We start from the raw sequence: 56122 nt of genomic DNA on the forward strand, positions 1-56122 counted from the left end.
TCGCCGGCGATGTTGATGTTGGCCACGGCGTTCTCGAACCGGCTCTGCAGGGCGCCGAGGTCGGCGCGCGAGCTGTTGATGGCGTTGATGGCCTTGTCGATGACCTTCAGAGCCACCTGGGTGTCGCCAAAGGTGTTGATGTTGATGTCGTCGAGCGACACGGCCGTTCCCGGAGGGGCGGTGTCGCCAGGGTCGCCGGTGGCGGCGGCGGTGAAGGCGGCACCGAAGTCAGCCGCCACCAGGTCACGATCAGAGAAGACCTCGTAGCCGCCAGCGGACAGGGCGCGTGCAAAGACACCCGTCTCGCCCGACTTGGCATTGATGGCGTCGATCACCTGGGTCGTGCGTTCGGCGGCGGTGGTGGATGCGCCGATGCCACCGAGGGCGATGTCGGCACCCGCTGCGTTCTTGATGGTCCAGCCGGTGGTTCCCGCCGGGATGGCAGCGTTGGCTGCAGTGCTGGGGGCCGCCACCGTGGCCGTGAAGAACTCAGTGGCACTCAGCGTGCCGAGGCTGGACGAGTTGGAGTTGACGATGGAGTCGATGGAGATGCTCTCGCCGGCGTTGGCGCCGACCTGGAAGGTGGCGTTGGCGAAGCTGCCGTCGAGCAGCTTGGTGCCGTTGAAGCTGGTGGTCTTGGCCACGCGGTCGATTTCCGAACGCAGCTGGGTGACTTCGGCCTGGAGGGCCTTGCGGTCATCGCTGTTGTTGGAAGCGTTGGCCGACTGCACGGCGAGTTCGCGCATGCGCTGCAGCATGTCGCCGACCTTGCCCAGGGCGCCTTCGGCGGTCTGGGCCAGCGAGATGCCGTCGTTGGCATTGCGGGCGGCGACGTTGAGGCCGCGGACCTGCGAGTTCATGCGCTCGGAGATGGCCAGGCCGGCGGCATCGTCCTTGGCGGAGTTGACACGCAGGCCGGAGGACAGGCGCTGCATGGAGGTGGCGAGGGCGCCTTGCGATGCGCTCAGGTTGCGCTGAGCGGTCATCGACATCACGTTGGTGTTGATGGTGGTCATGACGGACTCCTGGAAGAGTGGGGATGAAGACAACCGGCTTCAGCGGCCAGGCCACGGAAAGGATGTGTGGCCTGTTGATTGCTGTATCGGTGCGATGTGCTGTTTCTTGAGCCGCAAGCACCTGGGTGCCGCAAGATCAGCCGCTGCTCTTGTTCCAGAGCGTGATCTGTTGAGCCACGTAGGCGTTGAGCGAGTTCATCCGCGAGACCATGGCGTCCATGGCGTTGTACTGGGCCAGATAACGGGCCTCGGCCCGGCTGGCCTTGTCGACCACCCGGTCCATTTCCTTCTCGTTGCGCTGGATGGCGTTGCGCAGCGATGAGGTCCGTGTCGACAGGGTCCCTCCCGAGGCGACCAGACCATCGGCGAAGGCATCCAGCTTGAGGCCGAATCCCTTGAGGGTCGGGTCTTCGCTGGCTGCACCGAACAGACGGCTGAGTTCAGCCGGTCGGTCCATGGCGGCATCCAGTTTGGTGCTGTTGATGGCCATCTTCCCGTCGGCCTTGATCTCGATGCCGATGTCCGAGAGGCGAGAGAACGCGCCGCCAGGTGTTTCGGACCGCACCATGCTGCGCAAGGCGCGCTGCAGACCCACCGCAGTCGAGTCGCCTTGCAACGAGCCCTTGACCTTCGTGTCGGGATCGAACTTGGTCGAACTGGCCAGCATGTCGGCCAGTGCGTTGTAGGCATCCACGAAGCCTTGGACCGACTTGCGCATGCTGTCCTTGTCGATGCCGACCGAGATGTCTGCGGCCGTGGTCGTCGGCTTGAGCAGGTTCAAGGTGATGCCCGGGAGAGCATCCTTCACGGTGTTGCTGCCCGACTCGATGGTCACGCCGTTGACCTTGGCCACTGCATTCGTGCCTGCCTGGGTCAGGCTCATGCCGGACCCCGAGAGGCTGGTGAAGGCCAGTCGCCCCAGATCCTTGCCGTCCGTGGCGTTGGTGTCGGTCGCACTCACCTGGTAACCCAGGGCTTCACCTGTGTCCTTCGAGCGCATGAGCAGTCGCTCGCCCGAGGCATCCCGAAGCACAGTGGCCGTCACGCCCGCATTGGCGGCATTGATCTGTGCCGCGATGTCGGTGAGCTTGTCCTTGCCCTCGGTCACCTCAAGGGTGATGGGGGTGGCGGTGCCCGCCGCGAAGGTGCCGCTGCTCCAGTCCCCCAGGGTGATGGTCAGACTGCCCGTGCCCATGCCGCTGTCCACCGGCACGGCGCTGCTGGCCGTTGACTGGGCCTTCGCCAGCGAGATGACCTCCAGCGAGAGCGCTGTGGGTGCAGTGCCTTCGGCCACAGAGACCGTCACCGATTCGGGCTGCGAAGAGCTCGCCTTGACCTGGGTGAAGGTGTTGGCTGCCGCCAGCTTGGCTCCGGCGTCACCCAGGGTGTTGACCATGGATGTGATGGTGCCGAACACCGAGAGCTTGGCCTGAAAGCCGTTGGCATCCTTCTGCAGCTGGGTGAGCGGCGCACGCTCCAGCGCCACCAGCTGAGAGACGATGCCCTTGATGTCGATACCGCTGGCGAGTCCAGGGGAAGAGATGGCCATGCGGTAGCTCCTTCAGTTGATCACGAACGCAGCAGCGACAGCACGCCCTGCGGAACCTGGTTGGCCTGGGCCACCATGGCGGTGCCGGCCTGCTGCAGGATCTGGGCGCGCGACAGGGCGGCGGTTTCCTTGGCGAAGTCGGCATCCACGATGCGGCCACGGGCAGCGGATATGTTCTCGCCGGCGATGTTGATGTTGGCCACGGCGTTCTCGAACCGGCTCTGCAGGGCGCCGAGGTCGGCGCGCGAGCTGTTGATGGCGTTGATGGCCTTGTCGATCACCTTCATGGACAGCTGGGCATCACCGAAGCTGGTGATGTTGATGTCATCCAGTGCGATCGCCGAGGCGGGCGGTGCGGTGTCGCCGGGGGCGCCGGTGGTGCCGGCGGTGAAGGCGGCACCGAAGGTGGTGGCAGCCGTCAGATCGCGATCGGAGAAGACCTCGTAGCCCGTGACGGCGCCAGCGGTATAGACCGGGCGGGCGAACACACCGGTGTCCGAGGACTTGGCGTTGATGGCGTCGATCACCTGGCTGGTGCGCTGCACTGCGGTCGTGGCCTCCGCAATCGGCCCGAGGTTGACGGCGGTACCGGCTGCGGTGGTGATGGTCCAGCCGGCGGTGCCGGCCGGAATGGCCGCCAGGGGCAGTGCGCCGGTGGCATTGACCGTGGACGATACGAACATTTCCGTGGCCGACAGCGTACCCAGGTTGGCCGAGTTGGCGTTGACGATGGAGTCGATCGAGATGCCTTCACCTGCATTGGCGCCCACCTGGAAGGTGGCATTGGCGAAGGTGCCGTCGAGCAGTTTGGTGCCGTTGAAACTGGTGGTCTTGGCCACGCGGTCGATCTCTTGGCGCAGCTGGGTCACTTCTGCATTGAGCGCTGCGCGGTCATCGTTGTTGTTCGAGGCGTTGGCCGCCTGCACCGCCAGTTCGCGCATGCGCTGCAGCATGTCGCCCACCTTGCCCAGGGCGCCTTCGGCCACCTGGGCCAGCGAGATGCCGTCGTTGGCATTGCGGGCCGCCACGTTGAGGCCGCGCACCTGCGTGTTCATGCGCTCGGAAATGGCCAGGCCGGCGGCGTCGTCCTTGGCGGAATTGACGCGCAGGCCGGAAGACAGGCGCTGCATGGACGTGGCCAGTGCGCCCTGCGACGAGCTCAGGTTGCGCTGAGCGTTCATCGACATGATGTTGGTGTTGATCGTGGTCATGACTAACTCCTGAAAGGGTTGTGAGAAGGTGACCCGGTTCCCTGCACCTCGGGCCTCACCGCCACTGCTCGCCGCCCTGAGGGCCGGACGACGAACCCCTTTCAGCGAAGTTCGTTGAGTCAATTTCGGTGATGAGGGTGAATTCTTGAGATTTGGCGGACGGGCAGCGCGTGGATAAGCGGCTGCGCAGCCCGCCAATTCGGTGCTTTGCGCGCCTCGGCCGTCGCAGAGGCGGGACCGGTTTGAGAACCAAAGATGTAGGCGTCTGGATGACACGCTGTGAGGGCTTTGCCGACGCGTCGAACAGCCGTTTACCGATTCAAGTTTCTTTACCGGTCGACACAATTACTCACATCGGGACAGCAGTTGTTGCAAGACACCGCCCACCCCACCACCGAGATTCAAGGAGCACGACATGGACAGCGAACAACTTCTGGCAGAGATCCGCGAAGCCAACCTCACCTACCTGATGCTGGCCCAGAACCTGATCCGCAAGGACCGTGCTGAAGCCCTCTACCGCCTGGGCCTGACCGAGGAAGCCGCCGACCTGCTGGCCATGCTGACCCCGGCCCAGCTGCTCAAGATCGCCTCCACCAACATGCTGCTGTGCCGCTTCCGGGTGGACGACGACATGGTCTGGAACCTGCTGACCAACCACAACGTGAAGAAGGTGGAGAACAGCACCACCACCCAGCTGCACGCCTCCATCCTGATGGCCGGCAAGTTCGCCGAGAGCATGTCCACCGCCGCTGCCCACTGAGCCGCACCCTCCGCAGCAACCGCAGACAGGAGAATCCCATGGCCACCCCGAAAAGCATCCTCAATGAATCGCGCGACATCGAGCGCGCCGTGGCCCTGATCCAGCTGGGCGCCCGCCTGCAGGTGCTGGAGTACGAGACCAGCCTGTCGTACGAGCGGCTGCTGCGCCTGTACAAGGAAGTGGCCGGCAAGAGCCCGTCCAAGGGCCAGCTGCCCTTCTCCACCGACTGGTTCCTGACCTGGCAGCCCAACATCCACGCCTCGCTGTTCCTCAACATCCACGAGTACCTCTCCAAGACCAGCGAGCTCGAGGAGATCGACACCGTCATCAAGGCCTTCCGCCTGTACAGCGAGCAGATGACGGCCAGCGCCATCGAGCCGCTGCTGTCCATCACCCGTGCCTGGCGCCTGGTGAAGTTCGTGGACAACGGCATGCTGACCCTGACCAAGTGCTCCTGCTGCGGCGGTCACTTCGTGACCGAGCCCTACGAGAACGCCCGCCAGTTCGTCTGTGGCCTGTGCCAGCCGCCGGCCCGCGCCGGCAAGGGCAGCAGCCAGGGCGGCCTGCGCCTGCACTGAACCCGATTCCCCTTCAAAGCCCGAATAAGCCCCCCAACGGGGGCTTTTTTGCGTTCATGTCCGATCGGGTTCTGGCCGATAGTCATTGCATCGCACCGCCTCTGCGCGCGCTTCACCCATACAACAGACAGGTCCTCCGCCATGTTCGTGATCATCGGTTTCCTGTTCTCGATGGCCTGCATCTTCGGGGTGTACATCGGCCACGGGGGCAACATCGGCGTGGTGCTCAAGGCACTCCCCTTCGAGATGACCACCATCCTCGGGGCTGCCCTGGGCGCCTTCCTCATCAACAACCAGATGAAGGTGGTCAAGGCCGCCTTCAAGGGCATGGCCGGCTGCTTCAAGGGCAGCCACTTCACCAAGGACCGCTACATGCAGCTGCTGGCGCTGCAGTACGACCTGCTGCAGAAGGCCCGCAAGGAAGGCCTGATGGCCATCGAGCAGGACGTGGAGAACCCGGACCAGTCGCCGGTGTTCAAGAAGTACCCCACCATCGCCTCGGACCACCATGTGGTCGAGTTCATCACCGACTACCTGCGCATGATGGTCTCGGGCAACCTCAATGCCCACGAGATCGAGGCCCTGATGGATGCCGAGATCGAGACCCACCACCAGGAGGCCCATGCCCCGGTGGCGGCCGTCGGTCGCCTGGCCGGTGGCCTGCCGGCCTTCGGCATCGTGGCCGCCGTGCTGGGCGTGGTCAACACCATGGGCTCGGTGGGTCAGCCGCCGGCGGTGCTGGGCGGCATGATCGCCTCCGCCCTGGTCGGTACCTTCCTGGGCATCCTGCTGGCCTACGGCGTGTTCGAACCCATCGGCGGCCTGATGGAGCAGAAGGTCGAGGAAAGCGGCAAGGAATTCCAGTGCATCAAGACCACGCTGCTGGCCAGCATGCAGGGCTACTCGCCGGCCACCGCCATCGAGTTCGGCCGCAAGGTGCTGTTCTCCGACGTGCGCCCGAGCTTCAGCGAGCTCGAAGGCCACGTGAAAGGCAAGAAGGCATGAGCCACCTGAGCCCGGCAGGAGGCTGACATGGCCAACGGCAAGCAGCTCCAGCCCATCATCATCAAGCGCATCAAGAAGGGCGGCCATGCCGCTCACGGTGGCGCCTGGAAGATCGCCTACGCCGACTTCGTGACGGCCATGATGGCGTTCTTCCTGCTCATGTGGCTGCTCGGCTCCACCGCCAAGGGCGAACTGCAGGGCATCGCCGAGTACTTCCAGAACCCGATCAAGGTCTCGCTCATGGGCGGCACCGGCACCGGCAACAGCGACAGCATCCTGCCCGGTGGTGGCCGCGATCTGTCGAAGCAGGCGGGCCAGGTCGACAGCGGCGACGCCGAGCGCGCCGCCAAGATGATGGGCGCCCAGATGGCCCGTGCCGACGACGTCAAGCGCGAGCGGCTGCGCCAGGAACAGGCCCGGCTGGACGATCTGGAGAACAGCATCCGCAACCTCATCGAGAGCAAGGCCGAGCTGGCCGCCTTCAAGGACCAGATCCAGCTGCAGAAGACGCCGGACGGCCTGAGCATCCTGATCGTGGACAACCAGAACCGGCCGATGTTCGACACCGGCAGCGCCCTGGTCAAACCCCACATGCGGGAGATCCTGCAGACCATCGGCAAGGCCATGGGCAAGGTGGAGAACCGCATCACGCTGTCCGGCCACACCGACGCCACGCCCTATGGCAACGGCGACCGGGGCTACAGCAACTGGGAGCTCTCGGCCGACCGCGCCAACGCCACCCGCCGCGAACTGGTGGCCGGCGGACTGCCCGACGACAAGCTGGTGCGGGTGGAAGGCCTGGCATCGAGCCGCCTGCTGTTTCCGGCCCGCCCCAACGACCCGGCCAACCGCCGCATCAGCATCGTCATCATGACCCGCGAGGCCGAGGAGCGCATGCTGCCGGCCCCAGGTGCCCCTCAGCCCGTCAAGGCCGAGCCCGATGCCGCGGCCGCCGCGCCGGCGGTGACCACCTCGCAGGCGCCGGCCACCGGCCCGGTGGTGGTGCCGCCGCGGCCCGCGCTACAGATTCCCGTCGATATGACGAAAACCCAGGCAACGCCGCGTCCCTGAACGCAGCCACCACACCCACAGCCAGCGGAGGCTCTGCATGTCCACGCCGATGAAATTCCTGATCGTTGACGACTTCTCCACCATGCGCCGCATCGTGCGCAACCTGCTCAAGGAGATCGGCCATGCCGACGCCGACGAGGCCGAGGACGGTGCGATCGCCCTGAGCAAGCTCAAGGCGGGCAACTTCAACTTCGTGGTGACCGACATCAACATGCCCAACATGAACGGGTTCGAGCTGCTGTCGGCCATCAAGCAGGACGAGAAGCTCAAGCACCTGCCGGTGCTCATGGTCACGGCCGAGGCCCGCAAGGAAGACATCGTGATGGCCGCGCAGAACGGTGCGGCCGGCTACATCGTCAAGCCCTTCACCAAGGCCACCCTCGAAGAGAAGCTCGCGAACATCTTCAAGAAACTCGGCCTGTGAAGGAGTAGAGCCATGACGCCAACCCCTGAAACCCAGGCCGCCCCGACCAGCCAGGTCGGCAACAACGAGATGTTCCAGCAGCTCGGTGCCATCACGCGCCAGCTGCACGATGCGCTCAAGGAACTGGGCTACACCGACAAGCTCAAGGGCACGGTCGATCAGCTGCCCGATGCACAGAGCCGGCTGTCCTACATCGCGCGGCTCACCGGCGAGGCCGCCGAGAAGGTGCTCAGCCAGGTCGAGCAGGCCAAGTCCGAGCAGGAGCAGCTCATGCAGCGCGGCCGCGATCTGGCCGACACCATCCGCCGCGTGCCGGGCCTGCGCCACGCCATGCCCGAACTCATGGAATGGTCGACCGATGTGGTGGCCCTGAGCGAGAAGACCGATGGCCGCCTGACCGAGATCATGATGGCCCAGGACTTCCACGACCTCACCGGTCAGGTGATCGCCCGGGTGGTTCAGCTGGCCGGCACCATCGAGGAACAGCTGCTGGGCCTGCTGCTGCAGAGCGCCCCGGCCGGTCAGCCCGGCCAGGACGCGTCGTGCGAGGCCCTGGCCGGCCCGGTGGTCAACGCCGACGGCCGTACCGATGTGGTGACCGACCAGAAGGGCGTGGACGACCTGCTGGCCAGCCTGGGGTTCTGAGACTCCCGGCCGGGAGACCTCTTCGGGGGCGCATCCATCGGCCCCTGGATGGATGTCAGGTGCGTCCGCGGGGGCGGGACGTCAGCAGGCTGTGCCGCGCGGTCCTCATGGCCACTGCCTGTGCACGGGACACCACCGGCAGATCCCGCCAGCGGGTCTGGGGCGTCAGCGCCCACCGGGCCACTTCCTCGATCAGCTCGTACGGCAGCCACAGATCCGTACCCGGGGCAAAGATCTCGCGCAGACCGGCGGCGTACACCATTCTGTTGCGTCGTTCGATCCCGGCTTGCCAGGGTTGGAGCAGCGGCTCCAGCGCGTTGCGCAGGGTCAATCCGTCCTGGCTCCCGGTGTCCAGATCCAGCACCAGGTCCTGCGATGCCGTCACCGCCGCGGCCAGCGCCTTGACGTCGGGATGGCTGGACGTGATGAGATCGGCCGGTCGGATCCCGTTGTACAGGCAGGTGCATTCGATCTGCAGCCGGTGCAGGCGCGGACTCTGTTGCACCAGTCGGGTGACCAGCCGCACCAGCCGGGTCAGGTCTGCCGTGTCCAGATGATCCTGGCCGGCGGTTCGCACATGCAGCTTCACCGACCTCAGACCCTTCACCCGATGGTCTGATGGGGCGCTGCGGGCCGGCGTGTCCGATCCCACATCAATGAACAGGCCCAGCACCGGGATCAGATCCGGCACCGGTTGGGCATGCAGCACGAGGTCAAGCGGTGCCGTCCGCCGTTGCAGGGCCTGATGCAGCGGGTGTCCCGGCCTGAGCGGCTGTGCCGTGTCGGTCATGCGCCTACCGTCCTGGAGGTAACGCATGTCCAGCGACCGTGAGTGCGGTGATTCCACCAGGGCAGCGGTCAGCGCCAGCAGACCCTGCCATTGCTCGTTGGATGCCAGCCGGGTGTCGAGCGTGAAGTGCTCCCATGGCAGCCCCGATGGGGTGGCATGTGCCTTTTGAGCCAGCGCATGGAAGAGGTCGGTCAGGATGGAATGGTCGCTTTGGCGCGAGTCCGCAAGGCGCAGGGTCTGCAGGCGCAGGGAGGCCAGCCGGTCGGCCAGCGCGTGAACCCCTGTCGGTGACGCTTCATCGGGGAGAACCAATGAGAGCCGGTCCAGACGGGGTAGTGCACCGAGCAGCTGCGCAAAGCCGGGTGTGACGCAGTGCCTGTTGTCGTCCCAGGGATCCCTGCTGTCATTCGTCTCCACCGACAGACTCACCAGGTTGGATGACTGGGTCTTCAGGCAGTCGATCACTTCGTCCAGGGCCCCTTCGTTCAGGCCCAGCCTCCAGAGTGTCAGGTGTTTCACGCCCTTGTGGGTGAACAGCCTGGAGAGATGGGCCGTCTCCAGAGGACTGTCTCGGTTGTTGACCAGGGACAGGTCCACCCCGGGGCCATCGGTGGGCAGGTTCTGCAGCAGCAGATCCACATGGTGGTCCAGCCCTCCTTGGTGGGCGAGGGCAGCGCTTTCAAGCCGCAAGGCTTGATCGGGTGCCATGACCAGCAGGCACCGAAGCAGCTCCTGGAGCTGGTCCCGCAGGGGGCCTTGCGCGTCGCCGAGCCGCCTCAACACGGCCACCCGGGCCGTTTGCAGCCAGGTCGGGTGCGGCGGGAAGTTCCTTATCGCCTCGAAGACCTCGGCCAGGAACTGATCCTGATGAATCATCAGGTCGAAGACCAGGACACAAGCCCGTATGCGGGCCCCGGCGGGATGCGTGGCGTCCAGATCGGGGGTGGCGAAAGCGTCGCTGATGCTGCGCGCCTGCGCCTTGACGGGTTCGATCTTGCGTACCGCCTCCCGGTGCCAGTGCTCATGGGCCGTCTGGTAGCACTGGGCTGCTGAAGTCGCCCTGACCAGCGCTGCTGCGGCCTCGCGGGCCTGCACCATGGCGGGGATGAGGTTCAGGGAGCCATCGTAGGCGGGCAGAGCGGCCTGCAGCGCGACCAGATCGGTCAGGTGGGCCATCAGCTGCCGCACATGGTCGGTGGCATAGGGCTCGGCACTTCGCCCACGGAGTTCCTTCAGGGCGGTTGACAGGCTGGTTTCCGAGGGCTTTTCAAGGGCCAGGACCGTCGCACTCAGGTAGATCTTGTCCAGGGTGCAGTCGTACGCAGACCGGGCCGCCTTGCAGTAGGTGTGGACCATCCGGTGCAGCGTGGTGGTTGCGGCCGAGTGGTGCGGCAGTGGCAGCGGTGGCAAGGCCTCCATGAACTGCACCAGGTTCCGGGCGGCCACATGGCACACACCATACCGCGATGTGGTGTCGCTCAGGTCGTGGGGATCCGAGGGCGCCCTGGTGTGCTCCTGTCGTGCGACCAGGTCTGGCCAGGCCTTGGTCAGGATGCCCAGCAGATGGGCGGCACTGGCCATGGCCGTGTCCAGTGGCGACGCTGCAGGCTCCACGCCCGGGAGGGTGGCCGGAACGACCTGCGGGGCAGGCAAGGCCCGCTCGGCGGGGGCTGGCGCCACACAGGACTGGCGCACCAGGGTGTCGCCGATCGGGGTCCCGGGCTGCGCGGGTGTGCGTGGCAGGCGGGCGGGTTCGGGAGAGCGGCTGGAGGTGCGTTTCATGGGCAGGCGGTGAATGCTGTGTCGGGTGGGTGGTGCGTGTCCCCGGATCGTTCCTGCCGCTGGAAGGGCAATCGGCCCAACAGCCGGGTACTTGCCTTGCTGTTTCTCCGAGCAGGGTGGCTGAGGCATCGGAACAATGGAAACCTCTCAGCACCTCCACAGGCATGTCCGATTCCGCCCAAGACAAAACCCTGCCCGCCACGCCGCAGCGCCTGAAGAAGGCGCGTGACGATGGCCAGGTGGCCCGTTCCAAGGACCTGCTCAATCTGGCGGTGCTGGGCGCCGGGTCGGCGATCCTGATGCTGGCCCTGCCGCTGGCCTTCGGCCTGCTGCGCGACGGCCTGCGCGGGCAGCTGCGGTTCGACAGGGCTGCCGTGGTGGCGCCCGAACAGGGGCTGCAACGCGCCATGGACGCCTTCGGTCAGGGCCTGGTGCTGTTCCTGCCGCTGGGCGTGGTGCTGCTGGTGTTCGTGCTGGCCGTGGCCTTTGCCTCGGGCAGCTGGACCTTGTCCACCAAACCCATCACCCCCGACCTCTCCCGCATCAACCCGCTGTCGGGTTTCGGTCGCCTGTTCTCCAAGCAGCAGCTGGTGGAAACCGCCAAGCTGTCGGTCATCACCCTGATCGTGGGCGCCGTGGGCTGGCAGTTCCTGTCGTCCCACCTGGGCGATTTCAGCTCGCTGGTCATGCAGCCGCTGGAATCCGGCATCGGTCAGCTGGGCCGCTGGATGATGGCCGGCGTGGCCGGGCTGATGGTGACGGTGGCGGTGGTGGCCGCCATCGACTTCCCCGTGCAGAAGTTCCTGCACAAGCAGCAGCTGCGCATGTCGCACGAGGAGGTCAAGCGGGAACACAAGGAAAGCGAAGGCGATCCGCACCTCAAGGGCAAGCGCCGCGCCCGGGCCCGCGAGATCGCCCAGCGCATGAGCATCAAGGCCGTGCCCAAGGCCGACCTGGTGGTCATGAACCCCACCCACTATGCCGTGGCCCTGCGCTACGACGAAGCCACCATGGCCGCCCCGCGTGTGGTGGCCAAGGGCTCGGACATGCTGGCCCTGAAGATCCGCGATGTGGCCAAGGACGCCAAGGTGCCGGTGCTGCAGTCCCCGATGCTGGCCCGCGCCCTTTACGCCCATGCCGAGATCGACCAGGAAATTCCCTCGGCCCTCTACACCGCCGTGGCCCAGGTGCTGGCCTATGTGTACCAGCTCAAGGCCGCGCTGCGGGGCGAGGGCGTGATGCCCGCCGAGCCGGTGCCGCAGGTGCCGCAGGAGCTGGACCCGCATTACCGCAAGCCGGCATCGGCCGGCACCTGATCGGCCTGCATCCGCTCGCCGATCGCCCGGCGCAGTGCGGTCTGCGGGTGCTCGGGCAGCCGGGGCATGGCGTCCGGGCGTCGGGCGTTCTCCCGGCGGACCTGTTCGTTGTAACGGTCGACGAAGGCGGTGAACTGCCGGCGCGAGAGTGCCGGCAGGGTGGTCACCGGATCGGGGCCGGAGGCCTGGATGTCCGCGACCAGCCGTCGGCCCAGTTCGGCCGGCAGATGCATGCCCTGGCCGCCCAGCGGATGCAGGAATCCGAAGCAGACATCGAGGGAGCGCGTCTGCAGTTCGACGTGCAGGGCGCGGGCATGCACCTGTTGCAGGCAGGGCTGCAGCAGGTCCGGTACCGGCGTGAGCAGCAGGCCGTCGAAGGTGAGCGACGTCAGGTGGGTGAGCTCCAGTGTCCGGGCCACCCCGGTCAGCGTGGTGGCCGCCAGCGCGGGCGCGGCGCGGGGGTGGTCCGCGTGGTCGTCCATCCAGGCAGGCACCGGGTCCAGGGTGACGGTCAGTGCGTCCAGCCGGCCCAGCCGCGCCACCCAGGCCATGAGGCCCTGCAGAAAGCCCTCCAGCCCGGGGTGCTGGCCCGACACCGGCATGACCGCCTCCAGGGTGGGTCGGTAGGCGATGCTCAGCGCGCGCACACAGTGGATGCCACCCGCGACCGGACTGTCGGCCGGACCGGGTTCCGTCAGGCGGGTGCCGGGTCTGGCAGGGTGCCCGGTGACGCCGCCCATCAGCAGGTTCAGCGCCGCGATGTCGGTCGAATCCAGTACCAGATGCAGCGGAACGCTTCGCCGCGACAGGCCCTCGGCCAGTGCCCGGGCCATGCCGTAGGCCGCGCTGCTGCACGCATCGGCAGTCTGCTCGGGCGGAGTGGGGTCCTCGTCGCCCACGAAAAAATCGGGCAGGGCGAGCGTGTGCCGATCGGCATCGCCCATGTCCTGATCGTGGATGAAGAAGTCCTTGAGGGTGAGCGTGCGCAGGCCGGGTTGGGCCAGACAGCGCACAAGCACCACGGTGAGTTCCGTGATCTCGCGGGTGTCGTGCGGCGTCAGCCCCATGAACGACACGGTCAGCGCACCCCAGGTGGGCACATGCCCGCCGGTGAGGCTGCGCCGCAGGGCCTCCATGAAGGGACCGAAATCCTCCAGCACGATCCCGTCCAGTGGCTTGTCCAGCAGCACGCCGGCAAGCCGGAGAGCCGCAGGGCCCTGGTGGTCCATGGGGCCGGGCCCGCTGCCGCCGGTGCCCAGCGCCAGCCGGCGGAGCGATCCGAGTGCTTCGATCAGGTCCGCCAGGCCGGGGTCCAGCAGGCACTCGATGTCGTCGCTGCAGTGGAGCGAGGTCAGCGCCGAGGGCGTGGTCCGGACCGCCTGCACCACGCTGGCCAGCTGGTCGCTGCTGAGCTCCAGATCGGTCAGGGACAGGGTGTGCAGTGTCGGGTGGGTGAACAGGGTGGTCAGTGCCTCGACCGGTACCTGGTCCGGCAGCGAGCCGCTCAGCTCGATGGGGGGCGAGGGCATGTCGTCCGGCAGGGCATCGACCAGTGTGCAGACCGTCTCGACCCGGGTCGAGGCGTCCATGTGCATGCGCAGGGGCAGCTCAGGTCTCACCGCCAGAAAGAAGCACAGGGACTCGTCGTCCCCCGCCTGCAGGGCTGCATGCCGGGCTGCCGTGATGACCTCGTCGGGGGTGTCGTCCGTGATGAAGTCCTCCAGGGAGGTCCCCGGCGGCTGCAGTGCGGTGGACACGGTGGCTGTGGCGTGGTCGGGTGACCGTTGCGGGGATGGTGTGAGCGCGGAGGACGTGCGTTTCATGCGGGCGTTCCTATCGAGGGGGCAGCGGAAGGGCCGGAGCCCGTGGGTACGCAGGGCGGGGCCGCCTGTTCCGTGGCCGCCGAAACCTTGACGAATTGGTCACGACTCAACACCCGTCCGGCGCGCCGTGATGGGGGGCAACGCCGGGGTCGGCCGTCGTCCGCCCGCACAGCGTCCGATCTGGCCGTTTTCCCCCTGCTTTTCCCGCGATCGCCAACCCTCAAGATTTTCACAATCGCTGCATGAACGCTCTCGAGCCCCTGCAGCAATGGTTCCGCCGCAATGCCGGCTGGGCCGGTGGCCTGGCCGCCCCCATGCTGGTGATCACCATCCTGTCCATGATGGTGCTGCCCCTGCCGCCCTGGCTGCTGGACACCTTCTTCACCCTCAACATCGCGCTCGCCCTGATCGTGATGATGGTGGCCGCCTACATGAAGCGGCCGCTGGACTTCTCGGTGTTTCCCACGGTGCTGCTGCTCACCACGCTGCTGCGCCTGTCGCTCAACGTGGCCTCCACCCGGGTGGTGCTGCTCGAAGGCCACACCGGCCCGGGCGCCGCCGGCGCGGTGATCGAGGCCTTCGGCCACTTCCTCATCGGGGGCAACTTCGCGGTCGGTTTCGTGGTGTTCATCATCCTGGTGGTGATCAACTTCGTGGTGATCACCAAGGGCTCGGAGCGCATTGCCGAGGTGTCGGCCCGCTTCACCCTGGACGCCATGCCCGGCAAGCAGATGGCCATCGATGCCGACCTGGGCGCCGGCCTGATCGACGAGAAGGAGGCCAAGCGCCGCCGCGCCGAGGTGGGCGAGGAGGCCGAGTTCTTCGGCTCCATGGACGGTGCCTCCAAGTTCGTGCGCGGCGATGCGATCGCCGGCATCCTGATCCTGATCATCAACATCGTCGGCGGCCTGATCATCGGCATGGTCCAGCACAACCTGTCGGCCGGCCAGGCCGCCGACAGCTACATCCTGCTGGCCGTGGGCGACGCGCTGGTGGCCCAGATTCCCTCCCTGCTGATCTCGGTGGCCGCCGCCATGGTGGTGTCGCGCGTGGGCAAGGACGAAGACCTGGGTGCCCAGGTGGTGGAACAGATGTTCCTGTCCACCCGGGTGCTGGGCGTGACCGCCGGCGTGCTGTTCCTGCTCGGTGTGATTCCCGGCATGCCGCATGTGTTCTTCCTGGCCTTCGCCGCGCTCACCGGTGGCCTGGCCTGGTGGCGCCACCAGCAGTCGCTCAAGCCGGTGGCCGATGACACCCCGGCCGCCCCGGCCCCCGACGGCGAAGCCACCTGGGACGACCTGCAGCCCATCGACCTGCTGGGCCTGGAACTCGGTTACCGCCTGATCGCCCTGGTGGACAAGACCCGCTCGGGCGACCTGCTGACCCGCATCAAGGGTGTGCGCAAGAAATTCGCCCAGGACGTGGGCTTCCTCCCCCCGCCGGTGCATGTGCGCGACAACCTGGAGCTGCACCCCAGCGCCTACCGCATCACCCTGCGCGGCGTGGTGGTGGGCCAGGGCGAGGTGTTCCCCGGCATGTTCCTGGCCATCGATCCGGGCGGCATCGGCACCCCGCTGATCGGCACCCCCACCACCGACCCCGCCTTCGGCCTGCCCGCGCACTGGATCGACGAGAAGCAGAAGGAGAGCGCGCAAATGGCCGGTTTTACGGTCGTTGATTCCGAGACCGTGCTGGCCACCCATCTCTCACACTTGATGCAAGTCCAGGCCGCGCGGTTGCTCAGCCGGACCGAGACCCAGGACCTGGTCGAACACGTGACCCGCCTGGCCCCCAAGCTCATCGAAGAAGTCGTCCCCAAAATGATCCCGGTCGCCACCTTCCAGAAAGTCCTGCAGCTGCTGCTGGAAGAAGGGGTGCATGTGCGCGACATCCGCACCATCATCGAGGCGATCGCCGAACACGCCCCCAGCGTCACCGACCCGGCCGAACTGGCCCGCCGCGTGCGCCTGGCCCTGGCCCCGGCCATCGTCCAGCAGATCTACGGCCCGGTGAAGGAACTGGAAGTGATCGCCATCGAGCCCGGCCTGGAGCGGCTGCTGATGCAGGCCCTCACCGGCCAGGGCGGCGCCGCGCTGGACCCCGGTGTGGCCGAGATGCTGAGCAAATCCGCCACCGACATCGCCATCCGGCAGGAAGAAAAGGGCGTGCCCGCCTGCCTGCTGGTGCCCGACGCCATCCGCACCGCCATGGCCCGCCTGCTGCGCCGCGCAGCACCTCGACTGCAGGTGCTGGCGCATGGCGAGATTCCTGAAACCCACCTGATCCGCATCGGCCCGATTCTTGGAGAGCTTGCAGCATGAACATCCAGCGATTCCTTGCCCCCACCTCGCGTGAAGCCATGTCCAAGGCCCGCCGGGCCCTGGGCGACAGCGCGGTGATCCTGTCCTCCCGCAACACCGCCGAGGGTTTTGAAGTGATGGCCGCGGCCGAAGAAAGCCTGGCCACCCTGACCGGCGCCGCCCGCGGCCTGCCGCAGCCGGCGGCCCAGCCGGTGGTGCAGCCCGCCCCGCAGGCCCGCAGCGCCGCCCCCGCCAGCCAGTCGGTCGAGAGCGACACCGAAGCCCTGGCCATGAGCACCCTGTCGTTCCAGGACTATGTGCGCGAACGCATGCTGCGCAAGCGCCGCGAGGAAATGGGCGCCGCCGCCGCCCCGGTGCAGGACGCCGCCCGCCCCGCCGAGCGCGCCGCAGCGCAGCCGGTGGCCCGCCCGGTGGCCCAGCCCGCCGCCCCCGCCATCCCGGTGCAGCGCTTCAACGCCCCCAGCGGTCCCATCACCATGGCGCCCGCCCCGCAGCCGATCCGCACCCGCGAAGAAGCGGCCTGGGCCCATTCCGAGCCGGCCCGCTTCCCCAAGGACGAGAACAACCGCATGGCGGTCGAGATCTCGGCCCTGCGCGAAATGATCGAGGAGCGCTTCAACACCCTGGCCTGGATTGGATCCTCGCGCCAGAACCCGATCCAGTCGCAGCTGATGCACAAGCTCATCCGCGCTGGCTACTCGCCCTCCATGGCCCGTGCCGTGCTGGAGCGCGTGCCCACCGAAGCCGGCCCGGCCGAAGCGGTGCGCTGGGTGATGGACGTGCTGACCCGCAACCTCAAGGTGGCAGCGCCGGGCGCCGGCCTGGTGGAAGAGGGCGGTGTGGTGGCCCTGATCGGCGCCACCGGCGTGGGCAAGACCACCACCGCCGCCAAGATGGCCGCCCAGTGCGTCAAGCAGTACGGCGCCGGCAGCGTGGGCCTGATCACCCTGGACACCTACCGCGTCTCCGGTTACGAGCAGCTGCGCACCTATGGCCGCATGCTTGGCGTGGTGGCCCACCTGGCCCACGACCGCGCGGCCCTGAAGGACCTGCTCAACCTGCTCTCGGGCAAGCGCCTGGTCATCATCGACACCGCCGGCCTGGGCCAGCGCGACCAGCGCATCCAGGACATGCTCGACGTGCTCGACCAGCCCGGCATCAAGAAGGTCATGGTGCTCAACGCCGGTGCCCACGGCGACACGCTGGACGAGGTCATGGCCTCGTTCAAGGTCGGCGGCCTGCACGGTGTGGTGATGTCCAAGGTGGACGAAGCCGCCAAGCTCGGCCCGGTGCTCGATGCCCTGATCCGCCACCAGGCGGTGCTGCGCGGCGTGGCCAACGGCCAGCGCGTGCCCGAAGACTGGCAGAACCCCGACGCCGCCGCCCTGGTCCGCCTGTCCATGGGCGCGCAGACCAAGGCCGCCCACGACCCGGTGCCCGACGACCTGGGTTACTACTTTGCCCAGGCCAACAACGCGGCCGGCATCCAGCTCGGAGGCGTCCGTGTTTGAGCCCGGCACCCACCAGGCGGCCGGCCTGCAGGGCGCAGCCCTGTCGGGCAGTGCCCTGCTGATGCCGCTGGCCAGCAGCGCCCGCCCGGCCCAGTCGTACGACTGGCTGTGCGAAGTCGCTGCCCGCCTGAGCGCTGCCGGCCATGCCGTGGCCGTGCTGGACGCCACCGCCGCCGAACAACCCGCCCTGCACCGCACCGGTGGCAGCCGCGATCTGCCCCTGGGCCTGCTGCGGGCCCTCATCGATCCCTCGGTGGTGCAGCTCGAGCGCCCGCTGGACGACGCCGAATGGCTGGTGCTGCCGGCTGCCCTGGGCCTGGAACGGCTGCTCGACACCGCCCGTGCCGGCGGTCCGCGCGCCGCGCTCTCCCGGCTGCTGGCCCCGTTTGCCGCCGACGTGGTGGTGCTGCTGTTCGCGCCTGCGGCCGCCCTGGGCGAGCTGCTGTGCGACACCGGCGCCCACGCCATGGTGCCGGTGGTCGGCCCGGCCCAGGCCGGCCTGGACACCTACGCCGCCGCCAAGCTGCTGCACTTTGCCGGCCTGCAGCCGGTGCTGTGCCCGCTGCAGCAGGACCCAGCCGGCGAGCGCACCACCCTCACCGTGACCGACTGCGCCCGCCGCCACCTGAATGTGGAGTGGTCGGTCTGGAGCGCCGAATCCTGGGTGGCCCGCATTCCGGTGGTGGCCCAGGTGGCACCGAGCCCTGCCCACCCGAACGCCCCTGCCGCAGAGCCCGCCCATGCGCGCGGACCCGGCCGTTTTCTCTGGAGCTGACGATGTACACCGCCAAAGGCACGCTCAACCGCGACGCCCAGCTGCGCCAATACGCCCCGCTGGTGCGCCGCCTGGCCCACCACATGATCGCCAAGCTGCCGCCCAGTGTGGAGCTCGACGATCTGATCCAGGTCGGCATGATCGGCCTGACCGAAGCCATTGCCCGCTTCGAGCCCTCGCAGGGCGTGCAGTTCGAGACCTTCGCCAGCCAGCGCATCCGCGGCGCCATGCTCGACGAGCTGCGCGACGGCGACTGGATGTCGCGCGGTTCGCGCAAGAGCCAGAAGGACATCGAACAGGCGGTCAACCGGCTGCAGCAGAAGCTGCACCGCTCCCCCATGGAGAGCGAGATCGCCCAGGAAATGGGCATGAGCCTGGCCGACTACCAGAGCCTGCTGGCCAAGGTGCGCGGCACCCAGCTGGTGTACCTGGAAGACATCAGCGGCGGCTCGGACGACGACGACAGTTTCCTGGACCGCCACATGGGCGAGACCGAGGTCGACCCCTCGGCCGTGCTGCAGGACCAGCGCATGCGCATGGCCCTGGTGGCCGCCATCAAGGGCCTGCCCGAGCGCGAGCAGCAGATCATGTCGATGTACTACGAGCATGACATGAACCTCAAGGAAATCGCCGCCGTGCTGGGCGTGACCGAATCGCGCATCTGCCAGCTGCACAGCCAGTCCATTGCCCGGCTGCGGGCCAAGCTGCGCGAGCATTGACCGAAGCCCCGCAGCGCGGCGCCTTGCCGGGCTTCAGCCAGCCTTCGGGTTCGGGAATAGCACCTCGCCCTGCGCCAGGGCATTTTTCATGCGGACGATCGATTCGCGGATGTGTGCCTTGCGGCGGGCCGAAAGGCCCTTGTCGGGCAACGACATCAACGCCTCAAGACCCGTGAGTTGCTCCTGGACGGCATTCAGGAAGCGCCGTGCGGTCCGCACGTCGTCTGCCGTGGCGGCACCCTTGGCGGGAACGGGAAACTCGGCGGCGTCGCTGCGCAGGGCGCTGATCCGGCTTTCGATCGCTTCCTTCAGACAAGGCCCGCCGAACCCGTTGTGGTCGAGCAGCTGGCTTCGCTCGTGGCGGTTGTGGCGCTGCTTTGGCAGCGACATGTCCAGAAGGGTCTTGACCCCTTCAAAGCGGAGATCCGTGTCCAGAAACTCCGCGTCCATCACACCCATCCGTTCCACTGGCCGGTGCCGCCACAGCTGCCTGGCGAAGGTCTGCCGGGCATCGGCGACCAGGTCCGTCCGGGGCCGGGCATCAAGAGGTGTCTGCGCGTCGCGCCGCAACGATCGGGCCATGCGGCGGATGCTGTTTCCAATGGGGTTCATGGGGGCTCCCGGGGTGGATGTCCCGAAGGACGATCCCGATGGGTAACCCTTCCCAGCCGGATGTTGCATGGGTCCGTCAGACCCTGGGACAGCCGATCTCCGATCGCTGTCCGCGCGCCTGTCAGGCGCTGAGGTAGCCCCGGCGGGGGCTCACGCTGCCCTGGCCGGTGCGGCCGTAGACCGGCGTGGACACGGCCTCGGGGATCAGGCTGCCCAGGGCGCGCTGGCTCTGGGCCTGGGCGCGCAGCACGGCCTGGCGCAGCATGGCAAAGCGCTGGGCGGCGGCGGGCAGGTCACGGACCAGCGTGCTGCCTGCGGCCTGGAATTCGGCGGTGCGGGGGGCGTGGTTCAGGATGGCCTGCACCTGGGCGCTGGCGGTTTCCACGGCCGGCGCATCGCCGACCATGAGGGATTTTTCGAGCGCGTCCAGTGCGCCCTGCAGTTGCAGGATCCAGGGGTGGGACAGGGCAGCTGCGGGCATGGGCATCACTCCTTGGATCAGGCGCTGCGGGCGCCGTTGAGCATTTCGGCGGCGTTGGCCAGCATCTTGTCGGCAATGGCTTCGGCGTTCACCTGGAACGAGCCATTGGCAATGGCCTGCTTCATGGCCTCGACCTTCTCGGCGTTGAACACGTCGCTGCTGCCCGAACCGGTGGCCGAGAGCGACTGGGTGGCGCTGGACAGCGTCACCTGCACACCGGCCTGCGGCTTGGCGGCCGCAGCCGACGACGCCGCGCCGGCCGCAGCGGCTTCGCCCGCCGTGGTGGGCGTTGCCTTGTTGGGGCCGCCAGCCACCGAGCCGATGTAGGAATCCGGGGTTGATTCGATCTTCATGTCACGCTCCACACCCCCTGTTCGGGGGCTCTGTGCAGGAACTATCGTCTGTCCGGGCGGGAACTTGAGGCCTTTTGCCGAGGTTTTTTTGAAGGGGACGCCGACGGGTCGCCCCGAACGACGGAAGCGACCCTTGGAGTGACTGTAGATGCCCCGGCGCGGGGGCAATCCGGCGAACAACCGGGGCAAAACCGGCCAGTTGCGGGTTTTGCCGCCGCCGGGCGGCGGTTACAGGTCGATGCTGACCGTCTGGTCCGGCCGCACCGTGCCGGTGACCACCCGGCCGTTGGGCAGGCGCACCCGGGCAGGTTCGCCCACCCGGGCAGCGGCCACCGCCTGGCCCACCACCGAAATGGAGAAGCCGGCGCCGCCGCTGCTGACCTTGACCTGGGCCCCGGCCTCGAAGGCCTGCGGAGCCCGCACCATGTTCTCGCGCAGCGGCTGACCGGCCTGCAGCGGATAGGCCGCCTGGTGGCCGATCCAGCGCTGGGGGGTGGCCAGAACCGGCGAGGGGTGGGCGGCCCAGTCCACCTCGGTCTGTTCGGCATGGTCCGCGTTCAGGGTTTCGCCGGCCGGCACGTTGGACTTCATCACCCAGGCCGGTCCCCAGGCCTTGACCGTGACCGGCACGAATACGTTCCAGCGGCTGATGCCGTCCACACAGCGAAGGCCGACCTTGCTGCGGCCCCACAGCCGGGTGCCGGGGGGCAGGTAGGGTTCGATGGCGCCGCAGGGGGCCAGGCGCAGGCGGCTGTCGAGCTGGCCCATGACGACTTCCGGGCGCAGCTTCACGCCGGCTTCGCCGCCGATGGACTGGCCGAGCGCCGGTTGCAGGAAGTCCCTGGCCATCTGCTCCAGGCCGTTGTTGGGGCCGGGCGATGGGGCGTTCGGCGGGCTCTGGGCCCAGGACAGGGGCGCCAGCACCAGGGCGGCGGTGGACAGGCAGCGGGCGAAGGACGGACCGGATTTCATGCCTGCACTGTAGGTCCGGACCGTGCGGGCCAAAGGCTGGAAAAGCGCCCACATCACCGGCCGGTTCTGCGCCGGGACGGCGGTGTATTCCGTGTGTGCTGGATGGGTGATGTTCTGGTCTGGATTCAATCTTTGGGTCGGTGACAAAGCCAGGAGTCCCCTGCGCCTCACCATTCCAGCCCCTCCAGCGCGTCGGCGCAGCCTGTCGGTTGCTCCTGGTTCCAACGAAACCGCCAGGTCGCCACGGTCGCGCCTGCTGCCAACCGTACAGAAGCGGGCTGCACACGTCAGGCTGTGAACTGAACGGCAGAAACAGAGGGGCAACACCCCCTTTGTTCGGGGGATTGGCCACCCTCAAGAATTCCCACAATCACCTCGAACCCCCGCCCGTGCGCCTGCCGGGTGGGCCCGATACCCACCGTTTCGAGGTGACCATGCTGGAACAGATGACCGCCCGCCTGGACTTCCATGCGAATTCGCTGGTCCTGCGCGCACAACGCCAGCAAGTGCTGGCCAGCAACATCGCCAACGCCGACACGCCCGGCTACAAGGCGCGCGATTTCGACTTCGCCCAGGCGCTGCGCAACGTCTCGGGCGCACCCGCACGCGGCGACGTGGCCCTGACCGACGCCCGCCACATCCGCAGCGGCACCGCCGATCCGCGCGATCCCAAGCTGGGCTATTCGGTGCAGAGCCAGCCCAGCCAGGACGGCAACACGGTGGACCTGGACCGCGAGCGCGCAGCGTTCGTGGACAACAGCATCCGCTACGAGTCCACGCTGCGCTTCATCAACGGGCATGTGAAGACCATGCTCAGCGCCATCACCGGCCAGTAAGGAGGCACACCATGTCCATGTTCGGCATCTTCAATGTCTCGGGCAGCGCGATCAGTTCGCAGGCCCAGCGGCTCAACGTGGTGGCCAGCAACCTGGCCAACGCGGACGCGGTGGCCGGCCCCGATGGCAAGGCCTACAAGGCGCGCCAGGTGGTGTTCCAGTCGCTCGACATGGGGGGCAAGGCCAACGCCGGCGTGAAGGTGCGCGACATCACCGAGAACGAGGCCCCGGGCCGCCGTGAACACAACCCCACGCATCCCAGTGCGGATGCCGAGGGCTACGTGACCCACTCCAACGTGAATCCGGTGGAAGAGATGGTCAACATGATTTCGGCCTCGCGTTCGTACCAGAACAACGTCGAGGTGATGAACACCGCCAAGTCCCTGCTGCTCAAGACGCTGCAGATGGGCAGTTGAGGAGAAACACCATGATGCTGGCCCAACCCCTGGACCTCACCAACCTCGGATCTGCCGTGGGCAGTTCCACCGCCAAGGCGGCCACGGCACAGACCGATGCCGCGGCCACCCAGGACCGGTTCCTCAAGCTGCTGGTCGCGCAGCTCAACAACCAGGATCCGATGAACCCGATGGACAACGCGCAAATGACGACGCAGATGACGCAGATCAACACGGTCAGCGGCATCCAGCAGCTCAACGAGACGCTCAAGGGCATGGCCAGCCAGTTCGGGCTGATGCAGTCGCTGCAGGGCACCTCGCTCATCGGCCGCGAGGCGCTGGTGACCGGCACCCAGTTCGGCTTCGACGGCAATGTGGGCAAGGCGGCCTTCCGCATCGATGCCCCGGCGTCCTCGGTGCAGGTGGATGTGCTGGACAAGGCGGGCGGCGTGATCGACACGCTGGACTTCGGTGCGCTCACCGCCGGCCAGCACTCCTTCAACTGGAACGGCACCGGCACCGACCCGACCCGTGTGGCCGGCTTCAAGGTGCGCGCCGCCAATGGCGGCCAGCCGGTCAATGCCACCAGCTACAGCCGTCTGACCGTCACGGCCACCGGCATGACCAACGGCGCCATGAGCCTGCAGCTGCAGGACGGCCGCAGCCTGGCGTACGACCAGGTCAGCAGCTTCATGTGACGCCCCGCCACCCCCCGCTTCATCTTCAAAGGACACTCCCATGGCATTCCAGCAAGGACTCTCCGGCCTGAACAGTGCGAGCAAGAACCTCGACGTCATCGGCCACAACATCGCCAACGGCAACACGGTGGGCATGAAGGCCTCGCGCGCCGAGTTCGGCGAGCTCTATGCCAGCTCGGTCAATGCGGCCGGTGGCGTGAACTCCGGCATCGGCGTGGCGCTGACCGCCGTGACCCAGCAGTTCACCCAGGGCAACATCACGGTGACCGGCAGCGACCTGGACGTGGCCATCAACGGCTCGGGCTTCTTCGAGCTGACCATGCCCAACGGCAGCACCGCCTACAGCCGGGCCGGCCAGTTCAAGCTGGACCGCGATGGCGGCATCGTCACCAACATGGGCGCCCAACTCATGGGCTATCCCACCGACGAGGCCGGCAACCGGCTGAGCTTCGAGACCGGCCCGCTGACCCTGCCCACCGGCGGCCCGATCCCGGCCCGCCAGACCGCCGGCATCACGGCCGAGTTCAACCTGGACGCGCGTGCCGCGGTCTACAACGCCGCCACCAACACGCCGCCGCTGTCCACCTACGGCACCTCGCTGATCGGCTACGACGCGCAGGGCATCGAGGTGCCGGTGTCCATGGCCTTCACCAAGACCGGCAACAACGCCTGGCGCATCTACACCAGCGGCGACGGCACCCCGCCCGATGCCGCCACCAGCCCCTTCATCGACGTCACCTTCAACGCCGACGGCACCTTCAACACCGTCACGCCCGATCCGGCCACGGTGGCCATGACCTCGCCCAACGGCACCTTCAATGCCACGCTGAACCTGGAGGAGATCACCCAGTTCGGCACCAGCTTCGCGGTGACCAACCTCACCCAGGACGGCTACCAGCCGGGCCAGTTCATCGGCCTGAAGATCGGCGAGAACGGCGTGGTCACCGGCCAGTACTCCAACGGCCAGACCCGCGCTGCCGGCCAGGTGGCGCTGGTGAACTTCCGCAATGCCCAGGGCCTGCAGCCCACCGGCGGCGGCAACTGGCAGGCCACCTTCGCGTCCGGCGAGGCGCTGCACGGCGAGCCGGGCACCGGCAACTTCGGCGCCCTGCGTTCGGGTGCGCTGGAGGACTCGAACGTCGACATCACCGCCGAGCTGGTCAACATGATGACCGCCCAGCGCGCCTACCAGGCCAACGCCCAGACCATCAAGACGCAGGACCAGGTGCTGACCACCCTGCTCAACATGCGTTGAACCCCGGCCTGAGCCACTGACCCGCAGGAGTCCCCATGGACCGCATGATCTACACCGCCATGACCGGCGCCAGTGCGGCCCAGTACCGGCAGCAGGTGCTGGCCAACAACCTGGCCAACGTGTCCACGCCCGGCTTCCGGGCCGAGATGTCCACCTTCCGCGCCGTGCCCATCCGCGGCGATGGCGCCAGCACCCGGGTGTTCGCGGTGGAGGCCACGGCGACCCATTCCGACCTGCCGGGCAGCGTGAGCCAGACCGGCCGCAACCTGGATGTGGCCGCGCGCGGCAACGCCTACTTTGCGGTGCAGGGGCTGGACGGCACCGAGGCCTACACCCGCGCCGGCTCGCTGGAGGTCAACCCCGAAGGCACGCTGGTGGGCGCCTCGGGCCTGCCCATGCTCAGCGACGGCGGGACCATCACCATTCCGGCCAATGCCCGGGTCGACATCGCCGCCGACGGCTCGGTGAGTGCCCGGGTGGGCAACGAGCCGGGCCAGGTGGTGGGCCGCCTGAAGATGGTGGTGCCCGATGCCGACAACCCAATCCGGCGCAGCGAGGACGGCCTGTTCCGCACCCCGGGCGGCGATCCGCTGCCGGCCAGCGACGTGGCCCGCCTGCAGGACGGGGCCCTCGAAGGCTCCAACGTGAACCCCATTGAAGCCATGGTCGGGATGATCGCCGTGGCCCGCCAGTTCGAGGTGCAGATGCGCATGCTGCAGAACGGCGAGAAGAACGACCAGACCGCCAGCCAGCTGCTGAGCCTCAACGGATAAAGGACACCGCCATGATCAATTCCCTGCTGATTTCCAAGACCGGCATGACCGCGCAGCAGACCCAGCTCGACGTCATCTCGAACAACCTGGCCAACGTCTCCACCAACGGCTTCAAGCGGTCCAACGCCGTCTTCGAAGACCTCATGTACCAGAACCTGCGGCAGGTGGGCGCCAACGCGGACCAGCAGGCCGAGCTGCCCACCGGTCTGCAGATCGGTCTGGGCGTGCGCACCGTGGCCACCTCGCGCTCGTTCACCCAGGGCAGCCTGCAGCAGTCGGGCAACGCGCTGGACGTGGCCATCAATGGCCAGGGCTTCTTCCAGGTGCAGATGCCCGACGGCACCACCGCCTACACCCGCGACGGCTCGTTCCAGCTCAATGCCCAGGGCCAGCTGGTCACCAACAGCGGCTATCCGCTGAGCGCCGGCATCACGCTGCCGGCCGACACCACCAGCATCACCATCTCGGGCGACGGCATCGTCAGCGCCAAGCTGCCCGGCACCACCGCGCCGGCCCAGGTGGGCGTGCTGGAGCTGGCCAACTTCATCAACCCGGCCGGTCTGGAGCCGCTGGGCCAGAACCTCTACCGCGAAAGCGTGGCCTCGGGCAACCCCATCAACGGCAACCCGGGCACCGCCGGCATGGGCAACCTGATGCAGGGCTTCAATGAAGCCTCCAACGTGAACGTGGTTCAGGAGCTGGTGTCCATGATCCAGACCCAGCGTGCCTACGAGATGAACTCCAAGGCCATCCAGACGTCCGACCAGATGCTGCAGCGCCTGAGCCAGCTCTGATCCATCCTGCCGAGGTACCTCATGCAACGCATCGCTCTTGTGCTCTGTGCCACCGCCCTGCTGGCCGGCTGCGAAACCATGCAACCCAAGGTGGACGTTGCGCCCACCAGGCCGGTGGAATATGCCCAGACGCCGCAGGCCCAGGGCGTGCCCAGCGGCAGCCTGTTCCGGCCCGCCACCTACCGGCCGGGTTTCGAGGATGCGCGGGCCCGTCTGCCGGGCGACATCGTGACCATCCAGATCACCGAGCGGGTGACGGCCAGCCAGAACTCGTCGGCCTCGATCGACCGCAGCGCGGATGTGTCGGCCGGCATCACCGCCTTCCCGTTCCTCAAGGGCGCCACGCTGGGCAAGCTGGACGTGGGTGCCCAGTCGGAGAACAGCTTCTCCGGCGACGGCAAGAACCAGGCCAACAACACCTTCAACGGCTCCATCACCGCCACGGTGCAGGAAGTGCTGCCCAACGGCCACCTGCTGGTGGTGGGCGAGAAGCAGATCGGCGTGAATGCCAACGTGGACGTGATGCGCTTCTCCGGCACCATCGATCCGCGCACCATCCGCCCGGGCAATGTGGTGGCCTCCACCCAGGTGGCCAATGCCCGCATCGAGTCGCGCAATCGCGGCGCGCAGGGCGACGCCATGGTAATTGGCTGGTTGGCGCGGTTCTTTTTGAGCGTTATCCCGTTCTGATCCCTGCCCACAATGGGGCTGTCTTCCATCGGGTGTACTGAGATGAATATCGTCCCTCTGCTGCAGAACTTGAGCCGATCTTTCGCGCTGGTGGTGCTCGCCGCCACCGCCGTGGCCACGGCCCTGCCTGCCGCAGCGCAGTCGATCCGGGTCAAGGAAATCGCCGCCGTGCAGGGCGTGCGCACCAACCAGCTGACCGGCTACGGCCTGGTGGTCGGCCTGGACGGCACCGGCGACCAGACCACCCAGATGCCCTACACCAGCCAGGGCATGGCCAACTACCTGCAGCAGCTGGGCCTGACCCTGCCGCCGGGCGTCAATCCCCAGTTCAAGAACATCGCGGCAGTACTGGTCACCGCCGAGCTTCCTGCCTTCGCGCAGCCGGGCCAGGCCATCGACGTGACCGTGTCCTCCATGGGCAATGCCAAGTCGCTGCGCGGCGGCACCCTGATCGCCACCCCGCTCAAGGGCGCCGACGGCGAAATCTATGCGCTGGCCCAGGGCAACCTGCTGGTGGGCGGCGCCGGCGCCTCGGCCGGCGGCAGCAAGGTGCAGATCAACCACCTGAGCGCCGGCCGCATCCCGGGCGGCGGTCAGGTCGAGCGGGCGGTGGCCACGCCGTTCGCGCTCGGCGAGACCATCGACCTGGGCCTTCAGAGCAACGACTTCACCACCGCCAGCCGCGTCACCGACGCCATCAACAAGGCCTTCGGTGCCGGCACCGCCAGCGCGGTGGACGGCCGCGTGGTGCGCCTGCGTGCACCGGCCGACCCGAACAGCCGCGTGGCCTTCCTGGCCCGGGTGGAAGACGTGCGCCTGGACGCCGCCATTCCCACCGCCAAGGTGGTCATCAACTCGCGCACCGGCTCCATCGCCATGAACCAGGCCGTCACCCTGGGCCCGTGCGCCGTGGCCCACGGCAACCTGTCGGTGAGCATCAGCTCCACCCCGGTCATCAGCCAGCCCAACCCGCTGTCCAACGGGCAGACGGTGGTCGCCGAGCAGGCCAACATCCAGATCAGCCAGGACAAGGGTTCGCTGATCCAGATGGGGCCGGCCGCCCAGTTGTCCGACGTGGTCAAGGCGCTCAACAGCCTGGGCGCCACGCCGCAGGACCTGCTGGCCATCCTGCAGGCGATCAAGGCCTCGGGTGCGCTCAATGCCGAGCTGGAGGTGATCTGATGCACACCAGCCCGCTCATGCCCTCCGGCCTGGCGGCCGACCCCACCGCGCTCGGTGGCCTGAAGGCGCTGGCGGGACAGGGGCAGGACCGCGCCGCCCTGAAGGAGGCGGCCAAGCAGTTCGAGTCGCTGTTCATGCGCGAGCTCATCAAGAGCATGCGCGAGGCGACCCAGAAGTCCGGCATGATGGACAGCGAAGGCGAGAACCTCGGCACCGACCTGCTGGACCAGCAGCTCGCAGTGAGCCTGGCCGGCATGCCCGGTGGCCTGTCGGAAGCGATCGAGCGGCAGCTCGGCCGGCAGATGCAGGGTGCACAGGCAGCACCGTCCGTGCCCAGCACGGTCGACAAGGTCGGCGGCGGTCCGCGCCAGGCCGACTTCGTGAGCCGTCACAGCGCGGCAGCCGCCCAGGTGGAGCGCGAGGCCGGCATTCCGGCTGGCTTCATGATCGGCCAGGCCGGCCACGAAACCGGCTGGGGCCGCAGCGAGATCCGCCATGCCGACGGCTCACCGTCCTTCAACCTGTTCGGCATCAAGGCCGGCCCGGGATGGAAGGGCAAGGTGGCCGAGATCACCACCACCGAATACATCAACGGCGAGCCGCGCAAGGTCAAGGCCAAGTTTCGGGCCTACGACAGCTACGCCGACTCCTTCCGCGACTACGCCCGCCTGATCGGCAACAGCCCGCGCTACGAAGAAGCCATGGCCCAGCGCCACTCGGTGCAGGGCTTTGCCACGGCCCTGCAGCGCGGCGGCTACGCGACCGACCCGGCCTACGCCGCCAAGCTCAGCCGGGCCATCAACACCACGCTGAGCCTGCAGCGCGCCCAGGCCTGAGCCCACCGGCACCCGCGAGACCATCATGTCCTCCCTCAACATCGCCACCCGCGCGCTCAATGCCAACCTGGCGGCCCTGCAGGTCATCGGCCACAACATTGCCAACGTCAACACCGAGGGCTACTCGCGCCAGAACATCCAGCTGCAGAGCTCGGGCTACCAGGCCATGGGCAGCGGCTTCTTCGGCAAGGGCGTGGAGATCGCCACGGTGGAGCGCACCCACAGCGCCTACCTCACCAGCGAGGCGCGGGCCACCAGCTCCACGGCGGCCGCCGACAGCGTGCGCCTGGCCCGTCTGCAGCAGCTCGAATCGGCCTTCCCCATGGGCGAGAACGGCCTGGGCACGGCCCTCAACAGCATGCTCAATGCCTGGAACGACGTGACCTCGGCGCCCAGCAACCTGACCGCCCGGGTGGTGACCATTGCCCGCGCCGACGAATTCGCCAGCCGCCTGCGCAACACCGCCGGCCAGCTCGACCTGCTCAAGCAGGGTACCGAGCTGCAGGTGCAGACCACGGTGGATTCGGTCAACCGGCTGGCCAAGGACCTGGCGGCGGTCAACCAGCGCATCATCGAGAACGCCGGTGGTGCCCACACCCCCAACGACCTGCTCGATTCGCGCGACCAGCTGCTGGCCCAGATGAGCAAGCTGGTGAAGATCGCCACCGTGCCGGGCGAGAGCGGCACGGTCAATGTGTTCGTGGGCGGCAGCCAGCCCCTGGTGCTGGGTGCGCAGCCGGCGCAGCTCGCCGTCACCCGCGACCCGGTGGACACCTCGCGCATCCAGGTGTCGTTCAAGCAGGGCAACACCGAGACGGACCTCAGCCTGGCCGCCCTGGGCGGCGGCGAACTGGCCGGCATGGTGCGCTTCCTGAATGAAGACCTGGCGGCAGCGCAGAACCAGATCGGCCGCATGGCCCTGGCCACCGCCACCATCGTCAACAGCCAGCATGCCCTGGGCGTGGACCTCACCGGTCAGCCTGGCCAGCCCTTTTTTGCACCCACCCCGCCGATCGCGGCCATCGCCGCGCCGGCCAACACCGGCACCGCGGCCTTCAGCGTGACCGTCACCGACCCCACGGCGCTCAAGGCCTCCGATTACGACATCCGCGCCGAGGCCGGCGGCCTGCGCATCGTGCGCCTGTCCGACAACACCACGACCCCGCCGCTCGGCAACCCGCCGCTGGCCACCGCTGCGCTGCCTCTGGAGGTGGACGGCCTGACCTTCACCCTGGACAGCGGTGCGCTGGGGGCCAACGACCGTTTCCGGGCCCGCCCCTTCGAGGGGGCCGCGCGCAACATCCAGGTGGCCATCGGCGCACCCGACAAGCTGGCCGCCGCCAGCCCGGTGGCGGTGACACCCGGCACCACCAACAGCGGCAGTCTGGCGGTGGAGAGCCTGTATGCCACCGCGGCCGATGCCAACCTCACCAGCCCGGTCACCATCACCTTCGGCGCCGCCGGCACCTACACCCTGAGCGGCGCCAGCATCACCAACCCGGCCACGGTCTACAACTACGCGCCCGGCGAGTCCATTCAGGTCAATGGCTGGAGCCTGACCCTGCGCGGCGCCCCCACCGCCGGCGACACCTTTGCGGTGCAGGCATCGCCGGCCAACGGCCTGGCCCAGAACGCCGGCAATGCCAGCGCCGTGCTGGCCCTGCGCGACCTGGCCACCTTCGACGGCGTGTCGCTGGCCGACGGCTACGTCAGCCTGTTCTCCGACATCGGCACCCGGGTGCAGGGCGCCCAGTTCGCGGCCGAGTTCTCGGGCAATGTGGCCGCCACCGCCGAGGCCGCGCGGGCCGGTGTGGCCGGCGTCAACCTCGACGAGGAAGCCGCCCGGCTGCTGCAGTTCCAGCAGGCCTATCAGGCGTCGGCCAAGTTCCTGCAGATCGCGCAGAGCACCTTCGACAGCCTGCTGCAGACCGTCGGCCGCTGAGCCGTCTGAGTTCCCGGGGAGACCTTCATGCGCATCGCCACCGCCAACAACTACGACAGCACCATCAAGGTCCTGGCCGATCGCCAGGCCCAGCTCGCCCAGCAGCAGGAACGCCTGGCCACCGGCAAGCGGGTGCTGCGCGCCAGCGACGACCCGGTCTCGGCCACGCTGTCCGAAGCGGCCCGCAACCGCCTGGCCCGTGCCGAAGCCGACCAGCGCGCCCTGGAGGCCTCGCGCACCAGCCTGCAGCAGGCCGAGAGCGGTCTGGCCGAATCGGGCGAGCTGATCCAGCGGGTGCGGGACCTGCTGGTCACCGCCGGCAACGCCGCCTTCACCGACAGCGAACGCGAGGACGTGGCCCGCCAGCTCGAGGGCCTGCGCGAACAGATGATCGCCGTGGCCAACCGCACCGACAGCGCCGGCCGCACCCTGTTCGGAGGCCTGGGTGGCGCGGCCACCCCGTTCGTGGACCTCTACACCCCCAGCGGCAACGGCGTGACCTTCAATGGCCAGCGGGGCCAGGCGGCGGCCGGCAACACCGCGCTGCCGCAGGCCCTGGACGGCGAATCCATCTGGATGCAGGTGCCGCAGGGCAACGGCCGCTTCGTGGTCACCCTGCCCAACAGCAACACCGGTGCGGCCAGCACCAGCATGGGCGAGGTGATCGACCCGGCCAGCTACACCGGCGGCGACTACCGCATCAGCTTCAACCAGGTGGCCGGCCAGATGCAGTACACGGTGATCGACGTCACCAACGGCAACACGCCGCTGGCGAGTCACACCGGTGTGCCTTACGAGCCGGGCAAGGCCGTACAGTTCGGCGGCATGAGCTTCACCATCAACGGCCAGCCGGCCAGCGGCGATGCCATCGACATCGAGGGCTCGCCGGCGCGTTCCGACATCTTCTCCATCGTGCAGAACGCGGTGGAGGCCCTGCGCTACGACGGTGCCAACGAATCGGCCCACCGCAACCAGGAACTGGCCCGCGCCATGACCGAGGTCGATGCCAGCCACGACCGGGTGCTGCTGGCGCGCGGACGCGTGGGTGAACTGCTCAACCGCGCCGACTCGCTGGGCAGCCTCCTCGAGGGCCGGGCGTTCGATCACAAGGCCGAAGATTCCCGCCTGACCGACATCGACCTGGTCAAGGGCATCTCGGATTTCCAGACCCAGCAGCAGGGCCTGGAAGCCGCCATCAAGAGCTATGCCCAGGTGCAGAAGCTCTCCCTGTTCTCGATGATCGGCTGAGGTGTCCGTGCTCAACACCCAGTCGGTCCTCGACAGCCTGGCCCTGGCCTACGAGCCGGTGTGGGCGCCCGACCGCCATCTGGTGGCGGCCCGCCTGCACCTGCACCCGGTCACGCCCACCGGGGTGGATGCGGCCCACTTCATGGAGCTGCTGGGCGAGCACTGGCCGGAAGAAGCGCCCACGCTCATCCTGTCCATCGCATCACCCCGCCTGCTGCTGCAGACCCTGGCGGTCGATCCGGTGCACAACACCTGCATCGAGGTGCCGGCCGACCTGTTTGCCCGGGCCGACACCGCGGCCCGTCTGACCATTGCGGTGCGGCGTGGCCACCGGCTGGTCTGCCGCACGCCTCTGGCCGGTGTGCACGGCCCCGGCATGGACAGCATCGATGCCCGTCCGCTGGTGCAGCTCTCGGCCGAAGAGGCCCATCGCCTGACCGCGCCGGTGCCGCCGGGCCGCACGCCGCCGCAGCTGCCGCCGGGTCTGATCGTCGGCGGTGCCGACACCCGCAGCCTGCTGCGCCACCTGCTCGAGGAACAGTCGGTGCACGGCGTGCTGGGCTGGCCGGAAGACGACGTGCTGGCCGCGCACAAACACCACCCGATCAGCTACGACCGCGACATCCTGCATGCCGTGCTGCAGGCCATCGACGACGACGACTGCTCGGTCGAGCGCCTGGAGCGGCTGGTGCGACAGGACGCGGTGCTGGTCTACCGGCTGCTGCTGCTGGTCAACTCCGCTGCCTACGGCAACCGCCGCGAGATCAGTTCGCTGCGCCACGCCTTGATGATGCTGGGCTTTCGCGAACTGGGCCGCTGGGTGACCGAACAGATCACCGAGGTCGAGCCCGACCCCGACCTGCACCCGGTGCGTCTGGCCATGGTGATGCGGGCGCGCCTGGCCCAGCACCTGCTCATGACCGGATCGGACGACACCCTGCGGGCCGAGGTCTATGCCACCGCGCTCATGGGTGAACTCGGCCGGCTGCTGCACCAGCCGCTGGCCACGTTGCTCAACAAGCTGCCGCTGCCGGGCCGCATCTTCGATGCACTGCTGCGCCGCGACGGCCCGTACTTCCCGCTGGTGGACACCGCCCGTGCGATGGGCCAGCCCGCCGACATCGCCCGCCTGCCTCTGGTCTGCCGGGTGCACGACATCTCGCTGGAGACCGCCAACCGCAGCCTGCTGCGCATGCTGGCCACCAGCCACAGCCACGCCGGGCGGCGCTCGGAGCGCATGACCTGAGCCGGGTCGTGCCGCGGGCCAGCGGTACGATCGGCACCATGGCAAACGTTTCCTCTTCGCCGCCGGTGCATCGGCGCGCCCTGGTCCTGTTCTCCGGCGGCCAGGATTCCACCACCTGCCTGGCCCACGCGCTGGCGCGTTTCGAACACGTCGAGACCCTGGGTTTCGACTATGGCCAGCGCCACCATGTGGAGCTGCAGGCCCGCCTGAACGTGCTGCGCGAGCTGCGCCAACGCTTTCCGCAGTGGGCGCAGCGCCTGGGCGACGACCATGTGCTCGACCTGGCCGTGCTGGGCGCGGTGTCCGACACCTCGCTCACCCGCGACATGGCCTTCCGCATGGAGGCCAGCGGCCTGCCCAACACCTTCGTGCCGGGCCGCAACCTGCTGTTCCTGACGCTGGCCGCTGCGCTGGCCTACCGGCGCGGCATGACGGTGCTGGTGACCGGCGTGTGCGAGACCGATTTTTCCGGCTACCCCGACTGCCGCGACGACACCATGAAGGCCCTGCAGGTCGCGCTCACCCTGGGCATGGACCATCGGTTCCTGATCGACACACCGCTCATGTGGATCGACAAGGCCGACACCTGGCGCATGGCCGAGCAGCTGGGCGGCCAGGCGCTGGTGGACCTGATCGTGGAGCACAGCCACACCTGCTACCTGGGTGACCGCAGCCACCGCCACGCCTGGGGCTGGGGCTGCGGCAGCTGCCCGGCCTGCGAGCTGCGGGCCCGGGGCTGGGCGGCTTACGCCGACGCCACCCGGTAACGCGGCGAGCCCTCGGCGCCGTCACCCGGCACCAGCGTCCACTGCCGGTTGTGGAAAGCGGCCACGGCGGGCCGGTGGGCGATCGATATCAGGGCCCCGTTCTGCGCCTGCACCAGGGCCTGCAGCCGTTCGTACAGCGCGGCCTCGGCGGCCGGATCGAGCGCGCTGGTGGCTTCGTCCACGAACAGCCAGCGCGGCTGCTTGAGCAGGGCCCGTGCGGCGGCCAGGCGCTGCTGCTCTCCGCCCGAAAGCTTCTGGCCCCAGCTGTCCACCTCGTCCAGCCGGCTGCCCAGCTCGGGCAGCAGGGCCTCGGTCAGGGCCTGCTGCAGCTGGGCATCGGTGTAGCGCTCGGCCGGCTCGGGGTAGGCCAGGGCATCGCGCAGCGGGCCGGTGGGGAAGTAGGGCCGCTGCGGCAGGAACATGGCCCGCGTTGCAAAGTCGGCCGGCAGGCGCAACTGCCGCTGTGCCCAGGGCCAGATGCCGGCCAGCCCCCGGAACAGGGTGGACTTGCCGCTGCCCGAAGGGCCTTGCAGCAGCACCCGGTCACCCGGTGACAGGCTCAGCCCGGCCACGCCCAGCAGCGCCACGCCACCGGGCAAGGCCAGGTCCATGCGGTCCACCGCCAGGGTGTCGTCGGCCGGGCCGGATGCCGGCGCGGTGTCGCCATCCCCGGTCTGCAGGGCCTGGAAGCTTTCCTCGAAGCTGGTGATGCGGTCGGTGGTGGCGCGCCAGGCCGCCAGGCTGCTGTAGTTGTCCACGAACCACGAAAGCGCGTCCTGCACCCGGCCGAAGGCCGAGGCGATCTGGATGAGTTCACCGAGCTGGATGGCGCCGCTGAAGAAGCGCGGTGCCGCCACGATGAAGGGGAACACCACGGCGGCCTGACCAAAGCCCACGGTGAACCAGGTCAGCCGCTTCTGGGCATTGATGAGCTGCAGGTAGTTGCCCAGCACCGACTGGAAGCGCTGGCCCAGGTGGCGACGCTCCACCGGCTCGCCCTTGTCGAGCGCGATGGATTCGCTGTACTCGCGCACCCGCACCAGGTGGTGGCGGAAGTCGGCCTCGAAGCGCTGCTGGCGGAAGTTCAGGCCGATCTGCGGCCGGCCGATGTAGTGGGTGATGACGCTGCCGGCCACGCAATACACCACCGCCATCCAGACCATGAAGCCGGGGATGTCCCAGCTCTGCCCGTTGAAGTGGAAGGCGAAGCTGCCCGAGAGCGACCACAGGATGCCCACGAAGCTCACCAGCGTGACCACCGCATTGAGCAGGCCCATGGACAGGCTCACCGAGTAGCTGGTGAACAGGTTCATGTCTTCGGCGATGCGCTGGTCCGGGTTGTCGGGCGGGGCATCGGTGCCGCGCGCGTGACGCTGGAGTTCGAGCTGGTAGAAGCGCTGCTGGGTGAGCCAGCGGTCCAGGTAGTGGCCGGTCATCCAGGCGCGCCAGCGCATTTCCAGCAGCTGGGTCAGGTAGAAGCGGTAGACCGCGATCAGGATGAAGCCGAAGGCCAGGTACGTGAAGCGGCCCAGCTCGCGCCAGAAGACCTCGGCGTCCTTGTTCTGCAGCGCGTCGTAGAACACCCGGTTCCATTCGTTGATCTGCACCAGCATGTAGACCGCACCCAGGTTGAGCGCCACGATGGCCGCCAGCAGGCCCCGGGCCTTCCACTTTTCCTCGGAGCTGAAATAGGGGGCGGTGAGGCGGGCCACCTTGCCGGCGAATTCGCGGAACGCGCGCCAGCGCGACAACTTCACGGGCGGTGCAACAGGCATCTCGGCAGTCATGGGACCTCAGGGGTTGGCGATGCCGCTGGCCACATGCCCGGCGGGCACATGGCGGGCGGCCGATTCGATGTGGCCGGTCTGATCGTCGAAGAAGAAGTCGGGTTCAAAGGCGCGCAGGAATTCGCCCTTGTCCATGCCGCCCAGGAACATGGCCTCGTCCACCTCGATGTTCCAGTCCATCAGGGTGCGGATGGCGCGTTCATGGGCCGGGGCGCTGCGGGCGGTGACCAGCGCGGTGCGGATGCGCATGTGCGGCGTGCCTTCCTGCTGCAGGCGATGCAGGGCTTCGAGCAGCGGCTTGAACGGCCCGCCGGGCAGCGGCTGGCTGGCCTTGCTGGATTCGTGCTGCTGGAAGGCCGGCAGGCCCTGGGCCTGGTAGACCTGCTCGGCCTCGTCGGAGAACAGCACCGCGTCGCCGTCGAAGGCGATGCGCACCTCGTTGGGGTAGGTGTTGAGGGCACGTGCCGAATGGGTCGCCACGGTGGCGGCCGGAAAACCCATGTTCAGGGCCGCGCGCACATCGGCTGCATTGGCCGAGAGGAACAGGTTGGCCTTGAGCGGCGCGAGGTAGCGCCAGGGGTCCCGGCCACGGGTGAACACGCCGCGCTGCACCTGCAGGTCGTGGTCCTTGACCGAGCGGAACACGCGCAGGCCCGACACCGGGTCGTTGCGCGAGAGCATGACCACCTCGACCCGCTGGTTGGCGGCATCGTTGAAGCTCAGCAGCTTTCGGATGAGCGAGAAGGCCACGCCGGGGTGGGCGGGCTCGTCCAGCTTTTCCAGCTGCAGACGCATGTAGGCGCGGTCGTCGCCTTTCTCGAACAGGTGGTTCTCGGCCTCGAAATCGAACAGGGCGCGCGAGGAGATCGCCACCACCAGTTTGCCGTCCAGGGAAACGCCCATGGGGATTCAGGTCACAAGTTGGTTGAGCTGGATGATGGGCATGAGCACCGCCAGCACGATGAGCATCACGATCAGGCCCATGCCCACGATGAGCAGCGGCTCCAGCAGGGTGGCCAGGTTGAGCGAGCGGCGCTGCACCTCGGCGCCCAGCTGGTCGGCGGCGCGCTGCAGCATGGCCGGCAGCTCGCCGGTCTGCTCGCCCAGGCGCGCAAACAGCACCAGCAGCGGCGGGAAGCGGCTCTGGCTGGCCAGCGCCGAGGCCAGCGGCGCACCTTCGCGCACCAGCACCAGCGCGGCCAGGGCATCGGCCCTCAGGGCCTGGTTGTGCAGGGTTTCGGCCGCGGTCTGCAGGGCCCTCAGGATGGGCACGCCCGCGCCGGCCAGCATGGCCAGGGTGGCGGCAAAGCGGGCCGCGTTGTAGCCCCGGGCGATGCGCCCGGCCAGCGGCAGGCGCAGCCAGGCCCGGTCCATGCGCAGGCGCAGCTCGGGCTGGCGGCGTGCCAGCTGCAGGCCGACAGCACCCGCCACCAGCAGGCCCAGCAGCAGCCAGCCCCAGCTGCGCACGAAGCCGCTGATGCCCAGCATGACCACGGTGAGCAGGGGCAGGGCGCGCTGGCTGCCCTCGAACACGCTGGCCACCTGCGGCACCACGTAGGCCACCAGGAACACGACGATGACCACCGCCACCAGCGTGACGATGGCCGGATACAGGGATGCCGCGATCAGCTTGTTGCGCAGGGCCTCGCGGGCTTCGAGGTCGTCGGCCAGCCGGTCCAGCACGGTGGCGAGCTGGCCGCTCTGTTCCCCGGCGGCGATCACGGCGCAGAACGAGGCCGAGAATTCTTCGGGGTGGTCCGACAGGCTGCGGGCAAAGGAGGCGCCGCCGTTCACTTCGGACCGCAGCACCGCCACCAGGCGCTGCTGGCGCGGGTCTTCGGCCTCGTCGCCCAGGGCCGCCAGGGCGCGTTCCAGCGGCAGGCCGGCCCCCACCAGGCCGGCGAGCTGCCGGGTCCAGACGGCCAGAGCGGTGGCATTGAACACCCGCCGACCCCGGGTCGTGCGGTGGGCTTCACCCGGGGTGCCGGCGGCCATGGCCGGCTCCACGGCCAGCGGCACCAGCGAGCGTGCACGCAGCAACGCCCGCGCTGCGCGGGCGGTGTCGGCGTCGATCAGGCCGCTGCGGGTCTGGCCCTGCTCGTCCAGGGCTTCGAAGGAGTAGGCGGGCATCCGGTCATGTTAGCGCGGCTGCATGACGCCGCGCACCGGCCGGGCCATCAGGTCAGCTCGAGGATGGTGCGCTTGATCTGGCGATGCGAGCCCAGCGCCGGCGTCATGGTCCAGCGGTCCAGCCGGTCGTTGCCGATGCGCAGCATGCCGGTGTGCTGGGTGATGTCGGCGTCGGTCTTGGGGTCGTCGCCGACGAAGCCCAGGGCCACGCGCACCCGCTCCACATCCTGGCGCCGTCCGGTCAGGAAGGTCCAGCCGGGCTTGATGTTGTAGTGGCGGATGTAGTCGCGCAGGGCGGCGGCGTTGTCGAACTCGGGACGCAGGGTGATGGAATACAGGAAGATGTCGCGGCCCACCCGCGAACCCAGTTCCTCGTGTACCTGGCGCAGGTTGGCGGTGTTCTTGGGGCAGATGCCTTCGCAGATGGAATACATCATGTTGAAGGCCACCAGCTTGTCGCGGATGAGGTCGTCGTAGAACTTCACCTTGCGGCCGTCGTGCGTTTCCAGCGTCACGTTGGGGAAGTAGTCGGCCATGCTGCTGCGTCGCCGCAGCGAGGGGGCGGCCGCCTGGGCGGCCACCGGCGCCAGCAGGGCGGAGCCGGCCAGGCGCAGGAGGTTGCGTTTGCTGTTCATGTGAGGGACTCCTGGGTCGGTGCTGGCGTCAGATCACGTCGAACCGGACCATCATGGCGTGGTCCTCGTGCGACAGGTTGTGGCAATGCATGACGTACTTGCCGGTGAAGTCCCGGAACTTGATCAGCACCTCCACGCGCTCGTCCGGGGCGAGCGCCACCACATCCTTGCGGCCCTGTTCGTGCGGCGGCGGCGGTTTCCCGTTGCGCGAGAGGATGCGGAACTCCTCCATGTGGATGTGGATGGGGTGGAACCAGCTGCCGTGACCCTGCAGCGTCCAGATCTCGGTGCTGCCCTTGGGGATGCGGGCTGCCGGCTTCTCCACATCGAACAGCTGGCTGTTGACCGCCCACATGGAGTTGTTCTTGTCGAAGTCCCAGTAGCGGCGACGGGTGACCTGGCTCAGGTCGATCGGCGGCTGCTCGCGCAGGCGTGCCGGCACCCGGCTGTTGTCGGGGGTGACCGGGTTGGCCACCACGTCGAAACGCAGCACCTCGGTGCCTTTGGCCACCAGGCCTTCCGGCCCGCGCCCGTCCTTCATGGCCAGTCGGTTGACCAGCACCAGGCGCGTGCCCAGCGGGTACTTGCTGAAGTCGATGACGATGTCGCTGCGCTCGCCCGGTGCCAGACGCACCCGGTTCATGGTCAGCGGGGCTTCGAGCAGGTTGCCGTCGTTGGCGATGTACTGGAAGTCTTCCGAGCTGGTGCCGTTCATGAGATAGAACTCATAGAAACGGGCGACGCTGGAATCGATGATGCGGAAGCGGTACTTGCGGCGCTGCACCCGGAAGAAGGGCTGGATGGAGCCGTTGACGGTGATCTTGTTGCCCAGATGCCCCTTGTTCTCCGACATCGGGTTGAACACCATGTTGCCGCTGAGGTCGAACTGCACGTCCGAGATCATCAGCACCTGGTCGTAGGTGCCCACGCCACTGGGCAGGCGCAGCGCCTGCGGGTTGGGATCGTTCTCGTCGCCGGAGTCGATGTCGTCGAACAGCAGGTACGAGCCGATCATGCCCCGGTAGACGTTCTGCTCGGTGTAGTCCATGCGGTGGTCGTGGAACCACAGCGTGCCCAGGGCCTCGCGAGGGTCGCCGATGCCCGCCGGGTCGGTGGAGAACCCGGCGTAGTAGTTCATGAACAGGTGGTCCTTGTAGTTGCCCGGGCGGGTCAGGCCGGGCCCGTGGCGCAGCGTGCTCCAGTAGTCGCCGGCAAAACCGTCGCTCTCGGAGGCGCAATGCAGGTTGTGCAGGTGCACCGAGATTTCCGGTGAACCGAAGCCCACCGCGTAGGGGTCGATCTGGTTGACGAAGCGCACCAGGGCCGCCTCGTCGTAGCGCGACACGATGCAGGGGCCGGGAAAGGTGCCGTCGTAGCCACGGATGGTCTGGGTGGGCAGATCCGGGTGGAACGAGTGCTGGCCTTCCCGCACGACCACGCGGTACAGGGCATGCGGCGGCTCGCCCCAGATCTGGTGCGGCGCCCGTCCGGCTTCCCTGGGGGCTGCCTCGCGCGTGGGCGCGGGCGAGAGCGAGCTCACCGGGGTCTTGGGCCGCATCACCTTCAGGGGCATGCGCCAGGGAGCGGTCGGGGGGCCTTCGGGCACGTCCTCGGCCTGGGCCTGCCGGTTGGGGGTCATGCTCAGGCCGGCGGCCACGGCGCTGGCGGCGCCCAGCTTGAGGGAGTCGCGCCGGCTGATGCCGGTGGAGATCGGTGCGTCGGAATCGTCTTGCGGTGTCGGTGGTGTGGATGCGTGTTTCATGCCAAGGCTCCCGGTATCGCTGAGGCCCGGTCGCGAGGCATCACGTTCGTGCTGATCGTTGATGCATTTCGCGAGATTTACTTACAAATCTGGGCTGACGGGGCGATTCTTCGGGGTGCCGGGTGGGGGGTCAATCCACAGTTTGTGTAGCCAGAACGGGTGTTTTCAGGGCGAATCTGTCGGAATAAGGCCTGAATAATGAATACCTTGGTAATCACAAACGTAGTCATTCGGGGCTAAAACCTCCGACTGACATCGGTCTGTGACGAAATGCCTTCGAATGTGAACAAACGTAACTAAAGCAACAAAAGGCTAAACCTTCGAGGCAAAAAAACCCGGGCGCCGACGGGCTGCCCGGGTGGTTGCCGGGTCAGTTGTCGCGGGTGACCCGCAGCAGCTCCTCGGTGGTGGTGATGCCGGCCTGCACCAGCCGCTGACCGTCCTCGCGCATGAGCACCATGCCGCCGGCCAGGGCGCATTCGCGCAGTTCGGCCTCGCTGGCCTGGCGGTGGATGAGCGCCCGCAGCGATTCATCGGCCACCAGCAACTCGAACACGCCGGTGCGCCCGGCGTAACCGGTGTGGCCGCAGGCCTCGCAGCCGGGGCCGCCGCAGGCGGTGCAGGTCTTGCGGACCAGCCGCTGGGCCAGCACGCCCAGCAGGGACGAACTGAGCAGGAAGGGCTCGACCCCCATGTCGGCCAGCCGGGTGATGGCGCTGGCCGCGTCGTTGGTGTGCAGGGTGGCCAGCACCAGGTGGCCGGTGAGCGAGGCCTGGATGGCGATCTGCGCGGTCTCGAAATCACGGATCTCGCCGATCATGATCACGTCCGGGTCCTGCCGCAGGATGGCCCGCAGCGCCTTGGCGAAGGTCAGGTCGATCTTGGCGTTCACCTGGGTCTGGCCGATGCCGGGCAGCTCGTACTCGATCGGGTCTTCCACCGTCATGATGTTGCTGCTGCTCGCATCCAGCCGCTGCAGGGCTGCATACAGCGTGGTGGTCTTGCCCGAGCCGGTGGGGCCGGTCACCAGGATGATGCCGTGGGGCTGGCGCACCAGCTGGTCGAAGCGCCGCAGCACCTCGCCCTGCATGCCCACCGATTCCAGCTCCAGCTGGCCCTCGCTCTTGTCCAGCAGGCGCAACACCGCGCGCTCGCCGTGGGCGCCGGGCAGGGTGGACACCCGCACGTCCACCGCCCGCGTGCCGATGCGCAGGCTGATGCGCCCGTCCTGCGGCAGGCGCTTTTCCGAGATGTCGAGCTCGGCCATGATCTTCAGCCGCGAGATGAGCGCCGCGTGCAGCGCCCGGTTGGGCTGCACCACCTCGCGCAGCGTGCCGTCCACCCGGAAGCGCACGCTGGAGTGGCGCTCGTAGGGCTCGATGTGGATGTCGCTGGCGCCGTCGCGCACCGCCTGGGTCAGCAGCGCATTGAGCATGCGGATGATGGGCGCATCGTCGGCGGCTTCCAGCAGGTCCTCGATGGCGGGCAGCTCCTGCATCATGCGGCTGAGGTCGGCCACGCCCTGGACCTCGCTGACCACGGCGGCCGCACTCGATTCGTTGCCGGCGTAGGCGGCGCTGATGCGCTGGGCCAGCTCGTCGGCCGGCACCCAGCGCACCTCGCGCGGCGCCTGGGGTGCCAGCCAGCGCAGCAGCTCGGACAGCGCCGAGAGCCGGTCCCGGTGCCGGCCGGCATCGGCCGGATCGGGGGCGGCACCCAGCAGCACGGCGGGCTCGCCGTCGCGCTCCTGCTCCAGCAGCCACAGGTGCTCGCGCGCAAACGCGTAAGGCAGCGGGTATTTCACGGCCGGACCCTGGGCACGTCGGTGGGCGAGGGCAGCACCGGCGACTCGTTGATCGGGATCACGCTGCTGTTGGCGGGCTGGATCTCGCGCTGGGCGGCGCGCATGAGGTCGTACCGGTCCAGCGCCAGGGTGGAGGTCTCGCGGCCGTCGCGCATCACCACCGGCCGCAGGAACACCATCAGGTTGGTCTTGCGGCGGCTGCGGCTCTCGCTGCGGAACAGGTTGCCCAGCACCGGCACATCCCCCAGACCGGGCACCTTGTCCTGGTTGCCGGCGTACTCGTCCTGCAGCAGGCCGCCCAGCACCACGATGGCGCCATCGTCCACCAGCACGGTGGACTCGATGCTGCGCACGTTGGTGATCAGGCCGGTGGGCGAGTTCACCGACTGCGGCTGCACATTGCTGACCTCCTGGTAGATGGTCATCTTGATGGTGCCGTTCTCGCTGATCTGGGGACGCACCCGCAGCGTCAGGCCAACGTCCTTGCGCTCGATGGTCTGGAACGGGTTGACCGCACCGTTGGCCGCGCCGGTGTTGGTGAACTGACCGGTCACGAAGGGCACGTTCTGGCCGATGACGATGCGCGCCTCCTCGTTGTCCAGCGTGAGCAGGTTGGGCGTCGACAGGATGTTGCCGTCACCGTTCTGCTGCAGGAAGCGGGCCAGGAAGCCCAGCACATAGACGCCGTTGTTGCGCCGCGCGATGCCCAGGTTCAGGCCGGGTGCCGGCGAAGGATCGTCCTGTTTGGAGAGGTCGACGATGCTGCGCCCGCCGCTGCCGAAGTTGGTGCCCAGCAGGCCGATGGTGCGGTCGCCGTCGCGCCCCGACGCGCCCTGCCACTGGATGCCGAACTCGGCCGCCTTGTCGGCATTGACCTCGGCGATCAGGCTCTCCACATACACCTGCGCCCGGCGCGAATCGAGCTGGTCGATGACGGCGCGCAGCTGGCGGTACTGGGGCTCGGGCGCGGTGATGATGAGCGAGTTGGTGGCCGGGTCGGCCTGGATCTGGCCGCCGGTGCTGGGGCCTTCGGTCGGGGTGAGCGGCGCACTGGCGCCCGGGTTGCCGGCCCCGCCACCGAAGCCGACGTTGCCCCCGGTCCGCACGCCGGTGTTCAGCCCGGTCGCCAGACCGCCCGACGGCGCAGCGGCCGTGCGCAGCACGCTGCCACCGCTGCTGCTGCCGGCTTCACCGGAGATGGCCGCGCGCAGCGTGGCCGCCAGGGCCACCGCGTTGGCATTCTTCAGATAGACCACATGGATGTTGCCGGCCGCCTTGCCGCCGGCCGACGGCTGGTCCAGCCGGGTCACCAGCGACCGCACCAGCGCCAGGCGGGCCGGGTTGGCCGCGCGCAGCACCAGCGCATTGCTGCGCGGCTCGGCCACGATGGTGGTGCGGTAGCTGGCGTCGCCGGCCGCTGCCGCGCCATTGCCGCCCGCACCGTTGCCGGTGCTGCCGCCCGGCTCGATCAGCCGCTGCACCAGGGGCACCAGGTCGGCGGCCACCGCGTGCTGCAGCGGAATGATCTCGATGTCGGTGGCACCGGCCACATCCAGCGAGGCAATGATGCGGCCGATGCGCTGCAGGTTGTCGGCGTAATCGGTGATGACCAGCGAGTTGTTGCCGGGGTTGACGTTGATGGTGTTGTTGGGCCCGATCAGGGGCCGCAGCACCGGCACCAGGTTGTTGGCCGACTCGTGGTTGAGCCGGAAGATCTGCGTGACCACCGTGTTGGGGGCCGCACCCGGCCCGCCGGCGCCCACCACCACGCTGCCCATGAGCTTGGCATCGGCTTCGGGCACCACCTTGTACAGACCCCCGGTGTCCACCAGCGAGAAGCCCTGCAGCCGCAGCGCCGCCGCGAACTGGTTGACGGCAGCCGCCGGCGTGACCGGTCGGTCGGTGGCGAGGGTGATCTGGCCCTGCACCCGGGGGTCCACCACCACGTTGCGCCCGGTGATGGTGGCCATGGTGCGGGCCACCGCCTCGATCTCGGCGCCGACGAAGTTGAGCGTCACCGGTTCGCTGCTGCGCACCGGCTGCGCCTGCAAGGGCGGGTGGGACAGACCCAGGACCAGCAGGGAGCCGGCGAGCGTGAGGCGGAAGGGGCGGGGCAAGGCGTTCATGGGGGCGTCCTGAGAAGGGTGTCCGGCGTGTCGGGGCAGTACGGGGGCATCAGCCCATCTGGAGCAGGGAGCGGTCGCCGCGGCGCCGTCCCATGAGGTTGAGCAGGTTGGCCAGTTCGGCCTGGTGGGGCGGTTCGGCCCGCGCTTCTCCGGCAAAGCGCAGCCGGCCACCGCGCCATTGCCCGCTGCCTTCGATGCGCAGGGCGCCGGCGTCGGTGCGCACCGCCACCGCGGGCGGGCGTCCGTCCGACGCCTGCAGGGTGGCGCTGTAGGTGCCCAGGGGCCGCACCGGTGCCAGGCGCGAAGCCAGGTCGCGGGCCTGCAGCGCGGCGCTGCCGTCCAGCAGCCACCCGCCGTCCTGCCAGCGGGCCTGCAGGCCGGGTGTCTGCAGTTGCAGACGGCCCTGCAGCTGCAGGGTGTTCCAGGGGGTGCCCAGACCGCTGAGCAGCTCGGCCGGCCAGGTCACGTCCCAGGCGGCTGCCGTGAGCAGCCAGCCACCGGCCACCGGGTGGGCCGCCAGCTGCAGCGGCCCGGCGGCGCAGCACGGCAGCTGCAGTGCCACCCGCAGGGTGGGCCAGGCGCCGCTCAGGCCAGGTCGCAGGCGCCACTGCAGACCGCCGGGCAGGCCGGCCCGGTCGTGGCTGTCGGCCCCGGCGCTGAGCACCAGATCGGCCGAGCCGGTCCACACCGTACCGCGTGCATTCACCAGCTGCAGCTGGCCGCCGCTGGCCTGGCCCAGCCGGTCGGTCATCCAGCGGGCCGGTGCAAAGCACAGCAGCGCCAGCAACAGACCCAGCAGACCGGCAGACCACCACCAGGCAGGGCGAAGGACGGCAGGGGCCTGGCGCATGGCGATGCCGATCAGTTGCCGCCGGCGGCCGGTCCGCCCAGCACCAGGGTGCCGCTCCAGCGGCCGTCGTCGCTGCGGCTGAGCTCGGCCGTGCGGGGCGCCAGCCGGGCGTTCACCCGCGCCTGTTCGATCCAGGCGGCCAGGGCGGCAGGCTCGACGCCGCGCACCACCAGCGTGGCCTGTCCCCCGCTCAGACTGAGCCGCGCCGTGCCCGACAGCCGCGCCGTGGCCGCCTCCAGCGCGCGCTGCACGTCGCCGGGCGCCGGCGTCTGTGCGGCGCCGCTGTCCTTGAGCTGGCTGGCGGTGGCGGCGAGCTGCTGCATGCGGGCCATGCGCCGATCGAGTTCCTGCTGCTGCGCCGGGGCAGCCGCCAGGGTGCGCCAGGCCGGCAGCACGGCCACGGCCAGCAGCCCTGCAACGAGCATCACCGCCACCATGGCGACCACCAGCCGGCGCTCGCGGGCATTGAGGCCCGCCAGCCGGGTGTTCAGCTCGGTCTGCAGCCGGGTCCAGGCGGTCATGGGCGGCCTCCCGCGGCAGGCGATGCGGTCAGCACCAGGCCCTCGCTGTCGGTGCGCAGCTGCCAGCCGGCCTGGGACAGGCCATCCTGCAGGGCCTGCAGCCGACCCGCCTCCACCCGCCAGCCGTCCAGCCGCACCTGGCCGTCGGCAAAACGGATGCGGTCCGGCGTGGGCAGGCTGCCATCGGCCGGCAGGTGCTGGCCCAGCGCGGCCAGCAGGGATTCCAGGTCGCCGCGGTCCAGCAGACCGGCGCTGCGCTGCAGGCGTTCCACCTCGCGCTGCATCTGCACCGGTGCATCCAGCACCAGCGTGACCGAGGGGAACTGGTCCTTGAGCAGCTGGTCGATTGCCGCGCGCTGGGATGCCTGCGAACGCCGCTCGGCCTGGGCCATCAGGTTCAGGCCGAGCAACTGCACCACCAGCAGGCCGACCAGGCCCCAGCGTGCCGGTCGCCAGGCCGGGGCACTGCGGAACTGCTGCCACCACTGACCCAGTTTCTGGCCCTGACGCGCGCCCTGGCTCAGGCTGAACCCGAACTGCGCCAGGTTCCAGGGGCCTTCGGCGCAGCGCAGCAGCCATTGGGTGCCGGTCACCACCGACACCGGGCGTTGCAGCCGGGCCTCGGCCGCGCCGGCGACCGCAGGGTCGGAGGTCCATCGCGCCGGCGCGCCGGCGGCATCGTTCGGCAAGGCCACGGCGGCCAGCGGCAGACAGCCCACGCCGCGGTCGTCCTGCTGCGCGAGCCACGGCTGGCCCTGCCATTCGAACGCGTGGTGCAGCGCGGGGGCACCTTCGGCCTGGGGCCACAGGCCGGGTGCGATGCGCACCACCCGCTGGCCCGCCTCCTGCAGCAGCGCCAGCCAGGCCTTCAGCGGGTCGCGGCGGCAGGCGGCCACCCACAGGGTCTGGCCCGGCTTGCCGCCCGGCTCCAGGGCCAGGTGCAGGTGTTCCACGTCATCGAGCAGGCGGTCTTCCAGCAGACCGTCCAGGGCGGCACGCACCCGGTTGGCCGGCATGCGTGGCAGCGTGACGGCATGCCAGGACACCGCCATGGGCGGCAGCACCAGCACCACATCGTCGCCGCGCGGCAACAACGATGCCGGACCACGGCCATGGCGCGGCGGGGCCGCCGGCGCCCCCGGCTGCACCCAGTCCAGCTCGCTGGTGGGCCGCACGGGCGAGCCGGCGTCGAATTCGACAGGACAGACGATGAGCACGTAAGGGGGGCCGTCGGGCCGCTGGAATGGCCGGAAAGTCGCCACCGAGTACGCATTGAGCATTACTCCGTGGGGTTTATGACCATTCTAGGGAGGACATGTGACAAATGGCCTCAGGCCTTGCACCGATACCGCTGCAGCGTTGTCAACGTCGCGAAAACCGCTCCCGCCAGAGCACCTGCACCCCCTGGTTGCTGCGCTGCACCACCGAGCGCTCCTCGATGGTGATGTCGTCCAGCCGCAGCCGGCCCCGCACCTCGAAGTGCCGGGTGCGCACATCGTGATAGACCTCGGACAGCGGGTTGCCGTCCACCACCCGGTCGCCGAACAGGGCGCGCCGGGCCTCGGCCAGGGTCACGAACGGCTGGCGTTCCCGGGCCTGCACCAGGGCGCGGGCCTGGGTGGCGTCGATGCCGCCAATGGCCGCCTCGATCGCCTCGGGCGATGCGGTGTTGAGGTTGAGCGGGGTGCGCCCGGGCAGCAGCGTGGCGTGCGGCTCCAGCACCGCCAGGCTGGCGCTGGAGATGCCCAGCCAGCGCAACTGGGGGAAGCGCTGCGGAATGAGCGCCGTGGCCGAGGGACGCGGATCGGTCAGGGCCTGCTGCAGGGTCTGGCGCCAGGCCTGGGCGGCGGCTTCCAGCTCGCCTGCCGGCAGCCCGAGGCGGGCATACAGGCGGCGAAAAGCCTCCAGATCGACCGGCGAGATCTCGGCTTTCAGACTGTTGCCACTGCCGCTCTGGCGCACCAGATTGCCGAAGTTGAGCCGCGACTGCAGGTCGATCACCTCGCCCGAGAAGAAGGCCTCCAGCAGCTCGTCGCCGCGCTCGTTGGCGTCCAGCGCCAGGAAGCGCGACAGCCGCGCTTCCTGCAGCGGCAGCGCCCAGGGCTCGCCCAGGTGGTCGGGCTGGCCGGCGAGCTGGTTGGCCCGGCCGTCCTCGCGCAGGATCAGCCGTGTCCAGTCGAGCGCACCGGTCAGCAGCCAGCCGGCCTGCAGCCGCACCCGCTGGGCCCGTTCGATCTCGATCGCCCGCCACTGCTGCCACAGGGACGCGCTGGCCAGCACCGCCACCAGCGTGACCATGAGCATGGCCAGCAGCAGGGCCGCGCCGCGCTGAGGCCGCCTCATCGCCCGGCCTCCAGCGTGGGGCGCACCCAGTCGATGCGCAGCCGGCCACCCTGCGGCAGCCCGGGGCCCAGGTCCAGCACCAGGCGCACGCCGTCGGGCGTGGCGCTGGCCGGGACGCTGCCGGCGCGTGCGGGCGGGGCTTCGTCGGACACCGGCGGGGCGGCGTCATTGACCACGGCATCGTCGCGGGGCGGGGTGCCGGCGGCAGGTGGGGCTGCCGCCGCTTCGTTGCCGATGGCCGACTGCGGGTTGGTCCAGCTGCCTCCCCGGTGGAAATAGATCTGCCAGTCGGTCAGGGGCAGCAGGTCGACCACGCCCTCGGCGGCCTGGCCGCCCCGGCCCCAGTCGCCGCCGGCTTGCCAGGCGCGGGCCAGGGCTTCGCGGCTGCGCAGCGGCTCCGACTGCCAGCGCATCCAGCGCGATCCGCCCGGCCCGTCCCGCCGCGCCCAGGCCACCACCCGCAGGCCTTCGCTGTCAAGCCGGCTCTGCAGGGCGTCGTTGCGGGTCAGACGCAGCACCTGCCCGTCGAATTCGATGGGGCGGATCTCGCCGGTGTCGATCAGGGCGTCCAGGTCGGCCGTCCACTGGCCGGTGGCGGCCTGCAGCCGCTGCAGCCCGGCGGCGTGGTCGCGGTTGATGTCGCGGCCGCGCTGCATGCCGTCGATGGCCCGCCAGCCCAGCAGCGCCACCACCGCCATCACCGCGATGGCCACCAGCATCTCCACCAGGGTGAAGCCGCGCGCCCGCATCAGAACCGCCCCATGACGGTGGAGACCTGCAGCAGCACGCCGGCCTCGGTCTGGCCGTCGGCGGCCGGGCGCAGCACGGCGGCATCGATGCGCCGGAAGTTGGGGTTGGGCGTGGTCTGCACCGTCAGGCGCACCTGCAGCTGGCGGCGGCCCTGCTCGCAGCCCACGGTGGTGGTGCCGGTGCCGGGGAGCTGCCGCACCAGGCGCAGCCGGGCGAGTTCGTTGGCGGCGCACAGTTCGGCCAGCCACTGCTCTTCCTGGCGTTCGCTGGCGCGGGTGAGGGCGGCACTGGCCTGCAGCCCGGCCAGCAGGGTGACGGCCACCACGGCCAGGGCCACCAGGACCTCGATCAGGGTGAATCCGCGCGCGGACCTCATGGCGTGTCCCGCACCACCGCGAACGGGCCCAGCCCGTCGCTGGCCAGGCTCAGTCGGGCATCGCCCAGGCGCAACTCAAGCCGCTGCGGCGGGGTCAGGGGTTCCGGCCCCAGCACCAGGAGGCGGGCATTGGCCGGTTGCGCGATCTCTACCCGGGTGCCGGCATGCAGCCACGAGCGGGGTGGTGGATCGGCGGGCGTGCCGGTGCCGGCCGGCGCCAGCCTGAAGCCGGTCTCGGTCGGCTGCCAGAGCAGCGGCACGCCGCTGGTGCGGGACTGCGCCCGGGCCGCGTCCAGCAGGGCGCCCAGGCGGAGGGCTTCGGTTTCCAGGCGGGTCAGGTTGCTGTCGCGCAGACCCACGGTCACGGTGGCCGTGGCCAGCGCGATCAGCGCCACCACCACCATCAGCTCCAGCAGGGTGAAACCGCGGGGGGCGCGCATCGATTCAGCGAAAGGGGCGGCCCGGCCTCACTGCCAGCTGCCGATGTCGGCGTTCAGGCCCTCGCCGCCGGGGCTGCCGTCGGCCCCGAGCGAGAGCACGTCCACGTCGCCATGCACGCCGGGGTTGATGTACTGGTAGGGGCGACCCCAGGGGTCGGCCGGCAACTTGTCGAGGTAGCGCCGCCAGTTGGCCGGCACCGGTGCGGCGGTCGGCCGGTTCACCAGCGCGGCCAGGCCCTGTTCGCCGGTGGGATAGCGCTGGTTGTCCAGCCGGTAGAGCTTGAGGGCCTGCACCAGGTTGTTCACGTCGGTGCGGGCGGCGGTCACCCGGGCATCGTCGGCGCGGTCGAGCACGTTGGGCACGATGAGGGCGGCCAGCACGCCGATGATGACCAGCACCACCATCAGCTCGATCAGGGTGAAGCCGCGCGCCAGGGCACGCGGCAGGCGGGTCCGCAGGGGCATCGGACGGGAAAGGGATGGCACGGTGGTCTCCGTTTTGAGGGGCCATGCCGTGATCGTTCTGTCACGGCTCGGTGATCATAATGTCGCATGTTCATGACAAGCCGACTGCAGCGCTGGGCCCCGGCCGCCACCGGGGTCGTCCTTTGGCTGGCCGCCGGGCTGAGCGCCGGCTACTGGGGGCTGCAGCTGCTGGGGCGTTCGCCGGCCGTGCCCGTGCCACAGACCCCCAGCCTGCCAGTAGCACCCGACGGCACGCTGGTGGCGCGCGCCCTGGGTGCCCTGGGCACCGGGGCTGGGGTCGTTCCGGACGATGCCGCGCCCGCCGGGGGGGACGTCCGTTACGTGCTGCAGGGCGTGGTGGGCGACCGGGGGGACGGTGTGGCCGCGCTGATTGCGGTGGCGGGCCGACCGGCGCGGCCGTTCCGTGTGGGCATGGCGGTGGACGAGGGGCTGGTGCTGCATTCGGTGCAGGGACGCACCGCCCGCCTGGCCCCATCCACCCGGGCGGCGCCCACGGTCGAACTGCGGCTGCCCGACCCGGCGTCCTGACCCGCTTGCCGCATGACCAGCCGGCCCGACCCCATCGATCCAGCTGCCGAACACCTGCGGCCCTCCGGCAGCCTGCTGGTCAACCTGGGCGACGAGCTGCAGCGCCATGCGCCGTTCAACGAGATGGACGTGGCCCATGTGCGCGAATTCGTGGCCGCGTCCCGCCAGGCCTACTTCGCGCCGGGTGAGACGGTGGTCTCGCCCGAGGGCGGGCCGGTGCGCGAGCTGTTCTTCATCCGCCGCGGCGCGGTCACCGGCAAGCGGGGTCTTTCGGATGTGTCGGGCGGTGCCTTCCAGTACGAGGCCGGCGACCTGTTCCCCATCAGTGCGGTGCTGGCCCAGCGCGCCCCGACCACCCGCTACAGCGCCACCGAAGACACCTTCGTGCTGGCCGTGCCGGTGCAGGCCATGCAGGCGCTGGCCGAGCGCAGCGCGGTGTTCGGCGACTTTCTGAACCGCCGCATCCTGAAGTTCCTGGAGCTTTCGCGGGCCGCCCTGCAGGTGGCGTATTCGTCCCAGGCGCTGGCCGAGCAATCGCTGGAAACACCGCTGGACCAGCTGGGCCAGGCCGCACAGAAGGCGCCGGTGACCTGTCTGCCCGAGACGCCGCTGCGGCAGGCGCTGGGCACCATGCACGCGCAGCGCATCGGCTCCATGCTGGTGGTCGACGCGCAGCAACGGCCACTGGGCATCCTCACCCGCTCCGACGTGCTGGCCCGCGTGACCCTGGCCGAGGTGCCGCTGGAGGCGCCCATCGGCCAGGTCATGGTCAGCCCTGTGCACACCCTGCGCCATGACCAGACGGCGCAGGACGCCGCGCTGCTCATGTCGTCGCAAGGCATCCGGCATGTGCCGGTGACCCGCGACGGCCGTGTGACCGGCATGGTGTCGGAGCGCGATCTGTTCGCCCTGCAGCGCCTGAGCCTCAAGCAGGTCAGCAGCAGCATCCGCAATGCGCCGGATGTGGACACCCTCAAGGTGGTGGCCCACGACATCCGCCGCTTCGCCCGCACCCTGCTCGGCCAGGGGGTGCAGGCGCAGCAGCTGACCGCGCTCATCAGCCACCTCAACGATGTGCTGACATCGCGGCTGGTGGAGATCATGGCGACGCGGCACGGCATCGACTTGCAGGACTTCTGCTGGCTGGCCCTGGGCTCGGAAGGCCGCCACGAGCAGACCATTGCCACCGACCAGGACAACGCCCTGATCCTGGCGCCGCACCTGCCGGCCGCCGCTGCCCTGGCAATGGCGGCCGACATCAACGAGGCGCTGGACGCCTGCGGCTACCCGCTGTGCAAGGGTCAGATCATGGCCCGCAACCCGGCCTGCTGCCTCACGCTGGCGCAGTGGCAGGCGCGTTTTGCCGGCTGGATCGAACAGGGCGCGCCGCAGGACCTGCTCAATGCCAGCATCTGGTTCGATTTCCGGCCGCTGGCCGGCAACGAAGCTCTGGCCCGCAGCCTGCGCGAGGGTGTGCAGCGCATCGCCCGCATCAACCCGCGCTTCCTGCGCCAGCTGGCGGTCAATGCGCTGCAGCGCGCCGCGCCGCTCAACTGGCTGGGCAGCATCGACACCACCGAGATCGACGGGGCCGAGACCATCGACCTCAAGCTGCAGGGCACGGCGCTCTTCGTGGACGTGGCCCGCCTCTATGCCCTGGCGCATGGCGTGCCCGCCACCGGCACCCGCGAGCGGCTGCAGGCGGTGGCGCCCATGCTCGGCGTGCCCGAGGCCGAATCGGAGGCCTGGATCGGCGGCTTCGAGTTCCTACAGCTGCTGCGCCTGCATGCCCAGCTCGACGGCACCACGGTGGGTGACAACCCCAACCGCATCGATGTGGGCCGCCTCAACGACATCGACCGCCGCATCCTCAAGGAAACCCTGCGGGTGCTGCGCACGCTGCAGCAGCGCGTGCGGCTGGACTACGAGCGATGAGCTGGCTGCAGCGCCTGCGCGCCGCGTTCGCACCGGGGGGGCAGCCGCCCGATGCGCGGGTGTCGCGCTGGGTGGTGGTCGACGTGGAAACCAGCGGTCTGGACATGCACCGCGACCGGCTGCTGGCCATGGCTGCCATCGGCCTGCGGGTGGACTGGACCGAGCGCCGCATCGATGTGCAGCTGGCCGACAGCTTCGAGGTGGTGCTGCGCCAGGACCAGGCCTCCAGCCGCGACAACATCCTGCTGCACGGCATCGGCGTGCAGTCGCAGCTGGCGGGCATCGAGCCGGTGGCGGCGCTGCAGGCCTTCGCCGACTTCGTGGGCGCCGACCCCCTGCTGGCCTTCCACAGCGCCTTCGACCAGACCCTGATCGGCCGCCACTGCCGCCAGCATCTGGGCCGGGTGCTGCCCAACCCGTGGGTCGACATCGAGCACCTCTGCGCGGTCACGCACGAGCAGGTGCAGGCGCGCTCGCTGGACGAATGGATGGCGCATTTCGGCATTCAGTGCCCGCGTCGGCACCAGGCCGCTGCCGACACCCTGGCCGAGTGCGAACTGCTGCTGCGCATCTGGCCGGTGCTTTCGCGCCAGTGCGGCAGCTGGCGCGACGTGCAGCGCCTGGCGGGCCAGCGCCGCTGGCTGATGTCCCGCCTTCACTGACCGGTGTGGTCGGTCGGGCCGCACGACAGGTCGCGGGCCGCCTGCACCAGCGGCCATGCCAGCAGGCAGGCCATGCCCTGCTGCAGCCGCATGTCCAGGTCCAGCAGCGGCTGGGCCTGCAGGTGGATCAGCATGAGCCGGTGACCGGTCTCGGTGGTGCGCTGTGCAAACACCAGGTAGTCGCCCACGGCCGGGGCCAGCGCGCGCGCCACCAGCGCGGCGGCACCACCGGCCAGGCTGTCCACCATCACCAGCCGGCGTTCGCTGGCGGCCTGCAGCATGGCGCCGGCCATCATGGCGATCTCGTAGCCGCCGAGGGCCGCGAGTGCGGCCACCGGGCCCACGGCATGCCGGTGGCGCGTGCCCACCGCCAGCAGCACGTCCAGCCGCTTCTGCCACAAGGCCGGGTCGGTCTCCATCATCTGCTGCAGGCCGGGCGCGTAGGCGTCCGACAGCGGCACGCCGCACAGGCGGGAGAGCAGCAGCGCGGCGCTGGCCTCGTTGGCCACGGCGGTGTCGCCCAGCAGCAGCACGTTGCCCGGCAGATGCCGCACCACGTCCATGCCGGCGTGCAGCGCGGCGACCGCCTGCGGGACCGACATCGCCGGGCCCAGGCGCGGATTGCGGGTGCCATAGGCGATCTTGCGCAGCTGCAGCGCGGCATGGGCGGCCTCGGGCGGCGGCAGTGCCGGCAGGGCATGGCCCAGACCCGCATCCACCACCGTGAGCGCCATGCCGTGCTGGCAGGCCAGCCGATTGACGGAGGTTCGGCCTTCGAGGAGGGCCGCCACCCGTTGCACCGTGGCGGTCTGGGGTTCGTCGGACAGGCCCTCGTCGGCCAGGCCGTGGTCGGCGGCAAACACCAGCAGCTGCGCCGGCTCCGGTGACCAGTCGCCGGCCGGCCGGATGCGGGCCAGCTGACGGGCCAGATCGCCCAGCCGGCCGAAGGCATGGACCGGCTGGCCGGTGCCCAGCAGGCGCTCGCGTACCGCGTTGTCCTGCCCGCTGTCGGTGGCGTGGGCCACCGGGGGCAGCACCAGGTCCGGCGGCAGGGCGGTCATGCGGCCGCGCAGGGGAGGGAGAGCGCCGGAGGTCATGGGTGGCCCCGGGGGCGGTCAGGTCTGCAGGAACAGGCGGTAGACCGGGTTCTGCGTCTCTTCCACATAGGGGTAGCCCAGCGTGTCCAGGAAGCGGTCGAAGGCCTTGTGGTCCTTGGCCGGCACCTGCATGCCCACCAGGATGCGTCCGTAGTCCGCGCCCTGGTTGCGGTAATGGAACAGGCTGATGTTCCAGGTGGGTCGCATCAGGTTGAGGAACTTGAGCAGGGCGCCCGGCCGTTCGGGGAACACGAAGCGCAGCAGACGCTCGTCATGGGCCAGCGGCGAATGCCCGCCCACCATGTGGCGGATGTGTTCCTTGGCCAGGTCGTCGTGGGTCAGGTCCAGCGTCTCGAAGCCCTGACGGCGCAGGTTGGCCGCAATCTTGGTCGACTCGCCCTTGCCCTGGGTGGTCAGGCCCACGAACACATGGGCCTTGCTGCCGTCGTGGATGCGGTAGTTGAACTCGGTGACGTTGCGGGGCCCGCCCGGCAGGCCGCCGATGGTCTCGCAGAAGCGGCGGAAGCTGCCGCGCTCCTCGGGGATGGTCACTGCGAACAGCGCCTCGCGCTCCTCGCCCACCTCGGCGCGCTCGGCCACGAAGCGCAGCCGGTCGAAGTTCATGTTGGCACCGCACAGGATGGCCGCATAGGTCTGGCCCCTGGTCTTGTGGCGGGCCACGTAGTCCTTGATGGCTGCCACCGCCATGGCGCCGGCCGGTTCCACGATGCTGCGGGTGTCGATGAACACATCCTTGATGGCGGCGCACACCGCATCGGTGTCGACCGCCATGAATTCGTCCACCAGCTCGCGCGAGATGCGGAAGGTCTCCTCGCCCACCAGCTTGACCGCCGTGCCGTCGGAGAACAGGCCCACGTCGGGCAGGTTCACCCGCTCACCCTCGTCGACGGAGCGCATCATGGCGTCGGAGTCGGTCATCTGAACGCCGATCACCCGGATGTCCGGACGCACCGCCTTGATGTAATTGGCCACGCCCGAAATCAGTCCGCCACCGCCGATGGCCACGAACACGGCATCCAGCCGGTCGGTGCCCAGGCTCTGGAGCTGGCGCAGGATTTCCATGGCGATCGTGCCCTGGCCGGCGATCACGTCCGGGTCGTCGAACGGGTGCACGAAGGTCAGGCCCTGCTTCTTCTGCAGTGCCAGGGCGTGGGTGTAGGCATCGGAATAGCTGTCGCCGTGCAGCACCACCTCGCCGCCAAAGCCCTTGACCGCGTCGATCTTCACCTGCGGCGTGGTCGTGGGCATGACGATGACCGCCCGGATGCCCAGCTTGCGGGCGCTCAGCGCCACGCCCTGGGCATGGTTGCCCGCCGAGGCGCAGATCACGCCCTTGGCCAGCTGTGCCGGAGACAGGTGCGCGATCTTGTTGTAAGCCCCGCGCAGCTTGAAGCTGAACACCGGCTGCTGGTCTTCCCGCTTGAGCAGCACCGTGTTGTGCAGGCGCCGGCTCAGGGCGGCGGCGGGTTGCAGGTCGGATTCGACCGCCACGT

General features: G+C 69.0%; 53 protein-coding genes (1 of these 53 cut by a window edge). 27 read left to right on the plus strand and 26 right to left on the minus strand.

The features are described 5' to 3' along the window. The 3 genes from CAP38_RS13475 to CAP38_RS13485 all read right to left on the minus strand — a co-directional run. On the minus strand, window positions 1–1016 hold a 1016-nt coding region (locus CAP38_RS13475), incomplete at its 3' end, for a flagellin (RefSeq protein WP_143435833.1). A 136-nt stretch (window positions 1017–1152) separates the two neighbouring features. Then, entirely contained in the window at window positions 1153–2565 is a 1413-nt protein-coding gene (gene fliD, locus CAP38_RS13480; RefSeq protein WP_086121951.1) for a flagellar filament capping protein FliD, read from the minus strand. A gap of 20 nt (window positions 2566–2585) precedes the next feature. After that, window positions 2586–3776, minus strand: a complete 1191-nt coding sequence (locus CAP38_RS13485) for a flagellin (RefSeq protein ID WP_086121952.1) — start codon at window positions 3774–3776, stop codon at window positions 2586–2588. A 415-nt stretch (window positions 3777–4191) separates the two neighbouring features. Between CAP38_RS13485 and flhD the strand changes: the two genes are divergently transcribed. The 6 genes from flhD to CAP38_RS13515 all read left to right on the plus strand — a co-directional run bounded on the left by flhD (window position 4192) and on the right by CAP38_RS13515 (window position 8259). Beyond that, window positions 4192–4536: a flagellar transcriptional regulator FlhD gene (flhD, locus tag CAP38_RS13490; protein WP_086121953.1), complete on the plus strand. Its 345-nt coding sequence runs from the start codon at window positions 4192–4194 to the stop codon at window positions 4534–4536. A 38-nt stretch (window positions 4537–4574) separates the two neighbouring features. Then, entirely contained in the window at window positions 4575–5114 is a 540-nt protein-coding gene (flhC, locus tag CAP38_RS13495; protein WP_086121954.1) for a flagellar transcriptional regulator FlhC, read from the plus strand. 141 nt (window positions 5115–5255) lie between these two features. After that, on the plus strand, window positions 5256–6119 hold the full coding sequence (gene motA / locus CAP38_RS13500) for a flagellar motor stator protein MotA (RefSeq protein WP_086121955.1): 864 nt from the start codon (window positions 5256–5258) through the stop codon (window positions 6117–6119). A 27-nt stretch (window positions 6120–6146) separates the two neighbouring features. After that, complete coding sequence (motB, locus tag CAP38_RS13505) at window positions 6147–7190, plus strand: flagellar motor protein MotB (RefSeq protein WP_086121956.1); 1044 nt, start codon at window positions 6147–6149, stop codon at window positions 7188–7190. Window positions 7191–7227: 37 nt separating this feature from the next. Then, window positions 7228–7614 (plus strand): chemotaxis response regulator CheY, encoded by a 387-nt coding sequence (gene cheY / locus CAP38_RS13510; RefSeq protein ID WP_086121957.1) that lies wholly within the window; start codon window positions 7228–7230, stop codon window positions 7612–7614. Between the two features lie 12 nt (window positions 7615–7626). Continuing rightward, a complete protein-coding gene (locus CAP38_RS13515) occupies window positions 7627–8259 on the plus strand; it encodes a protein phosphatase CheZ (RefSeq protein ID WP_086121958.1) in 633 nt (210 codons plus the stop codon). Between the two features lie 55 nt (window positions 8260–8314). Here CAP38_RS13515 and CAP38_RS13520 read toward each other — a convergent pair whose 3' ends face one another. Further along, the gene (locus CAP38_RS13520; RefSeq protein ID WP_086121959.1) at window positions 8315–10831 is read right to left on the minus strand and encodes a hypothetical protein; all 2517 of its coding nucleotides are present in this window, start codon (window positions 10829–10831) and stop codon (window positions 8315–8317) included. Window positions 10832–10995: 164 nt separating this feature from the next. Here CAP38_RS13520 and flhB point away from each other — a divergent pair, with 164 nt between their 5' ends. Next, window positions 10996–12147, plus strand: a complete 1152-nt coding sequence (flhB, locus tag CAP38_RS13525; protein ID WP_086121960.1) for a flagellar biosynthesis protein FlhB — start codon at window positions 10996–10998, stop codon at window positions 12145–12147. On the opposite strand, the gene CAP38_RS13530 is transcribed toward flhB, so the two are convergent. Then, entirely contained in the window at window positions 12117–13970 is a 1854-nt protein-coding gene (locus CAP38_RS13530; protein WP_143435834.1) for a hypothetical protein, read from the minus strand. The genes flhB and CAP38_RS13530 overlap by 31 nt on opposite strands. 242 nt (window positions 13971–14212) lie before the next feature. Between CAP38_RS13530 and flhA the strand changes: the two genes are divergently transcribed. The 4 genes from flhA to CAP38_RS13550 are packed head-to-tail and all read left to right on the plus strand — an operon-like array spanning window position 14213 to window position 19296. Beyond that, on the plus strand, window positions 14213–16291 hold the full coding sequence (gene flhA, locus CAP38_RS13535) for a flagellar biosynthesis protein FlhA (RefSeq protein ID WP_086121962.1): 2079 nt from the start codon (window positions 14213–14215) through the stop codon (window positions 16289–16291). Beyond that, entirely contained in the window at window positions 16288–17802 is a 1515-nt protein-coding gene (gene flhF / locus CAP38_RS13540) for a flagellar biosynthesis protein FlhF (protein ID WP_086121963.1), read from the plus strand. The genes flhA and flhF overlap by 4 nt, the downstream gene beginning before the upstream one ends. After that, the gene (locus tag CAP38_RS13545) at window positions 17795–18577 is read left to right on the plus strand and encodes a hypothetical protein (protein ID WP_086121964.1); all 783 of its coding nucleotides are present in this window, start codon (window positions 17795–17797) and stop codon (window positions 18575–18577) included. The genes flhF and CAP38_RS13545 overlap by 8 nt, the downstream gene beginning before the upstream one ends. A 2-nt stretch (window positions 18578–18579) precedes the next feature. Continuing rightward, the gene (locus tag CAP38_RS13550) at window positions 18580–19296 is read left to right on the plus strand and encodes an RNA polymerase sigma factor FliA (RefSeq protein WP_086121965.1); all 717 of its coding nucleotides are present in this window, start codon (window positions 18580–18582) and stop codon (window positions 19294–19296) included. A 33-nt stretch (window positions 19297–19329) separates the two neighbouring features. On the opposite strand, the gene CAP38_RS13555 is transcribed toward CAP38_RS13550, so the two are convergent. From CAP38_RS13555 to flgA, 4 genes are all read right to left on the minus strand, one after another. Further along, window positions 19330–19908, minus strand: a complete 579-nt coding sequence (locus tag CAP38_RS13555) for a hypothetical protein (RefSeq protein WP_143435835.1) — start codon at window positions 19906–19908, stop codon at window positions 19330–19332. 121 nt (window positions 19909–20029) lie between these two features. Further along, window positions 20030–20389: a hypothetical protein gene (locus CAP38_RS13560; protein ID WP_143435836.1), complete on the minus strand. Its 360-nt coding sequence runs from the start codon at window positions 20387–20389 to the stop codon at window positions 20030–20032. Window positions 20390–20406: 17 nt separating this feature from the next. Further along, complete coding sequence (gene flgM / locus CAP38_RS13565) at window positions 20407–20742, minus strand: flagellar biosynthesis anti-sigma factor FlgM (RefSeq protein WP_143435837.1); 336 nt, start codon at window positions 20740–20742, stop codon at window positions 20407–20409. A gap of 228 nt (window positions 20743–20970) precedes the next feature. Further along, on the minus strand, window positions 20971–21714 hold the full coding sequence (gene flgA, locus CAP38_RS13570) for a flagellar basal body P-ring formation chaperone FlgA (RefSeq protein WP_086121969.1): 744 nt from the start codon (window positions 21712–21714) through the stop codon (window positions 20971–20973). 434 nt (window positions 21715–22148) lie between these two features. On the opposite strand from flgA, the gene flgB reads away from it, so the two are divergent. The 13 genes from flgB to queC all read left to right on the plus strand — a co-directional run bounded on the left by flgB (window position 22149) and on the right by queC (window position 34376). After that, window positions 22149–22550: a flagellar basal body rod protein FlgB gene (gene flgB / locus CAP38_RS13575; RefSeq protein ID WP_086122156.1), complete on the plus strand. Its 402-nt coding sequence runs from the start codon at window positions 22149–22151 to the stop codon at window positions 22548–22550. 11 nt (window positions 22551–22561) lie between these two features. Next, window positions 22562–22966 carry a flagellar basal body rod protein FlgC gene (flgC, locus tag CAP38_RS13580; protein WP_086121970.1) on the plus strand — a complete coding sequence of 135 codons (405 nt, stop codon included), beginning with the start codon at window positions 22562–22564 and terminating at the stop codon, window positions 22964–22966. Between the two features lie 11 nt (window positions 22967–22977). Beyond that, window positions 22978–23643 (plus strand): flagellar hook assembly protein FlgD, encoded by a 666-nt coding sequence (locus CAP38_RS13585; RefSeq protein WP_086121971.1) that lies wholly within the window; start codon window positions 22978–22980, stop codon window positions 23641–23643. 40 nt (window positions 23644–23683) lie between these two features. Further along, the gene (flgE, locus tag CAP38_RS13590) at window positions 23684–24898 is read left to right on the plus strand and encodes a flagellar hook protein FlgE (protein ID WP_086121972.1); all 1215 of its coding nucleotides are present in this window, start codon (window positions 23684–23686) and stop codon (window positions 24896–24898) included. Window positions 24899–24933: 35 nt separating this feature from the next. Then, a complete protein-coding gene (gene flgF, locus CAP38_RS13595) occupies window positions 24934–25671 on the plus strand; it encodes a flagellar basal-body rod protein FlgF (RefSeq protein WP_086121973.1) in 738 nt (245 codons plus the stop codon). A gap of 11 nt (window positions 25672–25682) precedes the next feature. Continuing rightward, window positions 25683–26465: a flagellar basal-body rod protein FlgG gene (gene flgG, locus CAP38_RS13600; protein ID WP_086121974.1), complete on the plus strand. Its 783-nt coding sequence runs from the start codon at window positions 25683–25685 to the stop codon at window positions 26463–26465. 21 nt (window positions 26466–26486) lie between these two features. After that, the gene (locus tag CAP38_RS13605) at window positions 26487–27155 is read left to right on the plus strand and encodes a flagellar basal body L-ring protein FlgH (protein WP_086121975.1); all 669 of its coding nucleotides are present in this window, start codon (window positions 26487–26489) and stop codon (window positions 27153–27155) included. A 42-nt stretch (window positions 27156–27197) separates the two neighbouring features. Further along, window positions 27198–28337: a flagellar basal body P-ring protein FlgI gene (locus tag CAP38_RS13610; RefSeq protein ID WP_086121976.1), complete on the plus strand. Its 1140-nt coding sequence runs from the start codon at window positions 27198–27200 to the stop codon at window positions 28335–28337. After that, window positions 28337–29173 carry a flagellar assembly peptidoglycan hydrolase FlgJ gene (gene flgJ, locus CAP38_RS13615; RefSeq protein ID WP_086121977.1) on the plus strand — a complete coding sequence of 279 codons (837 nt, stop codon included), beginning with the start codon at window positions 28337–28339 and terminating at the stop codon, window positions 29171–29173. Before CAP38_RS13610 ends, flgJ begins: the two co-directional genes overlap by 1 nt. A 25-nt stretch (window positions 29174–29198) precedes the next feature. Continuing rightward, on the plus strand, window positions 29199–31115 hold the full coding sequence (flgK, locus tag CAP38_RS13620) for a flagellar hook-associated protein FlgK (protein WP_086121978.1): 1917 nt from the start codon (window positions 29199–29201) through the stop codon (window positions 31113–31115). A gap of 27 nt (window positions 31116–31142) precedes the next feature. Beyond that, window positions 31143–32363 (plus strand): flagellar hook-associated protein FlgL, encoded by a 1221-nt coding sequence (gene flgL, locus CAP38_RS13625; protein WP_086121979.1) that lies wholly within the window; start codon window positions 31143–31145, stop codon window positions 32361–32363. Window positions 32364–32370: 7 nt separating this feature from the next. Continuing rightward, the gene (locus CAP38_RS13630) at window positions 32371–33609 is read left to right on the plus strand and encodes an HDOD domain-containing protein (protein ID WP_179188557.1); all 1239 of its coding nucleotides are present in this window, start codon (window positions 32371–32373) and stop codon (window positions 33607–33609) included. Between the two features lie 65 nt (window positions 33610–33674). Beyond that, window positions 33675–34376, plus strand: coding sequence for a 7-cyano-7-deazaguanine synthase QueC (gene queC, locus CAP38_RS13635; RefSeq protein WP_086121981.1), 702 nt, complete (start codon window positions 33675–33677; stop codon window positions 34374–34376). Here queC and CAP38_RS13640 read toward each other — a convergent pair. The 15 genes from CAP38_RS13640 to gspG form a co-directional block, all read right to left on the minus strand. Beyond that, on the minus strand, window positions 34355–36163 hold the full coding sequence (locus CAP38_RS13640; protein ID WP_373271416.1) for an ABC transporter ATP-binding protein/permease: 1809 nt from the start codon (window positions 36161–36163) through the stop codon (window positions 34355–34357). The two genes, queC and CAP38_RS13640, sit on opposite strands and share 22 nt — an antisense overlap. Window positions 36164–36169: 6 nt before the next feature. Continuing rightward, on the minus strand, window positions 36170–37066 hold the full coding sequence (locus CAP38_RS13645; RefSeq protein WP_086121982.1) for a 5'-nucleotidase: 897 nt from the start codon (window positions 37064–37066) through the stop codon (window positions 36170–36172). Between the two features lie 6 nt (window positions 37067–37072). Further along, window positions 37073–38293: a type II secretion system inner membrane protein GspF gene (gspF, locus tag CAP38_RS13650; protein ID WP_086121983.1), complete on the minus strand. Its 1221-nt coding sequence runs from the start codon at window positions 38291–38293 to the stop codon at window positions 37073–37075. Between the two features lie 47 nt (window positions 38294–38340). Then, entirely contained in the window at window positions 38341–38928 is a 588-nt protein-coding gene (locus CAP38_RS13655) for an SCO family protein (RefSeq protein WP_086121984.1), read from the minus strand. A 28-nt stretch (window positions 38929–38956) separates the two neighbouring features. After that, window positions 38957–40690, minus strand: a complete 1734-nt coding sequence (locus tag CAP38_RS13660; protein WP_256924461.1) for a multicopper oxidase family protein — start codon at window positions 40688–40690, stop codon at window positions 38957–38959. Between the two features lie 370 nt (window positions 40691–41060). Then, window positions 41061–42494, minus strand: coding sequence for a GspE/PulE family protein (locus tag CAP38_RS13665; RefSeq protein ID WP_086121985.1), 1434 nt, complete (start codon window positions 42492–42494; stop codon window positions 41061–41063). Continuing rightward, window positions 42491–44620 (minus strand): type II secretion system secretin GspD, encoded by a 2130-nt coding sequence (gene gspD, locus CAP38_RS13670; protein WP_086121986.1) that lies wholly within the window; start codon window positions 44618–44620, stop codon window positions 42491–42493. Before gspD ends, CAP38_RS13665 begins: the two co-directional genes overlap by 4 nt. Window positions 44621–44669: 49 nt before the next feature. After that, a complete protein-coding gene (gene gspN / locus CAP38_RS13675) occupies window positions 44670–45470 on the minus strand; it encodes a type II secretion system protein N (RefSeq protein ID WP_086121987.1) in 801 nt (266 codons plus the stop codon). 11 nt (window positions 45471–45481) lie between these two features. Beyond that, window positions 45482–45991, minus strand: a complete 510-nt coding sequence (gspM, locus tag CAP38_RS13680; protein ID WP_086121988.1) for a type II secretion system protein GspM — start codon at window positions 45989–45991, stop codon at window positions 45482–45484. Next, window positions 45988–47271: a type II secretion system protein GspL gene (gene gspL, locus CAP38_RS13685; protein WP_086121989.1), complete on the minus strand. Its 1284-nt coding sequence runs from the start codon at window positions 47269–47271 to the stop codon at window positions 45988–45990. Before gspL ends, gspM begins: the two co-directional genes overlap by 4 nt. A gap of 82 nt (window positions 47272–47353) precedes the next feature. Further along, the gene (gene gspK / locus CAP38_RS13690) at window positions 47354–48334 is read right to left on the minus strand and encodes a type II secretion system minor pseudopilin GspK (protein ID WP_086121990.1); all 981 of its coding nucleotides are present in this window, start codon (window positions 48332–48334) and stop codon (window positions 47354–47356) included. Continuing rightward, on the minus strand, window positions 48331–49083 hold the full coding sequence (locus CAP38_RS13695) for a type II secretion system protein J (protein ID WP_086121991.1): 753 nt from the start codon (window positions 49081–49083) through the stop codon (window positions 48331–48333). Before CAP38_RS13695 ends, gspK begins: the two co-directional genes overlap by 4 nt. Then, the gene (gspI, locus tag CAP38_RS13700; protein WP_086121992.1) at window positions 49083–49460 is read right to left on the minus strand and encodes a type II secretion system minor pseudopilin GspI; all 378 of its coding nucleotides are present in this window, start codon (window positions 49458–49460) and stop codon (window positions 49083–49085) included. Before gspI ends, CAP38_RS13695 begins: the two co-directional genes overlap by 1 nt. Further along, window positions 49457–49900, minus strand: a complete 444-nt coding sequence (locus CAP38_RS13705; RefSeq protein WP_086121993.1) for a prepilin-type N-terminal cleavage/methylation domain-containing protein — start codon at window positions 49898–49900, stop codon at window positions 49457–49459. The genes gspI and CAP38_RS13705 overlap by 4 nt, the downstream gene beginning before the upstream one ends. Before the next feature lie 27 nt (window positions 49901–49927). After that, the gene (gene gspG, locus CAP38_RS13710) at window positions 49928–50365 is read right to left on the minus strand and encodes a type II secretion system major pseudopilin GspG (protein WP_086121994.1); all 438 of its coding nucleotides are present in this window, start codon (window positions 50363–50365) and stop codon (window positions 49928–49930) included. Window positions 50366–50458: 93 nt separating this feature from the next. Here gspG and CAP38_RS13715 point away from each other — a divergent pair, with 93 nt between their 5' ends. From CAP38_RS13715 to CAP38_RS13725, 3 genes are read left to right on the plus strand one after another with little or no spacing between them, the layout of a single operon-like run. Continuing rightward, window positions 50459–50914 (plus strand): hypothetical protein, encoded by a 456-nt coding sequence (locus CAP38_RS13715; RefSeq protein ID WP_086122159.1) that lies wholly within the window; start codon window positions 50459–50461, stop codon window positions 50912–50914. 12 nt (window positions 50915–50926) lie between these two features. Then, window positions 50927–52849: a DUF294 nucleotidyltransferase-like domain-containing protein gene (locus tag CAP38_RS13720; RefSeq protein ID WP_086121995.1), complete on the plus strand. Its 1923-nt coding sequence runs from the start codon at window positions 50927–50929 to the stop codon at window positions 52847–52849. Next, a complete protein-coding gene (locus tag CAP38_RS13725) occupies window positions 52846–53511 on the plus strand; it encodes a 3'-5' exonuclease (protein ID WP_086121996.1) in 666 nt (221 codons plus the stop codon). The genes CAP38_RS13720 and CAP38_RS13725 overlap by 4 nt, the downstream gene beginning before the upstream one ends. Here the strand turns inward: CAP38_RS13725 and CAP38_RS13730 are convergent. Both CAP38_RS13730 and ilvA read right to left on the minus strand, forming a co-directional pair. Next, window positions 53505–54608, minus strand: coding sequence for a nicotinate-nucleotide--dimethylbenzimidazole phosphoribosyltransferase (locus CAP38_RS13730; RefSeq protein ID WP_086121997.1), 1104 nt, complete (start codon window positions 54606–54608; stop codon window positions 53505–53507). The two genes, CAP38_RS13725 and CAP38_RS13730, sit on opposite strands and share 7 nt — an antisense overlap. A gap of 18 nt (window positions 54609–54626) precedes the next feature. Continuing rightward, window positions 54627–56122: the 3' portion of a threonine ammonia-lyase, biosynthetic gene (ilvA, locus tag CAP38_RS13735; protein ID WP_086121998.1), read on the minus strand. 97 nt of this gene lie beyond the right edge of the window; 1496 of the gene's 1593 nt are visible here — the last part of the coding sequence; its start codon lies off the right edge, out of view; it ends in the stop codon at window positions 54627–54629.

Source organism: Hydrogenophaga sp. IBVHS2, from assembly GCF_002127215.1.
In the GTDB taxonomy this organism is placed as follows: Bacteria; Pseudomonadota; Gammaproteobacteria; order Burkholderiales; family Burkholderiaceae_C; genus Hydrogenophaga.

Excerpts from the sequence above, each read along its gene's own strand:
- fliD (WP_086121951.1), bottom strand. The coding sequence starts at position 2,565 with ATGGCCATCTCTTCCCCTGGACTCGCCAGCGGTATCGACATCAAGGGC.
- CAP38_RS13485 (WP_086121952.1), bottom strand. The coding sequence starts at position 3,776 with ATGACCACGATCAACACCAACATCATGTCGATGAACGCTCAGCGCAAC.
- flhD (WP_086121953.1), top strand. The coding sequence starts at position 4,192 with ATGGACAGCGAACAACTTCTGGCAGAGATCCGCGAAGCCAACCTCACC.
- flhC (WP_086121954.1), top strand. The coding sequence starts at position 4,575 with ATGGCCACCCCGAAAAGCATCCTCAATGAATCGCGCGACATCGAGCGC.
- motA (WP_086121955.1), top strand. The coding sequence starts at position 5,256 with ATGTTCGTGATCATCGGTTTCCTGTTCTCGATGGCCTGCATCTTCGGG.
- motB (WP_086121956.1), top strand. The coding sequence starts at position 6,147 with ATGGCCAACGGCAAGCAGCTCCAGCCCATCATCATCAAGCGCATCAAG.
- cheY (WP_086121957.1), top strand. The coding sequence starts at position 7,228 with ATGTCCACGCCGATGAAATTCCTGATCGTTGACGACTTCTCCACCATG.
- CAP38_RS13515 (WP_086121958.1), top strand. The coding sequence starts at position 7,627 with ATGACGCCAACCCCTGAAACCCAGGCCGCCCCGACCAGCCAGGTCGGC.
- CAP38_RS13520 (WP_086121959.1), bottom strand. The coding sequence starts at position 10,831 with ATGAAACGCACCTCCAGCCGCTCTCCCGAACCCGCCCGCCTGCCACGC.
- flhB (WP_086121960.1), top strand. The coding sequence starts at position 10,996 with ATGTCCGATTCCGCCCAAGACAAAACCCTGCCCGCCACGCCGCAGCGC.
- CAP38_RS13530 (WP_143435834.1), bottom strand. The coding sequence starts at position 13,970 with ATGAAACGCACGTCCTCCGCGCTCACACCATCCCCGCAACGGTCACCC.
- flhA (WP_086121962.1), top strand. The coding sequence starts at position 14,213 with ATGAACGCTCTCGAGCCCCTGCAGCAATGGTTCCGCCGCAATGCCGGC.
- flhF (WP_086121963.1), top strand. The coding sequence starts at position 16,288 with ATGAACATCCAGCGATTCCTTGCCCCCACCTCGCGTGAAGCCATGTCC.
- CAP38_RS13550 (WP_086121965.1), top strand. The coding sequence starts at position 18,580 with ATGTACACCGCCAAAGGCACGCTCAACCGCGACGCCCAGCTGCGCCAA.
- CAP38_RS13555 (WP_143435835.1), bottom strand. The coding sequence starts at position 19,908 with ATGAACCCCATTGGAAACAGCATCCGCCGCATGGCCCGATCGTTGCGG.
- CAP38_RS13560 (WP_143435836.1), bottom strand. The coding sequence starts at position 20,389 with ATGCCCGCAGCTGCCCTGTCCCACCCCTGGATCCTGCAACTGCAGGGC.
- flgM (WP_143435837.1), bottom strand. The coding sequence starts at position 20,742 with ATGAAGATCGAATCAACCCCGGATTCCTACATCGGCTCGGTGGCTGGC.
- flgA (WP_086121969.1), bottom strand. The coding sequence starts at position 21,714 with ATGAAATCCGGTCCGTCCTTCGCCCGCTGCCTGTCCACCGCCGCCCTG.
- flgB (WP_086122156.1), top strand. The coding sequence starts at position 22,149 with ATGCTGGAACAGATGACCGCCCGCCTGGACTTCCATGCGAATTCGCTG.
- flgC (WP_086121970.1), top strand. The coding sequence starts at position 22,562 with ATGTCCATGTTCGGCATCTTCAATGTCTCGGGCAGCGCGATCAGTTCG.
- CAP38_RS13585 (WP_086121971.1), top strand. The coding sequence starts at position 22,978 with ATGATGCTGGCCCAACCCCTGGACCTCACCAACCTCGGATCTGCCGTG.
- flgE (WP_086121972.1), top strand. The coding sequence starts at position 23,684 with ATGGCATTCCAGCAAGGACTCTCCGGCCTGAACAGTGCGAGCAAGAAC.
- flgF (WP_086121973.1), top strand. The coding sequence starts at position 24,934 with ATGGACCGCATGATCTACACCGCCATGACCGGCGCCAGTGCGGCCCAG.
- flgG (WP_086121974.1), top strand. The coding sequence starts at position 25,683 with ATGATCAATTCCCTGCTGATTTCCAAGACCGGCATGACCGCGCAGCAG.
- CAP38_RS13605 (WP_086121975.1), top strand. The coding sequence starts at position 26,487 with ATGCAACGCATCGCTCTTGTGCTCTGTGCCACCGCCCTGCTGGCCGGC.
- CAP38_RS13610 (WP_086121976.1), top strand. The coding sequence starts at position 27,198 with ATGAATATCGTCCCTCTGCTGCAGAACTTGAGCCGATCTTTCGCGCTG.
- flgJ (WP_086121977.1), top strand. The coding sequence starts at position 28,337 with ATGCACACCAGCCCGCTCATGCCCTCCGGCCTGGCGGCCGACCCCACC.
- flgK (WP_086121978.1), top strand. The coding sequence starts at position 29,199 with ATGTCCTCCCTCAACATCGCCACCCGCGCGCTCAATGCCAACCTGGCG.
- flgL (WP_086121979.1), top strand. The coding sequence starts at position 31,143 with ATGCGCATCGCCACCGCCAACAACTACGACAGCACCATCAAGGTCCTG.
- CAP38_RS13640 (WP_373271416.1), bottom strand. The coding sequence starts at position 36,163 with ATGACTGCCGAGATGCCTGTTGCACCGCCCGTGAAGTTGTCGCGCTGG.
- CAP38_RS13645 (WP_086121982.1), bottom strand. The coding sequence starts at position 37,066 with ATGGGCGTTTCCCTGGACGGCAAACTGGTGGTGGCGATCTCCTCGCGC.
- gspF (WP_086121983.1), bottom strand. The coding sequence starts at position 38,293 with ATGCCCGCCTACTCCTTCGAAGCCCTGGACGAGCAGGGCCAGACCCGC.
- CAP38_RS13655 (WP_086121984.1), bottom strand. The coding sequence starts at position 38,928 with ATGAACAGCAAACGCAACCTCCTGCGCCTGGCCGGCTCCGCCCTGCTG.
- CAP38_RS13660 (WP_256924461.1), bottom strand. The coding sequence starts at position 40,690 with ATGAAACACGCATCCACACCACCGACACCGCAAGACGATTCCGACGCA.
- gspD (WP_086121986.1), bottom strand. The coding sequence starts at position 44,620 with ATGAACGCCTTGCCCCGCCCCTTCCGCCTCACGCTCGCCGGCTCCCTG.
- gspN (WP_086121987.1), bottom strand. The coding sequence starts at position 45,470 with ATGCGCCAGGCCCCTGCCGTCCTTCGCCCTGCCTGGTGGTGGTCTGCC.
- gspM (WP_086121988.1), bottom strand. The coding sequence starts at position 45,991 with ATGACCGCCTGGACCCGGCTGCAGACCGAGCTGAACACCCGGCTGGCG.
- gspL (WP_086121989.1), bottom strand. The coding sequence starts at position 47,271 with ATGCTCAATGCGTACTCGGTGGCGACTTTCCGGCCATTCCAGCGGCCC.
- gspK (WP_086121990.1), bottom strand. The coding sequence starts at position 48,334 with ATGAGGCGGCCTCAGCGCGGCGCGGCCCTGCTGCTGGCCATGCTCATG.
- CAP38_RS13695 (WP_086121991.1), bottom strand. The coding sequence starts at position 49,083 with ATGCGGGCGCGCGGCTTCACCCTGGTGGAGATGCTGGTGGCCATCGCG.
- gspI (WP_086121992.1), bottom strand. The coding sequence starts at position 49,460 with ATGAGGTCCGCGCGCGGATTCACCCTGATCGAGGTCCTGGTGGCCCTG.
- CAP38_RS13705 (WP_086121993.1), bottom strand. The coding sequence starts at position 49,900 with ATGCGCGCCCCCCGCGGTTTCACCCTGCTGGAGCTGATGGTGGTGGTG.
- gspG (WP_086121994.1), bottom strand. The coding sequence starts at position 50,365 with ATGCCCCTGCGGACCCGCCTGCCGCGTGCCCTGGCGCGCGGCTTCACC.
- CAP38_RS13715 (WP_086122159.1), top strand. The coding sequence starts at position 50,459 with ATGACAAGCCGACTGCAGCGCTGGGCCCCGGCCGCCACCGGGGTCGTC.
- CAP38_RS13720 (WP_086121995.1), top strand. The coding sequence starts at position 50,927 with ATGACCAGCCGGCCCGACCCCATCGATCCAGCTGCCGAACACCTGCGG.
- CAP38_RS13725 (WP_086121996.1), top strand. The coding sequence starts at position 52,846 with ATGAGCTGGCTGCAGCGCCTGCGCGCCGCGTTCGCACCGGGGGGGCAG.
- CAP38_RS13730 (WP_086121997.1), bottom strand. The coding sequence starts at position 54,608 with ATGACCTCCGGCGCTCTCCCTCCCCTGCGCGGCCGCATGACCGCCCTG.